The organism is Brucella tritici (genome assembly GCF_902825325.1).
In the GTDB taxonomy this organism is placed as follows: domain Bacteria; phylum Pseudomonadota; class Alphaproteobacteria; order Rhizobiales; family Rhizobiaceae; genus Brucella.
Window position 1 is genome coordinate 225648 of the sequence record NZ_CADEAR010000005.1, and the last position, 57671, is coordinate 283318.

Sequence of the window (57671 nt, forward strand, 5' to 3'; positions counted from 1 at the left end):
GTCGCTACCAATGGCTCTGAATGCCGGACGGAATGGTTCAATGCGATCGCCGCCAAAACGCTTGGCCTGATACATGGCAAGCTCGGCGTCCTTCACGAAATCTTCAGCGGTTGTCGCCGTTTTCGTCCAGGTAATCAGGCCGACGGATGACGTCAGAACGATTTCGCGCTTTGCATAGGCAATCGGTGCGCGCACGGCCTGACGCAGAGCTTCGGCGAATGATGCGATGCGTCCCGGATCGCTTTCAGACGCGAGCAGCAGCCCGAACTGGTCGGAAGACAGACGTGAGAGTGTATCCTGCGGCTTCATGAGGCGCGCCAGACGGCGTGAAATCGTAAGGAGGATCGTATCGCCTGCCGACATGCCAAGGCTGTCATTGACCTGTTTGAAGCGGTCTATGTCGATGATGAATACCGTCGGGTGCAGGTTGCTTTCCCCGCGGGCCATATTCATGACATTGCTGAGACGGTCGAGGAACAATTCACGGTTCGGAAGGCCGGTCAGATTGTCGTGCACTGCATCGTGCAACAAGCGTTCTTCGGCCTTTTTCTGTTCCGTCACATTGACCAGCGTACCAACGCAACGCACCACTTCGCCATCCGAACCGATGACGGGGCGCGCCCGCAGCGCATACCAGTGATAGTGGCCGTCATTGGCACGGAGCCGGAAAATCTGGCCGATGCGCCCGCGCCGGTTTTCCAGAATGGCATCAAGTGTCGAGCGGAAGCGGTCGCGGTCATCGGCATGCATGGCGGGAAGCCAGTTGCGCACCGGGCCTTGCAGGCTGTTGGCCGTATTGCCAAGATAATTGGCGATGTCCGGTGTGGTCACAACACGATCACGCGGTACGTCCCAATCCCAAACAATGTCCCCTGCACCGATGACGGCGAGAGCTTGTCGCTCCATGTCGGACAGAAGGCCCTGTTGCAGCGCTCCGCCAGCAAAGGCGTGCTGCATGACGGTAAAGCCGATCAGAAGAACGATCAGGACAAGACCGCCGCCAAGGGCAGGCTGCACGATATCATTATCGAGCCTGCCTGAAACCGTCATCCAGGCACCCAGCAACCATATGAGGGTAAGGAGCCAGGCTGGTATCAGCATGACGGCGCGATCATACCCTTTGACCGCCAGATAGCCGATAATGGCGACACCGGACACAACGGTAAGCGCCAGCGAAATACGCGCAATACCGGAAGCTACGGGCGGATCGAAGACGGCAACCCCTGCAAGTGCCAGTAGACCCAGCACCCATGTCACCGCGCCATAGCTGAAATGATCGTGCCAGCGGTTGAGATTGAGATAGGTGAACAGGAAAATCACAAGCGAGGCGGCAAGTGCCACTTCGGTGCCCGCGCGCCAGATTTGCTCATTGCCCGGCGTAATCTCCATCAGCTTGTTCCAGAAGCCGAAATCGACGCAGATATAGGCCAGAACCGCCCACGCAAGTGCGGCAGTAGCAGGAAACAGCGAAGTGCCCTTGACGACGAAAAGGATAGTCAGAAACAACGCCAGCAGGCCGGAAATACCCAGCAGAATGCCGCGATAGAGCGTGTAGGAATTAACAGCATCCTTATAGGCTTCCGGCTCCCACAGATAAAGCTGGGGCAGGTTGTGCGAAGACAGTTCGGCCACGAAGGTGACAACGCTGCCCGGGTTGAGCGTAATGCGGAAAACGTCTGCATCGGCACTTGGCTGGCGGTCGAGCGCGAAGCCCTCGCTCGGCGTGATCGATGCAATGCGCGGCGAACCAAGATCAGGCCAGATGACGCCGGAGCCGACAAGACGGAAATGTGGAGCGACAATCAGACGGTCGATCTGCTCGTCGGTGGGATTTGCAATCGAGAAAGCGGCCCAGTCGCCGGATGCCTTGCTGTTCTGATCGGCCTGCACTTCGATGCGGCGGACAATGCCATCGGGCCCTGGTGCGGTCGACACCTGCACGCTCTCGCCCTTGTTGCGCAGAAGTTCGACTGCGCGAGACAGGTCGAGGGCAGTATCTTCCTTGGAAATCTTGATCGGTTCAATGGCCGATGCCTGAATGACCGAAACGGTCAGAAAAATCATGAGCGCAAGAAACTGCGCACCAGCAACAAACCATTTATCCGCAAAACCCGTCACGAGCGTCCAACCTTGCCATTGATCATGCGGCTATCCGTCATACGTTTGTCGCTTTCTATAAGGGCAAAAAGCAGGTGATCCTGCCAGAAGCCGTTTATCTTGAGATAGGAACGCAGCAGTCCTTCTCTCTCAAATCCGGCTTTTTCGAGAAGCCGTATCGAACGCTCGTTATGAGGGATACAGGCTGCTTCAATCCGGTGCAACCGGAGTTGGTCGAATGCGAAGGGGATAACCAGCGATAGGGCTTCGGTCATATAGCCTTTGCCGGCATATGGGGCACCACTCCAGTAACCGATCATGCCGTTCTGGCCGACGCCACGCCGGATATTGCCGAGCGTAATGCCGCCGACGAGCTTGTTGTCGCTATTGCGGAACACGAAAAACGGGTAGCCAGTCCCAGCGGAGATTTCATCCTGAAAACGTCGCATTCGATGACGAAAGGCGCTCTTGGTGAGGTCGTCGTCGGGCCAGGTCGGCTCCCAAGGCGCAAGAAAGGCACGGCTTTGTTCCCGCAGGCTGGCCCAACTCGCAAAATCACTCATCATCGGCTCGCGCAGATAAATGCGCTGCCCACGCAGAACGGTCGGATTGCTTCTACGGAAGGGCAGGCCGATCATGACGGGATAAGGCAATATGGCAGTAAGTCAGTAAGGCAGTAGGGAAGGGTGGACGTATTCGCCGAGCTAAACATACTGCCCTACTCCCCTAATGCCCTATTGCCTTAATTATACAGCGATTTTCCTCGCATGTGCGCTGGTCGACAGGGCGTCCGATAGCCCGTCGAAGCTCATCAGGCGTCCAATAGGGCCGACACCGGCGATAGTGGGCTTGCTGTCAAGGAACAGGCGCCCGGCCAGATCGGTCAGCCGTTCAGGCGTAATCAGAGAGAGGCGGTCCATCAACTCGCTGTTCTCGACAGGACGACCATAGAGAAGGAACTGGCGTGCCATCTGTCCTGCGCGACTTGCAGCGCTTTCCTGTGACATGAGAAGGCTTGCACGATACTGAGCGCGTGCGCGGTCCACTTCTTCCAGGCTTATGGAGTCGGCCGCCTTATGCAGTTCATCGATCAGGACGGGAACCAGTTCGACCAGCTCATCGCGACCCGTTGCGGCATGAATGCCGAACAAGCCAGTATCTGAAAAGCCCCAATGGAAGGCATAAACCGAATAGCAGAGACCGCGCTTCTCGCGCACCTCCTGGAAAAGACGCGAAGACATGCCGCCGCCGAGCACCATCGACAGGAGCTGCGAGGCATAGAAATCGCGGACATGGTAGGCACGGCCTTCGAAGCCGATCAGAACCTGTGCATCCATGAGTTCGCGATTTTCACGGAAATCACCGCCAACATAGTGAGCAAGATCAAGGGTCGGCGCTGTATTGTGGGCGCGGAAACCGCCGAGGCGTTTTTCGACTTCCTTCACGAACGCATCGTGATCGACACCGCCCGCAGCCGTCACGACCATGCGGTCGGCGCTGTATTGTTCATCCATATACTGGCGCAGATCGGCGGAGGTGAAAGACATCACCGTCTCAGGTTCGCCGAGAATGGCGCGCCCGATCGGCTGGTGGCGATAGGCTGTTTCCGTGAAACGGTCGAAAACGATATCGTCGGGCGTGTCGTGCGCCGCGCCGATTTCCTGCATGATGACCTGTTTCTCGCGTTCCAGTTCAGCTTCATCGAATTTGGATGCGGTCAGGATATCAGAGAGAATGTCGATAGCCAGCGGCACGTCATTGCGCAGAACACGCGCATAATAGGATGTGGTCTCGACGCTGGTGGCAGCATTTATCTCGCCGCCGACATTTTCAATATCTGATGCTATTTGCCAGGCAGTGCGGTTTTCGGTTCCCTTGAATGCCATATGCTCGAGAAGATGAGCAATGCCATGCCTGTCGGCAGCTTCGTTTCGCGCACCGGCCTTGACCCAGATTCCAAGCGCCACGCTTTCCACGTGGGACATTGTATCGGTGGCTATCGTCAATCCATTGGAAAGACGCGTTACTTCAACACCCATAAGCAAACTGCTCCCTGCATTCCCGCTCTGGTTCTCGTCTCGGAGCCGGTCTTTTTAAGCTCTCGAATGGCGGCGAACGTATTCTTCCACGATTTTCAGGTCGTTGTGAAGAACTGTGAAGCTTTCTTTTCGTTGCATCAAGTCCGAAAGCCATGCTGGAAGCTGCGGCTCGACACCACTGGCAGCCTTTACGGCATCGGGGAATTTGGCCGGATGCGCGGTTGCAAGAACAACCATCGGTGCAGCATCGGACACATTTTCGCGAGCGACCTTCACGCCGATTGCCGAATGCGGATCAAGCAGATAGCCGTCCGCCTCAAGCACGGATTTGATCGTTGCTGCGGTCTCGTCGACAGTCGAACGGCTGGCCGAGAATTCGCTACGGATCGCCGAAAGAGGCTTTTCGGAGATCGAAAAGCCTCCCGACTGCTTCAGGCTGTCCATCAGGCCGCGCAATGCTGCCGCATCGCGTCCATGCGCTTCGAACAGGAGACGTTCGAAGTTCGAGGAGATCTGGATATCCATCGACGGCGATGTCGTCTGTGCAACACCGCGCATTTCATACGCGCCGGTTTCCAGCGTGCGCGAGAGAATGTCGTTGTCGTTGGTGGCGATAATCAGCTGGTTGATGGGCAATCCCATGCGCTTGGCCACATAGCCTGCGAAAATATCGCCGAAATTACCAGTCGGCACGGTGAAAGATACAGCGCGATCCGGCGCGCCGAGGCTCAGTGCGGCCGTAAAATAATAGACAACCTGCGGCATGATGCGCGCCCAGTTGATCGAGTTCACACCCGAAAGCGACAGCGCATCACGGAACTGAAGGTCGTTGAACATACCTTTCACAAGGTTTTGGCAATCGTCGAAATTGCCTTCGATGGAAAGGGCATGGACGTTGGAAAAACCGGATGATGTCATCTGGCGCTGCTGCACCGGCGATACGCGACCGTTCGGGAACAGAATAAAGATATCGGTATTGTCGCGACCACCAAAGGCTTCAATGGCTGCGCCGCCCGTATCGCCCGATGTGGCGCCGACGATAGTTGCACGTTCGCCGCGCTGTGCCAGCACATAATCCATCATGCGGGCGAGAAGCTGCATGGCGACGTCCTTGAAGGCGAGCGTCGGACCATGGAAGAGTTCAAGCACGAATTCGTTTGCGCCCGTCTGCACCAGCGGGCAGACCGCATCGTGGCGGAAAGTGCCGTAGGCTTCATGTACCATGCGACGGAAATCCGAATGCGGAATTTCGCCGTCGACAAATGGAGTGAGCACCGCCAGCGCAATATCCACATAGGATTTTCCGCGCAGATCGCGGATCTGTTCTGGCGAAAACTGGGGATAATCCTGCGGCAGATAGAGACCGCCATCCCGGGCGAGACCGGCGAGCAATGCATCGCTGAACCCCAGGACCGGCGCTTCCCCACGCGTGCTTACATATTTCATTTCTTGGGCCTTCATTTCAGATCGGCGCGGTTTTGAGCCGGGTAATGCAATAGAGCCTCCCTAAAAAAGCCGCAAGGTTTTAAAGCATGTTGACGTGTATGGGGTTGCTCTCCGGAGCAAAAAACGGGAAAACGTCATCGCGCTACACACATGCGTGATGTAGAAGACAGGTCGATCAGTGCAGGGAAGCCCGGTTTATGCAAACAGCACCACAGAATCGTTCATCGTTGTTTCCAGTCTTTGCAACGGTTTTGCTCGCAGCCCTCGCAGGCTGCACAACCAGTGGCACTGATAAGGCCGCCGACGGAGGCTCAGGTTCTTCGTTGACCACGCCCGCCTCTACCAGCGACCAGCGCATCAAGGAATCCGAGTTGCGCGCTTTCTGTCCCTCGGTTTCGCTGCGTGACGGTACGGCCTTCTTCAGTACATATGAAAAAGGTGGTGATAAGGATCCCGCACGTGTGATCTATCAGGCCGCTCTGACCGATACGACCCGTGCCTGCCAGTATGGCGCCGGGACTATGACGATTGACGTTGCCGCTGCCGGCAAGGTCGTACCCGGACCAAAATACAAGAGCGGCACCATCACCATGCCAATCCGCGTTGCCGTCCGCCAGGGCGATCAGGTTATCTATTCCAAGCTGCACAAGCAGGCGGTTACGATAGCCAATGGAGATACCGCTACACAGTTCGTCTTCAATGACAAGGCAATCACCGTGCCGATGACGGAAAAGAACAATATCCAGATTTTCGTAGGCTTCGACGAAGGTCCTTACGACACGAAATAATGATTTGCCGTCAGGCGCTTGATCATGAAATCGTTCTTTTAGTTATAATGCGCGGAAAGATATTTCCGCGCATTATTTAATTTTGGCCTTCCCATTTAATAACAGTCGACTTGACGTTTTGCTCAGTGGCCCGACAAAAACTTACGGAGTGCATGCTTGGCACGTTGACTGCCATGGTCATTAGAGACTGTGGGAAACGAAACCTTTTACGGTATCAATATAACAGACATGATTTTCTTGATCCTGGTTGTCGAATAAATTTGCGGTTATGCATCGATGAACAAGGATGCTGCATTCTCGAAAACGGTTCGTGGCAGCGCACGTAGCTCGGACGCCTCATATGGAAGATGTTTAAAGTACGTGGTCGTCAATTGGGCGACGGTTTCTGCCTGCGCACGATCACGTTGACGCTTAACTGGTTCACGATCTCCCCTTTGGGAGATCCAGAATTTATGAGCGGCAAAAATACGTGGGTCCGGAGCGACTATACGCAAAGGCTCGCCCTTTTCATCAATCGCAATTGCCTCGAAGGGTGGCGAATTTTCGAGCCAATCAAGCCCTTCGATCGCAGCGGCAACAAGTTCATCTTCACCGTTGCCAATGCTTTCACGGTTTTCCCTCCAAATGGGTTTGGCCGGAGGTTTGATTAAGTCAACCAAATATCCCTCTCGGTTCGCGGCGCGATAGCTGGAACGAGTACGTTCAAAAGATTTATCGACTTTCTTCAGAAGGCCGAGAAGTGAGTTATTCTTTATGTCGTCATCTACGACCATTTTGAGAGAACGGCGCGCATCCATGAGCAGATCAATATCTTCAGTGGCGGTGATGCCTGGATCTACAAACACACCGGCGATTGCTTCGTAAGCAAATATCGCGTTAGTACCAACGATCCGAATCCCGGCACCAAGCAAGCCAGCATTGTCGACGGCTCGAATAATCCGTGCCGTAAGATGAGGTACGCGGCCAAGCCGTAGTGCGCGATTAACAGCTGTCTGGCGTTCCATTTGGGATTTGCGCGCGCTCAAGACCTCTTGAGCGGCTTGACGAGCTGCATCCCATTTGACTTTTATCGCCTCAGTTTCTGGTGAGCGGCGACCTTCCACCTTTTGGCGTCTGACTCCGGCAGAATTATAATAGCTGCGCATCAAATGCTCGGTTCCGCCAACAGTATGCCAAACTAATGAACCACGGAAGCTTTTGACCGTTGCAGATGCTTGCTGAAAGGCTTCATAGCGTTGATCGGAATTAACCTTTTCACGCCTCTGATCATTATTTAGTTCTATAAAATCAATCATATCAACATAACCGACATAATTTACAACAAACTGTTGCAGGCGCAGATTATGCAAATTTAATCAACGTTGCAACAGTTTCGATTGATAATATTGTTATGTGTTGATCATATTGAAATTAATGTTCTTTTTTAGATTAAACGACTGTATGCCGTCAGATGAACTGAGTGGTTCAGCCGCGCGCACGAAGATGTATGGCGCCGGTAACGATCCGTTTGCGGAGAACAAGGCAGAAGCGCAGCAAAGCCGTCGTTGAAAAGTTTGATTGCGCCAATGCTTGTGAATAAATGCAGATCGATAAAATTCGAATTAAATGCGACTGCCTGCGTGAAATGAATGGCAACAGATTTACGCTAGTGTGTTCTCATGAAACAGAAATATGAACGCATTCTTGAACCGACGGACACCTGGGCGATCTTCGATACGTCCACTGGCGAGCCCGTCATCATGGGAACCCGTATGTTGATCGGCCTCTCTGAGAGTGAAGCCGAAGAGCTGCTGGCAATTCTCAATGCCCCGCCCAAGGGGCGCAACAAGCAATCCGCCGCCTGACAATAGCCAGGCGTCGGATCAATTCACTCAGGCGTCGGTCCAGACGGACAGGGCCTCGATAACGCTCGGCAAATCCCTGTGGCGATGGATAACGGTCTCCGCACCGGCATCGGTCAGCTTGTCGGCATGGCCGGGATAGGTGTGAGCGCCGCCCGTAAAGCCGATCACACGCATGCCAGCGGCGCGAGCGCCCTGAATGCCATGCGCGGAATCTTCAATCACGATTACATCTTTCGGATCGACTCCGAATTGCTCGGCCGCATAAAGGAACACGTCCGGCGCAGGCTTGGTCTTTTTGGCGCCGACTTCCTTGGCCGAAAAGATGTTCGGCGCAAACAGTTCGTAAAGGCCGACACGTTTCAGCATGCTTTCCAACCGATGGCTGGTCGAATTGGAGCAGATGCACTTCGGCAGTTTAAGTGCCGAGACCACTTCCACGATATCCTCAACCGCCTGAACTTCGTTCTCAAGCTTCTCGTCCAGAATTTTTTCGGATTTGTCGAGAAGTGATGCTGAAAGCGGAATTCCGGCTTCGCGCTCTACCGTCAGAAGAATATCCTGCCACGTCAGACCGGCAAAACGCTCGGCCATTTCATCAGCCGCGATCTGATAACCGGCTTCGGTGAGGAGGGCGGATTCGACTTCTGCCGCGATGATTTCGGAATCCACCAAAACGCCATCGCAATCGAAAATGATGAGGGACGGTGCCGCCATGATCATAGCCTTTTTATTGGGAGGAGTGGGCACCGGCAGCAGCCGGAAACACCGCGATTGAGCTACACCTTTATGGCGAAGCCGTCAAATCGGGGTTGGTGCGAATTCAGACCTCCCCGGAAACTTCGCGCCGCCGCCGGTCCAGTTCTTCGCTGTAGCGACGTAGCGTGTGTGCTTCACTGAGAAGGCCAAGTACCTTGCGCTCCTGCGCATTGTTTACCACGGCCAGCGCTTCGCTTTCTGCCCGGTCGAAACGGGCGACGGCTTCCTTGGCATTCATCTGGGGCAACAGGAACTCGTCCTGATATTTGAGAAGCTCGCTGATGCTGTGTTCGCCGTCGGATGTGTCGAAGCTGTCGGCATAGACCTCCGGAACCGGGATCATGCCGACATAGCGTCCATCGGCATCGACCGCGATGACGCGCTGGGTCGAGCCGAGAGGGAAATCGTGCCGGAAGGTTTCTATATCGGTATCGATCAGCACGGTTCGCACATCGTGACGCATCATCCGGTTTACGGTCAGATTGCGTATCCAGCCAATGTCGTGTGCGGACCGGATGGCCTCGCCACGCAGGTGAAAGCGCCATGTTGCGAAGGAGTAACCGAAGGTCTTCCGCACCATCAGCGAGGACGAGACGACAGCGCCGAGGACCAGCATTGCGATTGGAAAATCGCCGGTAAGTTCCAGTGCAAGGAAGGTCATGGTCATCGGACCGCCAACGACGGCGACGGCAAGTGAGCTCATGCCGATAACTGCATATACTTCAGGTGCAAGTGCCAGACCGGCAGGTAGAACGGCTCCGGCCACGGCTGCAAACAGCTTGCCCGTCAGTGCACCCAGAAACAGCGATGCGAAGAACAAGCCCCCACGAAAGCCCGCACCGATGGAGACAGCGGAAGCGAGAGACTTGGTGAAGATCAGCAGCAACAATGCCGGTATTGTAATGTTTGCATTCAGATCGAGGTGTAACGCTCCGTGGCCCGATGCCAGAACTTGCGGAGAAAAGAACGCGATCATACCGACAACGGCACCACCGATTGCTGGCGCCAAAACATTGGGCACTATGCTGCGTCGGGCGGTCGTTTCAACAAAAGTGACTCCACGCATGATGAGGATGGCAATACCTGCCGAAAAGAAGCCGAGAACGAGCGCTGGCACGTAGTCGCGCGGCGTGATGTCGTTGATCTGACCGATATCGATGACAAAGGGCGCTCCGCCAATTGCCTGCGTCACCAGCGCGCCAACGATCGCCGCCACGACGACAGGCGCCAGCGTGGCAATCGAATAGACACCGATGATGAGTTCGAATGCATAGAATGCGCCAGTCAGCGGAGCATTGAAGGCGCTGGCAATAGCTGCCGCAGCGCCGCAGCCGACCAGCGTTCGCAAATCGGCGCGACGAAGCTTGAGTGCCCGACCGATACGGGATGCAAAACCGCTCGCAAGCTGCGTATAAGCGGCTTCAAGCCCGACCGATGCGCCGAAACCGTTCGAAATCAGGTTCTGTCCGACGAGAATGAAACTGTCCGTCAGCGATAGGCGTCCACCATGAAGTGCATTTGCTTCGATAGGGTCGACGATGGGCCGCTTGCGCCAGCGCGCGAGAACCCAGATCACGATCCCCATCAAGATGCCGCCCGCGAGCGGCGCGATATAAGCGCTGGGTTGCAATGATGCCGCCGAGCTCAGTTTCTCACCGGGTTCAAGAGCGAAGATTGCCTGATGCATCCATTGGGAAATGCTGCCAATCGCGGCAACCATCAGCCCTGAAATGATGCCGATGACGGTGCCGGCGATAACGAGGCCTATTTCGCTGCCGCGAACCAGTGCACGCATGCGAAAGGGTACAAAGAGAACCCGCAAATACCGGTTATGCCGCAGTTCAGCGATATTCATCATAAAATACACCGGACAAGCGTGGCGGCGCGCATGCCCGCCACGCAAATTCAGAAGTTGACTGCCGATTATAGGCAAAAAGGGATAACCAAGCCTTATCAAGGGCAAGAAGTTAAAGTTACAATTGCATAGCGATCGCGGCGTTAAGATGACAGGCGGCAAAATGTCGAGGGTCAATTGACCATGAAAAGCCCGGAACTGCGGACTTTCCACCTCGCTTAAGAAAAGATTTACGATTTCAATCACTTGGCGTTAACTGCATATTTACCCTACCCGGTAACCATAAGGACAAGTTTTTTGCGTCCACAGGTAATCGAGTATCCCATGTCTCTTGTACGTCTTGCACATGAGTTGCCCATTGAGGCTCCGCGTACCGCCTGGCTTGATTCCATCATCAAAGGTGATTGCGTCGCGGCTCTGGAACGCCTGCCGGATCATTCCGTGGACGTTATTTTTGCCGATCCTCCCTATAATCTCCAGCTTGGCGGCGATTTGCATCGCCCCGACCATTCGATGGTCAGCGCAGTTGACGATCACTGGGATCAGTTCGAGAGCTTTCAGGCCTATGATGCCTTCACGCGTGCATGGCTTATGGCCTGCCGTCGTGTCCTGAAGCCGAATGGCACCATCTGGGTCATCGGCTCCTACCACAATATCTTCCGGGTTGGCTCGCAGTTGCAGGATCTCGGCTTCTGGCTCCTGAACGATGTCATCTGGCGCAAGACGAACCCGATGCCGAATTTCCGCGGCCGTCGTTTCCAGAACGCTCATGAAACGCTAATCTGGGCTTCGCGCGATCAGAAGGGCAAAGGTTACACTTTCAATTATGAAGCGATGAAGGCCGCCAATGACGACGTACAGATGCGCTCGGACTGGCTGTTCCCGATCTGCACCGGTTCTGAACGCCTGAAAGACGAAAATGGCGACAAGGTTCATCCAACCCAGAAGCCGGAAGCATTGCTTGCCCGCATCATGATGGCATCCAGCAAGCCTGGCGACGTCATTCTTGATCCGTTCTTCGGTTCTGGAACGACGGGTGCGGTTGCCAAGCGCCTCGGACGCCACTTCGTCGGTATCGAGCGCGAACAGAGCTATATCGATGCAGCGATGGCCCGTATTGACGCTGTTGAACCGCTCGGCAAAGCCGAACTGACGGTGATGACGGGCAAACGGGCCGAACCGCGTGTCGCGTTCACTAGCGTCCTCGAAGCGGGGCTTCTTCGTCCCGGCACGGTGCTTTGTGATGAACGTCGCCGTTTTGCTGCCATTGTTCGCGCGGATGGTACGCTGGCTGCCAACGGTGAAGCGGGTTCGATCCATCGTATCGGTGCAAAGGTTCAGGGCTTTGATGCCTGCAATGGATGGACTTTCTGGCACTACGAGGAAAACGGCGCGCTGAAGCCAATTGACGCCTTGCGTAAGGTCATTCGCGACCAGATGGCAGTTGCAGGCGCTTAAAGCGCGTCCCGAAAAGTGCGAAGCGGTTTTTGGATAAGATGCGCAAACGATTAGATATCGGACGGCCTCCAGCATAGTCTGATAGTGAGGCGCTCGAAGCATCGGCTTCGGGCGCCTTCGCTATTTTAGGCACGGAGCATTTCCTGTTTTGATTGAATCGTAGGAGATGCTCTATTCGTTTGTTTTTACGCATGTCTTTACCCCGAAGCCGGTTCCCGATTTCAGGGATGCTCTAAAGCGTGTCGCCGTTAACCGGATTCATGATTCCAGTTTGGCTTGAAGTATGCTTCACTTTGCCCATGGAAGGAGATGCACCATGGGCTAGCCGCATCCGATAGAGTTGCGTGAGCGTGTTGTTGCGCTTGTGAATGAGGGGCATGGCAACCGTGAAGCCGTTCGGCATTTCCGGGGTTCGCCTCGGTTCGTCAACAACATGGTGATCCTGCATCAGTAATCCGGTTCTCTGATCGCCGCCAAGCAGGACCACCCGCCTGGTGGTGCGAATCTCTTGGCTCATGGGGATTGGGTCCGCGAGCGGATGTCTGTCAGTAGAGTAACGACTTTGGACGAACTGTGGGTTGCGTTCGCGGAGCGCGGCATTGAAGTCCAACGTGCCACGGTAGGGCGATTTCTGCACCGGCTCGGGCTGAGCAATAAAAATGCCCCAAGGCAAGCGAGCAGCGCAGGCTTGAGATCGCCAAGGCGCGTGACCTGCGGATCAACCGTCGAAAGCGGTTCTTCAACAAAGCCTTGGCGCGGCTCATCTTTATCGACGAGACCTCCACGAATACGCGCCTGACAAAACGCACCGGATGGTCGGCCAAAGGAAGTCGCTTTGCCGACTATGCTCCGTTCGGGAACTGGAAGACGCAGACCTTCATTGCCGGACTGTGCTGCCATGGCCTGACCGCGCCATGGATCGTCGACGCTCCGATGAACAGCCGCATCTTCGAAAAATGGATTGTGAGACACCGCTTGTGCCGACACTGTCGCCCGGTGACGTCGTGATCCTCGATAATGTCGGCTTCCACAAAAGCGAAAGGGCGGAACAGTTGGTCAAGGCGGAAGGCGCATGGCTTCTATTCCTGCCGTCCTATTCGCCAGACCTGAATCCCATCGAAATGGCCTTCTCAAAACTCAAGGCACTCCTGCGAAAGCGCGCCGCGCGAAGCTTCGATGCCATCTCCAATGCTCTCGGTGGCATCATCAGCCTCTTCTCCGTCACCGAATGCCTAAACTTCTTCAAGGCAGCAGGATATGAGGCTGAATAAATGCGACACGCTTTAGCCTGTTTTGCCTGTGACAGCCCTGATACAGGCAAGCACCATATCTTGCGCCCGTTTCCTGTGCTTTTATTCGCGGTCAACTTGTTATAAGGTTTTGGCGGAAACTTATAACGCTGCTAACGGTAAGATTGGCTATAAGGTTTTTGGCAGGAACTTATAACGACATAGTTCAACTCGCCGCCGGTACGACCAACTCATTCGAAAAGGCCAAGGATGAAAGAGATCGACATCAGCTATAGAACGATGTTCGCGGAGTTGGCGCAGCGGACAATGGATGCACAATTCGTAGCAGACTTTCCTTTAGAAGGATGGTTTGTGACCGTAACTGTCAAAGATCGCGATTATTGGTATTTCGATCTCCCCACCCCCGAGGGCAAAGACAAACGAAGCTACGTCGGCCCCGCGAGCGACGAAGCCATCGCTAAGCGGGTAAGAGCCCACAAAGAGATCAAGGACAACATCCGAGAGCGTAGACGCATGGTTAGCACGCTGCGACGCGCCGGCCTTCCCGGTCCTGATCCCTTCGCTGGTGACGTCACGAAAGCCTTGGCCGATGCTGGGTTGTTCCGGCTGCGCGCCATCTTGATTGGGTCGGTGGCATTCAGCACCTATGCTGGAATGCTCGGTGTCCGGCTGCCCTCTGCCGCGCTGCAGACAGGCGACGCAGACTTCGCTCAGGACTTCGCAATATCGGCTGGTGTCCAAGATAGTCTCCCGCCAATCCTCGAAATCCTCCAGTCAGTCGACCCTGAATTCCGCGCGATTCCGCACCAGGCCGATAAGGCTAAGGTGGTCGCCTTCGTGAACGCCAAGGGCTATCGGGTGGAGTTCTTGACCGGAAATCGGGGATCAGAAGAATACACTGGCAAGCCGTCGCCCATGCCCGCCCTCGGCGGCGCGTCGGCGGAGAATCTGCGGTTCCTTGATTACCTGATCTACGAGCCTATCCGCACAGTGCTACTTTTCCGCGAAGGCATAAACGTTCTCGTTCCTGCTCCCGAGAGGTATGCCGTACACAAGCTGATTGTGTCGTCGCGAAGACTCACTGACACGTTGGGGCGTTTGAAAGCTGACAAAGATCTAACGCAAGCCGCTTTGCTCTTCGAAGCCCTCGTGCAAACGCGCCACGGCATTGAACTAAGCGATGCTTGGGAGGAAGCATGGGAGCGCGGTGATGCATGGAAAGAGGGTATTGTCAGCGGCCTATCTAGACTACCCAAAAACGGAGTTGAAGCGTTAAGAGAGGCACTCGGGTCCGATTTTGTCGAAGGCTTACTAAAAAGGTGATCGACAGATTTCGCGAGAAACGAAAGACGACGACAGGCCAGTCTATGATTAGGCATAAAAGGCCGTGATCCGCTCTACCGCCGCCATAGCGAAAGGGCGTGACGTTGGTCAAGGCGGAAGGCGCATGGCTTCTATTCCTGCCGTCCTATTCGCCAGACCTGAATCCCATCGAAATGGCCTTCTCAAAACTTAAGGCACTCCTGCGAAAGCGAGCCGCACGAAGCTTCGATGCCATCTCCTATGCTCTCGGTGACATCATCAGCCTCTTCTCCGTCACCGAATGCCTAAACTTCTTCAAGGCAGCAGGATATGAGGCTGAATAAATGCGACACGCTTTAGAAGGCGAGACCCAGGGCTTTCAAATCAGCGCCCAACTTGCCCGCATCCGTAAAATGCACAGCCTGCCAGCCAGCCTGTCTGGCGCCATCCACATTGTGCATTGTGTCATCGATGAAAAGCGTTGCCGCGGGATCAAGGTCGAACGATGCAACGTGATGATCGTAGATTTCGCGGTCAGGTTTCAGCATATGAATGTCGCCCGATACGGTGACGCCCCGACTTTCGGCCAGAAAGGGAAAGCGAATCTGTGCTTCTCGGAAAGTGTCTAAAGCAAAATTCGTCAGCATGGTGACGTCATTGCCATGGCTGATCAGACCGCGCAGAATTTCGACGCTGTCCTCGTACGCATGGGGAACCATGCGGTTCCAGTTTTGCCGGAACGCACGAATATGATCGCGTTTCTCGGGATATGTATCGATCAGAAGTGATTCTGCTTCCTGCCAGCTTCTGCCGCGATCCTGTTCGATATTCCATGCGCTGGTGCAGATGTTTTCCAGAAACCACCGCCGTTCCGAAGCATCGGGAATGACATCGAGATAAGCAAGTTCAGGATCATAGTGGATCAGAACTCGGCCAATATCGAAGACGACATGCTTGACGGGACTGTTCAATGGTTTCTCCTCCCTCGTTTGAATGCTTCTGGTATGGCGGCGATGATCGCCTTTTTCATGACGGTGGGCAGCGCCTCATCGGAAAGGTCGTCTGGCTGTGACCACCATCCATCCGTAGACGCACTCTTGCTGACATTCTCGGAGCGATAGACCGACAATCTCAGTTCGAAATGTGTAAAAACATGCGTGATTGAACCGGAAGCGTTCCATTGTGCCGGGAACGGTGCTGCAGCGATTGTTGCATCTCCGTCGATACGCGCCGTCCAGTGGCTGCCCGGAACTTCGGTCATTCCGGCAAGCAGGCCTTCACCTTTCCGCTTGCGCAGGAGAATTGAACCATCCTCCGCAATGGCGATGAATGCCGCCCCGGTGCGAATTGGCTTTTCTGCTTTGGGGGCCTTTACCGGAAACTCCTCCGGATCGCGTGATTTGAGAGCCAAGCAATCATCGTTGAGCGGGCAGATCGCACAGGCTGGCCGTCGTGGCGTGCATATGGTTGCGCCCAGATCCATCATGGCCTGAGCAAAGTCTCCCGGTCTGTCGATGGGCGTCATTTGACCCATGAGTGCGCGGATTTCAGCTTTTGCAGCGGGCAGGGGCGTGTCGATTGTGTAGAGCCGCGAAATTACACGCTCCACATTGCCGTCGACCACGGCAGTCGCCTCGCCAAACGCGATTGCGGCGATTGCCGCCGAAGTGTAATCGCCGATGCCCGGCAGTTCCTTCAGTGCAATGGCATTGTCCGGAAACTTGCCGTTGTGCCGTAAGGCCACGGCGTCGGCACATTTTTTCAAGTTACGTGCACGCGAATAATAACCGAGCCCGGCCCATGCACGCAGAATATCGTCTTCACTCGCCTTTGCCATGGCCTGGACGGTGGGCCAGCGTTTTACGAATTTCATGAAGTAGGACTTGACCGCTTCCACCGTCGTCTGCTGAAGCATAATCTCGGAGAGCCAGACGCGATAGGGATCGGGCTTGACGCCGGAGGTCTGTTCGGACGGGCTCACGCGCCACGGCAGAATGCGATGGTGCCGGTCATACCAGCGCAAGAGCTTTGTGGATTGATCGGAATTGGTAGAATTCAGCATGAGAAGGACATCGGTTAACAGTTGGGCAGCATTCTGATTAATGCCTTATTTTTACAATTGATAGAAACAACGCTGTGCATAATAAATCCTAGCGCATAGAAGTCTCATTGTGGGCCTTTTGATGTGCTCGGTTGGAAAGAGAATAAGTGGACCATTCTATACCTGTCTATGTCATCAATCTTGCGCGGTCACGGGATCGCTGGGACAGGCTGAAGTCCAATGCGGATGCGCTTTCGATCGATCTGAGGCGCGTGGAAGCCGTTGAGGGAAAACTGCTGTCTCCGGAAGAACTGACGGATTTCGATGATGCAGGCTTTCGCCGTTGGCACGGTAAAACTGTACTGCCCGCGGAAATCGGTTGTTATTTCAGCCATATCCAAGTGCTGGAAATGATAGCCGCAGCACCTGAATCTTTTGCGGTCATTGTGGAAGATGACGTAGTTTTCACTCCTGCTTTTCAACCGTTCCTGACGTATTTGACAAAGGTGACGGGTTGGGATGCGGTTAAGCTCGTGAATCACAGGACGGCTGCCTTTCGCCCGTTTCAAAAAGCCGACGATCAGTTTTCCATAGGTCGCTGTCTGCATGGCCCGCTGGGCAGTTCAGCAGCATATGTCGTAACCAGGGAAGGCGCGTCGAAAATGCTGAAGGCGCTCCGGCCCATGCGACTGCCTTATGATGTTGCATTGGAACGTGGGTGGGCTGGTGCATATCAGGTTTTTACGACCGACAAGCCGGTCGTCGAGTTTTCGGATATTGCGATTTCTACGATCGCTCAGGGGCGTTCTGCCTACGCCAGGAAGCGTTTACCCGTATACAAAAGGATAACTACCCTTCTGTTTCGAGCAACTGACTATGTCCGACGAATCGCCTACGCTCTTGATAAGAAGGGCTTAAGAGAGGGCAGAGATTGAGTTATTTTAAAAAGTCTTTTCTCCTGCGGCGCCGGATAGATTCCTGGGTGCTCGGGATAGCGTCGGCCGCGATGCCCATTCGCATCGGTTTTGGACCGCTGATACTTTTCGTCTTTTCATGCATCGGCATTTATCTTGCCTGCGGACGTCACGCGACGACACGTATGTTCGCTAAAAAATTCTATCTTTTCATCGTCTTATATGCTGTATGGTCGTTGGGCTTGATCCTGTTTCGAGGCGAACCCTTCCACGATAACCGGCAGATCGGCTATACTCTGCTAATTGCCATTTTCGCTTTTGCTGGTTCGGGGATGGTGCTCGTTCGCGATCCGTTGCGAGCTTATGTTCTCGGCGCGCGGGTTGGAACGTTGCTTGCCGTGGTCATCGCGCTTTATCTCGCTGTGACCAATGGCGGCCGTATTGGTGTCGGCGGCAATCAGGCAGTCTTTGCATTCGTTGCAGCAGTGGCGGCGATCTCGGCTGCAGTCCCCCTGCGCAATGCCTCCCGATATTTGCCGAACGGCCCACATTGGCTGGTTTTGGGGTTCACTGCGGTTTTAACTTCTGAAACACGAGCAGTCATTGTGGTCTTGCCGATATTTGCGGCCATAGAAATTCTTATTTTCCTAAGGCGTTTCAGCATCCGGCAACAGGGAGCGGCTTATGCGATACTGTTCGCAGCAATAGCGGCTCTCGTCGTTGTCGGACCGGTTGGCGATATTATCTCCAAACGGTTCGCGGGTATGGTGGAATATTATCACAGCGGCAACAGTTCCAACTGGAACGATAAAGTGTCTGCCGATATCCGTGAGGTCATGTGGACGAGCGCGTCCCATGTCATCAAAACTCACCCTTTCACAGGAGTCGGCTCCTATTCGAAGATGGATTTCGTGAAGGCTGAGGCTGGTGACAAGGCTCCAATGTTGGAAGGCTTCCGTCATGTCCATAACACGATTCTTGATGAGTTGCTGAACGACGGGATTGTCGGCCTTATCTTTATGGCGTGTGCATTTATCTCGATCTTTGTCTATCTGTGGCGTACAGCCGATAGCTGGGCGATGCGACGAGCATTGATTTACTTCGCGGCAGTGTGCGGCAGCTACGGAATGCTGCACAATCCGCTTTTGCACGAGGTGACCATCGCCTCGACTATGTTCTTCCTCGCAGCACTGAATGCGGCTGCATCGCGGCGAATGATGGCCGTGCGCCGCGCAGGTCTCATCTCGTATATTTTTGGAAAGAAATCAGCCGCATGAAAGCCATTGTAACGGGCGCAGCCGGATTTATCGGGTTCCACACGGCGCAACGACTGCTGGATGAAGGCTGGCAGGTCATCGGCATAGACAATGTGAACGACTATTATCCGGTTGCCTTGAAAGAAACCCGGCTCTCCAAACTTCATATGAGGGATGGTTTCAGGTTTTCGAAGGCGGATATTTCCGATGCAGAAGCGTTCAATGCGGCGATCGGCGCTGATCGGGATGCAGATATCATCGTGCATCTGGCAGCACAGGCGGGTGTGCGATACTCCATTGAGAACCCCACCGTCTATATCTCCGCTAATGTGCAGGGACAGGTGACAGTCTTCGAAACCGCGCTGAGACTGGATAAGCGACCGCCTGTTGTCTATGCCAGCTCATCGTCGGTTTATGGCGCGAATGAAAAGGTGCCTTTCTCCGAAAGCGATCCTGTCGATCATCCCGTCTCGATCTATGCCGCGACAAAGCGTTCGGGCGAATTATTGGCCTACTCCTACCGTCACGTGCACCAGCTCCACTCTGCGGGCTTGCGCTTCTTTACCGTCTACGGTCCTTACGGGCGTCCTGACATGGCGCCATGGCTGTTCACGTCCGCGATCCTCAAGGGTGAGCCGATTCGGGTGTTCAATAATGGTGAGATGCAGCGGGACTTCACCTTCGTGGACGATATCGTCAGCGGTGTAGTCGGTGCGGTACGGCGCATACTCGACAAACCGGAAGATACCGCACCTGTTTATAATCTTGGCAACAACCGGCCCGTAATGCTGAACGATTTCATTGCTGCAATCGAGAAAGCGACGGGCAAGGAAGCGATCCGTAAGCTGGAACCTATGCCAGCTGCCGACGTGCCGCGCACCTATGCTGACATCACTCTTGCTGCTGGCGATCTTGGCTTTAGCCCGAAAACGACACTCGATCAGGGGATTCCTTTGTTTGTCGAGTGGTTTCGCGGCTATAATGGAGCGCGATGAGCGAACCAACATCCAGACGCGGCTTCAGGCCGCTGGCAGACATGGCTTCGGGTCTGGTGGACCCGATGCTGCAAAAGCGTGCCGGTATCAATCTCGCCTTGCTTCAGTCGTGGGAAGATATTGTCGGGCCTGCCATCGGTGCAACGTCACGTCCGCTGCGCATTATCTGGCCGCGCCGTCTGCATGAGGACGATCCGTTTTCACCAGCAACGCTGATTATCGCCTGCGAAGGCTTCGCTGCCTTGCAAGTCCAGCATGAAACAGGGGAAATTATCAGTCGTATTAATGGCTTTCTCGGCTTCTCCGCAGTCGGGCGCATTCGCATCGAACAGAAGCCACCAGTCATTCCAGCCAAGCGTCGGATAAAGAGGCTGGCGCCGCTTGGGCCTGCCGAAGAACGCCGCATCGACAAGGCCACGGACGGTATCGAAGATGACGCGCTTCGCGCAGCACTGGCACGTCTTGGCAAGAACATTCTCGCAGAGAAGCGGACAATCGGTCGAAAAGACGGTAAGGACAGCTGAATTCGGCCTGCTGCCATAAAATTGATGCAAGCTTTCAGCAGTTTGAACTTGGCACCCCAATTGATTGTCGCAAATATGAAGACAAAAAACGCAAGGCGCTGACTTTCATGTGAACGCTGCGGGTCTAGCGAAGTGCGATCTGCCGCTTTAGATTGTATGTCGAAGTCAACTATTGAAACAGGACTGGATGATTCGGATGCCTGCAGCGTTTAATCGCAGACACGTTATTTCTCTTGCCGGAGCAGCGGCTGCCGGGCTGGCGTTTGCCGGTGGCGCGAATGCGCAGCAGCGCGATCCTGAAGGCACCGTTGATGCGGCCAAGATTGCCGAACCCGGCAAGCTCAAGGATATGGTCTATGGCAAGGCTGACGCGCCGGTCACCATCGTTGAATATGCATCGCTGACCTGCCCACATTGCGCAGATTTTACGATCAACACATTCCCGAAAATCAAGGAAAAATATATCGATACGGGCAAAGCACGGCTCATCTTCCGTGAGTTCCCGTTCGATCCGCGCGCGACTGCCGCTTTCATGCTGGCGCGCTGCGCACCGGAAGACCGTTATTTCCCGATGGTCGACGTTTTCTTCAAGCAGCAGCAGCAGTGGGCAACCGCCGAAGACGGTGAGGCAGCTCTCCTGCAAATTGCAAAACTTGCCGGTTTTACACAGGAGTCCTTCAAGGCTTGCTTGACGAACCAGCAAGTTCTCGATGATGTGAGAGCAACGATGGAGCGTGGGTCGAAGGATTTCGGTGTGAATGCAACGCCGACTTTCTTCATTAACGGACAAAAATACGCTGGAGCGCTTTCGGTTGACGAAATGTCGGCAATCATCGACAAGCTTCTCTGATCCGTTTTTCAGATCGAAAAGCGGGCGCTTCTCTGCGCCCGCTTTTTGCGTTTTTGAGATAGGGCATTTCCAGCAAAATTGCGAAGCGGTTTTGCGTGGGATAATGCGTACAAACAATGAGCAGGAGCGGTTCCAGTACCCAGTTTTAACAGGCACCGCTCTCGCTGCAGGAGGGGCATTCTGATGCGCTTCTCCAAGCTGCGCCTTGTTGGTTTCAAATCCTTCGTCGAGCCCATGGAGTTCGTCATCGAAGGCGGGCTGACCGGCGTTGTCGGCCCAAATGGCTGCGGCAAATCCAATCTGGTCGAAGCGTTGCGCTGGGTGATGGGTGAAAACTCATACAAGAACATGCGCGCCTCCGGCATGGACGATGTGATCTTTTCCGGCTCGGCCACGCGGCCCGCGCGCAATACTGCGGAAGTCACGCTTTTTCTCGACAATTCCGACCGCACTGCGCCTGCCGCTTACAATGATGCGGACGAATTGCAGGTCTCTCGCCGTATCGAACGGGAATCCGGGTCGGTCTATCGCATCAATGGCAAGGAAGCGCGTGCCAAGGATGTGCAGCTTCTCTTTGCGGACCAGTCCACCGGCGCACGTTCGCCCTCCATGGTCGGGCAGGGGCGCATTGGCGAGCTTATTCAGGCAAAGCCGCAAGCCCGTCGTGCGCTTCTGGAAGAAGCGGCTGGCATCTCCGGCCTGCATACGCGCCGTCATGAGGCCGAGCTGCGCTTGCGTGCTGCTGAAACCAATCTCGAGCGTTTGGACGATGTGGTTGGCGAGCTTGGAAGCCAGATCGAAAGTCTGAAACGTCAGGCGCGTCAGGCAAACCGCTTCAAGGCACTTTCCGCAGATATTCGCCGGGCGGAAGCCGCACTTCTGCATTTGCGCTGGTCGCAGGCAAAGATGCAGGAAGGCGAGGCGCAAAGCGCCCTGGCGCAGGCAACCTCGGCTGTCGGTGACATGGCGCAAGCCCAGATGAACGCGGCGAAAGTACAGGCGGTCGGCGCACACAAACTGCCCGAACTGCGTGAGGCTGAAGCGAAAGCCGCGGCTGCATTGCAGCGCCTTTCCATTGCCAGAACGCAGCTTGATGAGGAAGGCGAACGTCTTCGTGCCCGTCGGGCAGAGTTGATAAAGCGTCTTGAGCAGCTTTCCGCCGACATCGCGCGCGAAGAAGAAATGATGCGTGAGAACGCCGACATTCTGGCGCGTCTCGATGACGAAGAACAGGAACTGATCGCTTCCGCTGAAGAATCCGGCGAGCGCGATCAGGAACTGCATGCACTGTTTGAGGAAGCGGAAGTTCAATTGCAGGACAGCGAGAGCGCTTTGTCCCGCGTGACGGCCGAACGTGCCGAAGCTGCCGCAGAGCGTGTGCAGATCGAACGTGTATTGAAGGAAACACGTGATCGTCGTGACCGTCTTTCTGTCCAGATGGAAGCGATCGAGCGCGACATCGCTGCTGTCGCGGAACAGATCGGTGGCCTGTTCGATCCGGCGGAAAAGCGCATCGTAGTCGATCGCTGTGCGGAAGAACTGGCATCCGCTGAGGAACTGGTCGCAAGCGCGGAAGAGCTCGTTGCAAGCGCGCGCGAAGCGGAAGCCGCCAGCCGCCAACCTTTGAGCGAGGCGCGTACCGAACTGAATCGCATCGAAACGGAAGCGCAGACGTTGGCCCGCATTCTGAATGCTGGTGAAACAGGGCAATTCCCGCCAGTGGTGGAAGAACTGCGTGTTGAGAAAGGCTATGAAGTAGCACTTGGTGCGGCACTCGGTGAAGATCTTGACGCGGCCAGCGATGAACATGCACCGGTCTACTGGGCTTACAATCCCGCAGCCAATGCCGATCCCGCTCTGCCCGACGGCGTGACACCCTTGGATCGGCTGGTAGAAGGGCCGCAGCAATTACGCCGTAGGCTGGCACAGGTCGGCGTTGTCTCGGAAAGTGAAGGCAAGCGCCTGCAGGCCATGTTGCGGCCCGGCCAGCGGCTCGTCAGCAAGACCGGAGCGCTCTGGCGCTGGGATGGCTATACGGCAAGCGCTGATGCGCCGACCCCGACAGCTCAGCGACTGGCACAAAAAAACCGGTTGGTGGAACTCGAACAGGAAGCGATTGCCGCGCGCAAACGTGCCGAGCAGGCTGAGCAGGATGTGCAGCGAACCGAAGCAGGCGTCCGCAAGGCCGTCGAACAGGAACGTGTCGCGCGCGATCAATGGCGTGCCAACCAGCGCAAGCTTGATGAAGCGCGTGAGGCTCTCGCGGCTGCGGAGCGTGCAGCAGGCCAATTGGCAACACGCCGTGCCGGTCTGGAAGACAGCAAGGCGCATCTGGAAGAAAATCTCGAAGAAGCGCAGATCCGTGTCACGGAAGCCGAAGAGCGGCTTGGCGAAATGCCGGATATCGATGCGATTGGCGAACGCCTTGCCGCATTGAGCAGCGAAGTCATGTCGGACCGCACGGCTTTGGCAGAAGCGCGCGCCGCCTATGAGGGGCTGCGGCGCGAGGCTGATGCTCGCAAACGGCGGCTGGAAATGATTGCGCTGGAGCGTCGCAACTGGAAATCCCGCGCCGAAAATGCTGACCGACATATTGCTGCTTTGAATGATCGCCGTGCGGAAACGGCGGATGAGGCCGAGGCCCTTGCGGAAGCGCCTGACGAAATCGAGAACCGCCGCCGGGCACTGTTGAACGAGCTTTCGCAGGCCGATGCCCTTCGGAAACAGGCTGGCGATATTCTGGCCGAGGCTGAGGCTGCGCAGGCGGAACTCGATAAGACGGCGACCCTTGCCATCCAGCAACTGGCTGCAAGTCGCGAACAGCGTGCGCGTGCCGAAGAACGTCTTGCAGCGGCAGAAGAACGACGCAAGGATGCTGAAGCCCGGATCGCCGAAGCACTGAACTGCCCACCGCACGAGGCTATTCGCCAGACGGGTTTAAGGCCGGATGAGGCTTTGCCCGATCCCGATCAGCTTGAACGCCAGTTGGAGCGGTTGAAGATTGAGCGGGAGCGGCTCGGTGCAGTCAATCTGCGCGCCGATGAGGAACAGGAAGAACTGTCTGGCCGCCTCGATACCATCGTCTCCGAGCGCGAAGACGTGATCGAGGCGATCAAGAAATTGCGTCAGGCGATCCAGAGCCTCAACCGCGAGGGACGCGAACGCCTGCTGGCTGCGTTCGACGTGGTGAATGTGCAGTTCCAGCGCCTGTTCACGCATCTCTTTGGCGGCGGCACGGCTGAACTGCAACTGATCGAAAGCGACGATCCGCTGGAAGCCGGTCTGGAAATCCTAGCCCGTCCGCCCGGCAAGAAGCCGCAGACCATGACGCTGCTTTCCGGCGGCGAGCAGGCGCTGACGGCCATGGCGCTCATTTTTGCAGTGTTCCTCACCAATCCGGCACCGATTTGCGTGCTGGACGAAGTGGATGCACCGCTCGACGATCATAACGTCGAGCGCTACTGCAATCTGATGGATGAAATGGCGGCTTCGACCGAAACGCGCTTCGTGGTCATCACGCATAATCCGATCACTATGGCACGCATGAACCGTCTCTTCGGCGTGACGATGGGTGAACAGGGCGTGAGTCAGCTCGTTTCTGTGGACTTGCAGACGGCTGAACGGCTGCGCGAAACGGGATGACGATCATAAATCTTCAGAGCTAACAGCAGGGGCGACAATTTCGGTCGCGTAAATCACTGGATCGTGTAACGTCCTAGCGCCACTTATATCCACCGGGATGCCTGCCATTGCTGACGAAAACGTTTATCCGTCGCGACGGCACGGGCCGGAGGCATCATCAGCTCGGCAATCTGAGCCTGAATGTTGGGAAATGGCGCGCGCGCGAGGGCGATGTCGGTGCGGCGCAGAACGGCGTCGTTGCTTGGCGTTTCTGGAACAGCGCTTCGGGGAAGGTTACAAGGATGGCGGTGGCCTACCACTCTTGCCGACGCGGCTGATGGCAGGACTTGCAATCCTCCCGCCTATCTGCGCGATCTCTTCATCAGCCTCGCCAACGGTCATCTGGCCAAAGACATCGACGCCCTGATGCCATGGGCATATGCCGTCCACATCAATGCCTCTCAATGAGCTCATCCGGCACTATACGGCGAGCTCATTGCATCATTCACCGCATTTCAACGCAAAAGCGTGCCAACCAAGGACCAACGGTCGTTTGTTATGGGGGTTGCTGTGCCGTTTTGGAATTTGCCTGCCAACGGTCATATGAAGACCGATGACAGGCTGGCGATACAATCTATGCGCTGCTAAGGGCTACAGGGCAAAGTTAGCTGTTAATGATGAGAACTTACTTAGTCATTTCATCGACCGTCTTCACGAGCATGGGAAGGGCATCTTCAGGGGTAAGGTCGCCCCGCATAACCTTGGCAATGATGTCGCGTTCCGCACGCCAGATGCGCACCGACGATCCGGTCGGATACCCCTCCCACGGGCGCGCCAGCTCGATTTGGGATGCCACTGTTTTGAAGCGCGGTTCCTTTTGGTAAAAAGGAGCAAGATAATCAGCGCCGTCAGCCAGTTTGTTCGTCGGTAGATACCCTGTCGTTTCTACCACGATACTCTGTCCTTTCGGACCGGTGGCAAATTTCAGATATTCCCAGGCCGCTTTCTGCACGGCCTCATCTTGTGAAAGAATGATGCCTGCTGCGCCGCCCGTTGGGAGGCCGCCATTCTCCTTATCGTCAATCGGTACTCTTATCGTGTTCAGTTTGAAGCGGTCTCCTACAAGGCCGATAATCTGTGCAAGGCGGGCGGGAGTATCGATGAAATAGGCGGTTTGTCCAGCTGCGAATTGCTGGCGCGCCTGTTCAAATTCCAGCAAATTCTCGCCGCCCTCAGTCACGATACGACGGAGAATTTTGAGGGCTGCCAGACCCTTTTCATTGTTGAAGCCAGCCTTTCCTGTTTCAGGCTCGACGAGCTGCGTTCCTTCCTGCCGCAAAATGGTCTGCCAGAGCCAATCGTCGGGCCAATCGTAGATTGTATAACCGATGCCCGTCATCTTCGGGTCTGCGTCATGGATTTTCTTGGCGCGCGCCAGAAGATCGTCCCAAGTCGCAGGTACCTCCTTGGGGTCCAAACCTGCTTTCTCGACGGCGCTTTCATTGACGTAAAGAATTGGAAGCGACGCGTTGAAGGCCATACCGTATTTGACACCATCTACAACGCCAATATCGAGCATGGACTGCGAATAATTCTCCGTTATCCAGTTTTGTGGTTCGGCATCCAGAAACGGCTTGAGGTCTACGATCTGGTTGCGCTTGGACAAAGTGCGCGCAAGCTCGGGCATAAGATGGTAGCCGGGAAAGTAGAGGTCTGGAAGCTGATTGGTGACGGCCAGCCGCTGCATTAGGAGATGGCCTTCGTCGTAGTCCTTGGCAGGAGCCCGGAATTTTATCTTGATATCCGGGTGCTCCTTCATGAAGGCTTGAGAAATTGGATCATGGAACTTCGCGAAGCCGGATTGTGCGTAGAGCACGTCCAGTGTCACCTCGGCGGCGGGTGCCGTTCCCGCCATCAAAAGCGTAAAGGTTCCGGCTGCGATGAATTTTGCTATGTGTTTCATATGTTCCTCCCTGGATTCAGACGTTTATATATTGAGGCTTCTTATTTGACACCGGTCATGGTGATGCCCTGAATGAAGCGCTTGCGCGCAATCAGGAAGCAGATCACGAGCGGGGCGGTGAGCATGGTGGCGGCCGCCGTCAGCGCTCCATAATTCGAGCCAGTTTCCGCGTCAGCGAAGAGCAGCATGCCAAGCGGCGGCGGTGCGAGCTGGTTGTCGGAAATGACGATGAGCGGCCAATAAAGGTCGTTCCAGTGCGCGACAATCGAGAACACCGCGAAAGCGGCGATTGCCGGCATGGCACTCGGCGTGACGATGCGCCAGATGATTTCAAGCTCGCCCATGCCGTCAAGTCGTGCGGCATTGATGATATCGTCGGGGAAACTCCTAAAAAACTGCCGGAACAGGAATATTGCGAAGGCTGACAGGAAAAACGGCAGCATCATCGAAAAATAGCTATTGAGCTGACCAGCCCAGGCCAGAGCGATATAGAGGGGAAGCGCTGGCACCTGGATGGGGATCGCCAGTGCCAGCAGGATCAGAACGAAGAAAAGGTTGCGGCCGGTAAATTTCAGCTTGGCCAGTGCGTAGGCACACGGGATCGCGACGATCAACTGGACCAGAAGGATACCGCTGCACACAATGACGCCGTTCAGCGCAAAGCGCAGCAAAGGTGCGCTTTCAAGCGCGAAGCTGTAATTTTCCACGCCATAAAACTGCGTTGGCCATAGCCGCAGCTGAGCGCTGAATATCTCATTTGGCGGTTTGATTGATGTGACGAGCATCCAGACGAAGGGCATGACGATGAAGATTGCACCTAAGATCAAGATGGCGTGGACCGCGATGAAGCCAAGTCCCCGTTTCAGCTCCGAGAAGCTGCGTGCAGGCGGGCTGGCGATTTGTGGCTGTTCGTCCGATAGCGGTGTCAATAGTGCACCCTCCTGTCGATGAAAAAGGTCTGGATGCCCGAAAAGATCAGGATGAATGCCAAAAACACCAGCGTCAGCGCTGCGGCATAGGCGGTCGAAAAATACTGGAAGCCTTCCAGATAGATCGCATAGAGAATCACATTGGTGGAATCTTGTGGGCCGCCCCGCGTGATCGCGACTACCGTGTCAAAGACCTTGAAGGCGGTGATGGATGTAGTGATGAGGACGAACATGGTCGTCGGCCCAAGCATCGGCCAGGTCACGGTCAGGAAGCGGTCGATCACGCCAGCTGCACCATCAATATCAGCGGCTTCATAGAGGTCTTTGGGGATCGCCGAGAGACCGGCCAAAAACAGCACCATGTTGAACCCGACAAGTTGCCAGATTCCAATGACCGCCAACGTCGGCAGCGCATAGGCAGGGTCGCTGAGGAAATTGACCGGCTGGAAGCCCAGGGCAACAATAATCGCGTTGATTGGTCCAAGGCTTGGATGAAGCAGGAATTTCCATACCGACGCCATGGCAATAAGCGTTGCCGTGACCGGCAGGAAGAAGATGACCTCATAGATTGCGCGGCTACGCGTTCGGCCATGGATGAGAAGGGCGAACAGGAGTCCGAGCCCCACTGATCCGGGAACCACGAAGGCCACGTAGATGAACGTGTTGAAGAGCGATCGACGGAAGGTTTCGTCGTGCAAGGCATTGGAAAAATTCTTGAGGCCGGCAAATGACAGCGTCAGGTCGCCAAGCTGATAATCGGTGAGACTGAGCACCACTAAGACAATCAGCGGCACGATATGGAGCAACAGGAGCAGTATGAATGCGGGTGCCGCCAGGCCAAGCCCTGTCAGCTTCTCAACGAATTCTCGCCGCCCGAGCCTTTGTCCAAGAGCCGGTTCAACGGGTTGAGCCATGTTTTGCCCTCCCGGAATCGTCGCCTGACAAGAGCACATGCGTTTTTTCCGCCCGCCGTCCGTCGGGGCCGAAAATATGGCAAAGCGTGGGGTCGAAGGTCAGTCGCACAGCATCGCCTTCGTGGATGTCTTCATGCGGCGAAGTCGTGCGCATGATGAAACTGGTCGCTTCCGTGCCGGTCAGGTCGAGGTGATGGAGAAATTCGGCGCCGAGATTTTCCGTGCGGCGCAGGCGTGCGTCGATGATTGGTTGACCTGTGGCCGTCTGCTTAAGCGAAAGAAGGTCGAGCGCCTCCGGCCTGATGCCGATGGTCACACTCTCGCCCTGCGGCAGGTTGACGGCGATGCCAAGTGGCCTGCCTTGTATTTCCACCCGACCGGCCGGTCCAATCGATGCGGGCATAGTATTGATTGTTGGGCTACCGATGAAGCGGGCCACTTCCAGATTGGTCGGATGCTCATAAAGTTCCGTCGGCGTCCCGAGCTGCTGCACCTTGCCGCCGTCCATCATTGCGACACGGTCCGACATGGTCATGGCTTCGATCTGGTCGTGCGTGACATAGATGAAGGTCGCGCCCATGCGCTTGTGCAGTTCGGTCAGTTCTGTGCGCATGTGGACGCGCAGTTTCGCGTCCAGATTGGATAGCGGTTCGTCCATCAAGAAGGCGCGCGGCTGGCGGACCATCGCCCGGCCGAGCGCCACGCGCTGGCGCTGCCCGCCAGAAAGCTGCGCAGGTTTGCGGCCAAGCAGCGCCTCAATCTTCAATTGGCCGGCCACGGCTTCGACCTGTTGTGCAATCTCTTGTGTTAGCCTTTTGCGGCGTGGCGAGAGATGTTTGATCAGCGGGATGCGCTCCAACAGGCTGAGTTTTTCTACTGTGAGGGGAACAGCGATGTTGTCGAAAGCCGTCATATGCGGATAAAGCGCGTAACTTTGAAACACCATCGACAGCTTGCGCTCATGCGGGCGCAGGTGGTTCACCGATGCGCCGTCCACGCTGATCGTACCTGCCGACTGGCTTTCCAGGCCGGCGATGATGCGCACGAGTGTCGACTTGCCGCAGCCCGAAGGTCCAACGAGGGTAAGAAATTCCCCGTCGCGGATCGAAATATTAATGTCGTCCAGTACCTTGAGGCTTCCGAACGATTTAGTGATGTTTTGGATATCGACCTGGGACAAAAACTCTCCTCCAGCATTCGTCGCCCGCTCCAACTATCGCGGGGGGTAAACCTCATGCACAACGTCATCGATCCACATCATCTTCAGTTCCGGCAGATGTACACGCTTAAAGCTGAAACCTGAATCCGAGAAATCGTATCGTACGGCGCCAAGCTGCTTTTCGCCGCCCAAAGGCGGCTGCATGTCTGGACCAACCGCGAAGGCGGCTGACGGACACCAGACGAACTGGATGCCGTCGAGAACGAAATCGTGTGACAGATGAAGATGACCACTGGCGATAAGATCGACACCGAAGCGCTGCGTGAGGCGCTGCAGCCGGGTGCGTGGTTCCGGCCTTACTGACCAATAACCGTTGTCGATATCGTCCCAGCCATTGATAAACAGAGGTTGGTGGGTAAACCATGCGATGCGGCGGCCGTCCGCGCTCTGCATTTGTCGTTCCAGCCAGTGAAACTGCGCTTCTTCCGCCGCAAGACCGGAACTCATGATCATGGAATCGAACCCGAGAAGGCGCCACTTTCCCACATCCTTTGCCCAGAAATCTGCGCCATACTGTCGGTTCCAGCGTTCCAAACGATGTTCATTGGTCGGCTGATGTGCGCTTTGCGGTTCGCCGACATCGTGGTTTCCAGGAACAACCAGCATCGGGGCGGGCAGGCCGACCATCACTTCGCGGCAGAAGGTAAAATCGTCCTCGACATCCGCGCCGTCCACGCTGATATCGCCGGAATGAATGATGAGATTGGGATTTTCACTGGCGAGCCAGTTTTTCAAAGGCTGCCAATTTTCCACGAAATGCGCCTTGTGGCGTCCAAGATGCGTGTCTGAAATCTGTATGACGCGGACCATTCCTTCATTCCCCTGATTGCAAACTGATCAGATCAATTCGCCGCATCGAAAAAGGTTTACAACTGTTGGTGTGGACTTGCAAATGTAACGTTCCGGTCAGTCGGTCAGTCATGTTCACCGATGAGGATATTGGCAGCGGTTATCGCAGCCGGTAATTCTGCTGCTCCGTTGACAACGAAAGCAGCGCCGCTGGCCTTGAGAAGCGAAGCCCGGTCGGGACGCGGATCTGCTGGATCGACAAATCCGATTGCAGTCATGCCTGCTGCATTGGCGGCGAGGACGCCGTGCGAACTGTCGTCGATCATCACGCAATGCTCCGGCTTGACGTGGAATTGTTCAGCGCAATGCAAAAGAAGGTCTGGGGCAGGCTTGGGTCTCGCCACCATCTGGGCGCTGAACACTGCGGGATGGAAATGCTCCCACAAATCAAGCTTGCCCAAACTGCTTTTGAGGCGCTCGATGGAACTGTTTGAGGCAACGCATTTGGGCCGCCTCACGCTTTTGACCACCGCATCAATGCCCGGCATCGATGTGAGCGAACACCCAAATTCCTCATAAAGACGCGTGTGCCAGGCGGAGAAATGGGCATCGATGTCGATCATGCCCAGTTCTTCCGCACAGATCCTGCGGATAGACGGTTCTGAATGGCCGGTGAACCTGACATGCGCCTCCTCGTCCGTGATGGACATGCCGGCATTGCGCAGCATTTCGGCAAGTGTCCGGCTGGCGATAGGCTCGCTGTCAATCAGCACCCCGTCACAGTCAAAAATGATGAGAGCAATATTTTCAAGAGCATCCAAGCCTGCTGATGTTATGTCGGTCATGGCAATCATCCCTGCACGCAGGGCATTGGATGGACGGCAGGAAAGCCAGCCCGCATATCGTACGGGATAGGTCGGTGTCGTTTTGCCCTTTTGATTTCCGGCGGCATCGCTCTTTCCTCCCGGTAATGCTTCAACTTTGACGACATTCAGTCTAGGTAGGTCGAAACAGTTGTCAATAGATAATTACAGATGTAAATACATTAGATATTGAAACAGTAGAATCAGCGATTTGTGCCGTAAATTCGGAGTGCCGGTATCTTTCCGTGCGGGAGAAGCGCTGCTACACCAAGGCAGACAGGCAGAGGGTCCGCCGGGCGGGCCCGGTTGGCAAATGAGGTTCTGATGATGAACGGAAAACCGTTGTTGAACGGTCCAGCTGCGCTCGCCGAAGAACAGATGCAGATGCGCGTCGTCTGGCAATATTTCATGGAAGGTCGGACACAAGGAGAAATCGCGCAGGCCTTCTCCACCAATCGCCTGCGCATCAATAAGATTATCGCCGAGGCGCGCCGGTCGGCGCTGGTGACGATCACGTTGAACTCTCGACTGGTGTCATGCGTAGAATTGGAGCGACAGCTCGTCGCCGATTTTTCGTTGCGGCACGCCAGTATCGTGCCGACGCCCGACAATCCTGAGCTGGTGCCTGTGCTGGTGGGACAGGCGACCGCCCATTATCTCTTAGACCAGCTGAACACCACCGACATATCGGGGATCGGTGTGGGGTGGGGCGCGACATTGCGTGAGATGGTGCGTCACATGCCTAAGCTGAAACGGCCCGATGTTTCCGTCAGTTCCGTCCTCGGCGGTCTCACGCATGGCATCGAGATCAATACATTCGATATTGCGAGTGATCTGGCGCGCCAGCTCAATGCGCAATGCGCTTACCTCGCCGCGCCGATTTACGCTGGCAGCCCCCAATCTCGCGACGCCATCGTCAGTCAGGACGTGTTCGAAAGCGCTTTTGAGCGGATCAGGAAGAACGACATCATCCTTGTCAGTATCGGCGACTTGACGATGCGTTCGCTGCTAATCCGCTACGGATTGCCGAGTGACGTTTCGTTGGATGAACTGATTGCAGCTGGTGCCTGCGGCGATATCGTCGCGCAGTTTATTGACCGGAATGGTAAGCCCATCGACCATCCGATCAACCGGCGCGCCATAGCGCCGTCATTCGAGACCCTAAAAAGCGTGCCGACTGTGGTGTTCGCGTCGGGCGGGCTTAACAAGGCAGAAGCGCTTGCTGCCGCGCTGCTCTCCGGCACCGGCAATGTACTCATTTGCGACGAGGAAACCGCGCGCCGTGCTCGCCAGATTGCGCTTGATGCATTAGGTGTTTCAGGCGAGTAGCCAGATCATCTACGTTCCAAACTGCACCGTTGGACGCTATCATCTTTAGCGATAAATAGCTCTCCTTAATGCTGGCCGCTTTTCTCCAATCAGCGGAAATTTTCAATCCAGCTTGGAAATTGCCAAACGCGAGCGATTTTTGGACATCAAGGGGAAAAATAACTATCGCATCAGGCTCCAAAAGCCATGTTTTCGGCCATGCACCTTTTTCAAATTCGCAACGTAGTCATCATGCGTTTTGAACTCTGCAAACTCTTCTATCTGATGTGCCAGAGACGCACATTCCATGAGATGTCGCGCGGCGTGCTTGTAACGACTGGAGCGAGCATAATTGAGCGTAAAATCGATCATGGCACGCAGAAGGAGGGTCGCTGCCAGTGGATATTTCGCGCTTAGCACTTCTGCTGCAGGAGAAAGCAGTTCGTAACGATCGCCATCTAGTCCGGCGGCTCGGTGCGTTACCAATTTGGCTGCTTCGGCAGGAGAAGGATAGTTCAAAAAGAGTATCAATGCCTGCTGGACATCGGGATGGGTCTGAGCGTATGCAAATGCCTTTTCCTCAGCCTCCACATCGTCAAAATCCGGTAATCGGCGCACAAATTCCTTCAGCATGCCGTCATTGAGAGACTGTTCAAAGCACTGCCAGCGAAACTGTTGTGCTTCTTCACCACGACCGAGCATTTCAAGAGCGTCGGCTCGTGTCGCCTGCCAATCGTAGGGAACTTGATACCGCTCACCGATTTGTGCGTTGTCAAGGGTTCTCAAAGCTTCCTCGGCTCGCCCTGCCGAAACCATCCTCCTGCCGATCTCTGTCGCTACTGTGGGGATAATATGCGTGTGCTCGGCATGCTGAGCGATATACAGGTCCACGTCACCTAACGCGTCAGCGATTTGCTGCAAGGACACTTTTGCTGTGAAGAATGCGCTACTCGCATAGACATCGTCCCGATAAACAGGCTCGTTTGAGCTCAAACCTATCAGTTGTCTGCTTTCGTTGGTTCGTTTCGTGTCGCGTGTCTTCGTTCCGCCTTCGAATAGCTGCTGCAATTGCCGCAGCCCTTCTTCGCCAAGGGCTGGTACCATGGATGGGATCAATCTGTCGAATTGACTGTAGCCATTGTTATTCTGGAGTGCTGCATAAATTCGCCCGACAAGGCTCTCCGTGGAGATCTTGACCTGTCCAGCTATCCGTCCTGCGTCATCAATTGCCTGATGAAAGCTTTCGGTGAGCGTTCCGCTACCGTCATGTGTGCGTTCGTAAATAGAATCTCCTAACAACAAAAACTGCCATATGAGTTCGAAAGCCTCATCGGGATTCGTCGGTGCTATTTTTTCGACGATTGTTTTACGCTGGGTTTCCAGATCGGATTTGACCGTCTTGACTTTCTGCCAGTCGATCCAACTCTTGGCACGAGCGATACTGCTGAGACGTTTGCGAACCTCCCTGGCCAATTCTTCCCCGCTAGAGTTACCAGCAAGTTCCATTCGAAGACGTCGTTTGTGGTTGGCATTTCCGGTACTGATTTCGATCAGCAGTTCAGCCAGTTTCTCTACGCCGAGCGCTTCGAGATTTTTTGCATTGAGCGTCGTTTTGGATGCCATGAAATAAGCCATTCGATTAATGCATAGCTGAAATCTGAATAGCGGACTGAACAGGTTTTCACCAGCATGATTAATCTCTTCTACGGACGGGTTTCCCTCGATTGAACTTTCAACGAACTCATTCTGGCACATCGCGATGCCGTTGGGAGCCGTCCACACCAACATGGAAGAAAAGTTGGTCATCGGGTTACATTTGTTTCACAAGATTCTCGCATCGTCTCAATGTGTATCGTTGGGGCGATTGTTGAAGGGTTGCTCCGACCATTGAGCACCGCGATCCAGCCTGAAGAAGAGGCGGAGCAAAAAGCCAGTATCGTTCAGGTTTGTTTGAGATTTGCCGGTCAGTTTGCCAGATGAGCAGCCATGGCACCTATCGCTTAGTTTGCCACGAAGGGTCATGACAGGGGAGCGTGGCCCCGATCAAAGATGAAGATCACGCTTTGTGTCATTGCGATTCGTCGCTTTAACCGGACGGGAGGAAACTTTAAATGAAGCGCAGTTTTGCGGTCTTTATCGTTTAACGAACCGGTTGACTTCTGCAGCCTCGTCCATTTCCTTTCGCCGGAAATAGATGGCGCGCCCGCAGCGGATTGGACTGTGTCCCTGTACAATGATGATCTGCTCATCCTTGCGCATGCTTTGAGTGATTTCGTGTGGCATGATCAGCGGGCGACGTTGGAAATTGAGGTTTTCGGATTTTCGCGAGGCGGTGTTTTTCGTATCCCAGCCGGTATTTCGTGAACTGCTTTTTACCTCCACCGTCATTTCCCCGCATTGGGCCGAGACGTTTCGCGCGGTATCGAGTGCCTTGATCGCCGCATAGCTTGTAAAGGCGCATCCATCGAGCCATGACAATGCACCGTCTTTGCCAAAATGGCGTTCCAACTGGCCGACGGATTGGTACATCAGCATCATGCTGATCCCGTATTTGCGACCGCGATCACGCGCTTCTTCAAGAACGCGCATATAGCCAAGCAGGTCAACCTCATCGAGCATGAACAAGGCACGGCGCTGGAATGCACCATCCGCCTCAATCATTGCATTGATCAGCGAGCCGATGATTACACGCCCGATCCCCGGATAGGAACGCAGGATCGATGCAGGGATATTTAGAAACACATCCTTTTTGCCTGTCGCGATCTCTGCGGATTTGAAGCTATCGCCACAGACGAGGCCAGCGTAATTGTCGAGAGATAGCCATTGTGTATCCTTCGATGCAGTCGAATAGACACCTGAAAACGTCTGCTCGGTCATATTGACGAAGACGCCAAGTGTTTCACGAATGAAGGCAGATTCTGAATGCTCCTGAACCTCTCGCAGCATGGCGAGCACGGATGTCTCGGGTTCGGAAACGATCTGTCGCAGGCTGCGCAAATTGCGTCGGCCGGAAAACTCCGGCGACAGCGTGACATGTGCGAGAAGCCCAGTGAGAAGATTATGGGCCTGATCTTGAAAGTAAGAGCCGGTCGAGCTTTCGAAGCGCACACTTTCCGACAGCAACATATGAGCGATACCGACAATATCCTCTTCTTTGCTGGTTGATGTCTCAATTGCGTCAAGCACATTGAAACCTGTGACAGGGTTTGCCGGGTCAAGGATCATGGCTTCTCGCCGCAGTTTCTTCCGGCGATGTTCGATGACCATTGGTGCCACTTCGGTCGAGGGATCAAGACAGATGATCGGACCGGTGTAGCGCAGCGCTGTCGGCACGACATTACTCGTCGTCTTGTAGCCGCCTGATCCGGCAAAGAAGAGCATGTGGGTGGAATCGAAATCCTGCTTGTAGGTAAGAAGCGGTGCCTTGCCGCCGCGTCCCCATGTGGCTGGGTCGTTTGGATCGAATGGTAGTTTATGAACGAGCTCCTTGTCGACGCGATAACGTTCGCCAACGACGATTTCGCCATCTTCCGGGAATAGTCGTGCTGCAGCACGCATTGGCAGCCAGTCTGCATCGCCGAAGGTTGCGCGCCGGGCGCGCATTACCTGTTCAGGCACGACACTGGAAATGCGTGCTGATACAGCAATGGCAATAAAGCCGATGACAGCGCTGACGACCGCGATCATATCCAGGTATGACAGCGTCTGGTCCCAACTCAATGCCCGGCTTTCCACGAAGGGGGAAAGACGGGTAATTTCGCGCAATGCGTAGAAACCAGTTATGAGCAGGAAGCAGGCAAGGCTTGCCAGCGCGATCGTTTTCCGCCGATGCAATGGCAACATCCAGACAGTCAGGAGCCCGGCAAGCGGGCCGAATATAAGGGCTGGTACAGGAGACGCCCGTAAAATCCAGTATTGCGGTTTCCCTGATAAGCCAGCGGCCAATTCCGGCCAACGCCAGTTGGCAATATAGAATGCCAAACTGGAAACAGCGATTGGCACCAGGGCGAGCAATTGGCTTGGATGCGGTTTTGCGCCAGTCGTCATTGCGCAGCATCCGGCTTTTCTTGCCAATGAGGATCCGATACTTTTACGCGGAAAGCCATTTCACCGAGATTGCGCAAGCGCTGAAACTCAGCCGTATCCGGTAAAAGTCGCGCCAGTTCCAGCAAGCCACCGAGCAGGAATGCCCGGTCTGCCGTCGACAGACCGGCACGAACGACAATTTCGCCGAGTAGGTATTTTTTGCGAAGGTCTTTCTTACGTTTAACTGACACGAGCAACCTCCGTCGACGCGCCAGTCCCACCATTTGTCTTTCGATGCGACGCAGCGGATGCGTCACCGATGTTCCTTTTTTTCCTTTCGCGAAATCGTGTCGTAATTTCACTAATGATTTGATCGATCTCCGTATCGGCGATGTCCATTTCCGCCAAACCGGATTTCGTGGCTGCACGCGCAAAGCGCTCGGCGGACTTTATCAGCAGTTCTTTTCTGCGTTCGTGCAGCTTCTCGATTTGTATGTCGATATCAAGAATAGAATTTTTGCCTGCCATCTATCGCGTTCCTTCCCATTTCGCGCTTTGCCCCTCGTTTATTTAACTATATATAAAAAGATAGTTAAATATGTTATAAAGCGCAAGTCTATAACATATTGTGCGGAAAAAGCTTGTTTAACTGTCTAAAAAATCGACGTCAATCAAAGCTCGTGTGCCGAGATACGACGTTCTTTGAAGGTCGGGAGGAGTGTCATGGCGATCATGTTCGTCAGAGCGCAGGTGATCAGCAGGGGGGCGGGGCGCAGTATTGTCTCGGCTGCTGCCTATCGCCATCGTGCACGGATGGTGGACGAGCAGGCGGGAACTTCATTTAGCTATCGTAGCGGGGCTGATGAACTCAAGCATGAGGAACTGGCGCTTCCCGATGAGATTCCTAACTGGCTAACGACAGCCATTGAAGGAAAGACGGTCGCCGCGGCAAGCGAAGTTTTATGGAATGCGGTCGACGCCTTTGAGAAGCGGGTGGATGCACAGCTTGCCCGTGAACTCGTTATTGCGCTGCCGGAGGAACTGACACGTGCAGAAAACATTGCGCTCGTCCGCGAATTTATCAGGGAAAATCTGACCGCAAAGGGCATGGTTGCCGACTGGGTCTATCACGACAGGGACAGCAATCCGCATATCCATCTGATGATGACGTTGAGACCGCTGACGGAACAAGGGTTTGGCAGCAAGATGGTGGCGGTATCTGGGCCCGACGGCAAGCCGTTGCGGGTGATCAAGCCCGATCGTCCGAATGGTGCTATCGTTTACTCGCGCTGGGCCGGTGACAAGGAGACGATGAAGGAGTGGAAGATTGCCTGGGCAGAAACGACCAATCGGCATTTGGCGCTTGCTGGCCATGACATTCGTCTTGACGGGCGCTCTTATGCCGAGCAGGGGCTCGATGGGATCGCGCAAAAGCATCTTGGACCGGAGAAGGCTGCTTTGGCGCGCAAGAATATGGAGATGTATTTCGCGCCGGCCGATCTTGTTCGCCGCCAGGAAATGGCAGATCGGCTTCTTGTAAAGCCTGAACTTCTTTTAAAGCAGCTTGAGCGCGAACGTTCCACTTTCAACGAACGCGACATTGCCAGAACGTTACATCGTTATGTTGATGATCCAGCCGATTTTGCCAGTATCCGCACACGGGTGATGGCGTCCAATAATCTGGTGTTGTTAAGGCCTCAGCAAGTTGACCGGCAAACTGGTAAGGTGGCGGAACCGGCTGTCTTTACGTCGCAAGAGATCTTGCGCACAGAGTTTGACATGGTTGGCTCGGCGGAGGTTTTGTCCAAGCGAACTGGCTTCAGGATCACTGACAAACAAAGGGCGTCGGCGTTGGGGGCCATCGAAACGGCTGATCCTGAAAAGCCTTTCAGACTTGAGCAGGAGCAGATTGACGCTGTCCATCATGTCACCAGTGACAGCGCTATTGCCGCCATTGTTGGTCTTGCCGGAGCGGGCAAATCGACGCTTCTTTCAGTTGCACGTATTGCGTGGGAAAGCGGACATCATCGCGTTTTGGGTGCAGCACTTGCTGGCAAGGCAGCCGAGGGATTGGAGGAAAGCTCGGGTATCAAATCGCGAACTCTTGCCGCATGGGAACTTGCCTGGGCGAACGAACGCGATCTGCTGAAACGCGGCGATGTTTTTGTCATAGAAGAGGCAGGAATGGTGCCGTCGCAGCAGATGGCACGTGTGTTGGAGGCAGCAAAGGATGCCGGAGCAAAAGTCGTCCTTGTCGGTGACGCGATGCAGCTTCAACCAATTCAGGCCGGGGCAGCGTTTCGCGCTATTGCTGAGCGGATAGGTTCTGCAGAACTTGCTGGTGTTCGTCGCCAGCGCGAAGGATGGGCACGCGACGCCTCACATCTGTTTGCGCGTGGTGAAGTCGAAAAAGGTCTTGATGCATATTTAAAGCATGGGCACCTTATCGAGGCGCGAACCCACGACGAGATTATCGGCCGTCTGGTTTCGGATTGGGCAGATGCACGCCGCTCGTTTCTCCAGCAATCAAAGGGAGAGGAAAGTGCATTTTCATATTGCGACAAATTACTCGTGCTTGCCCATACCAACAAGGATGTAAGGCTCCTCAACGAATCTCTTCGTGAAGAAATGAAGAAGGAATGCGCGTTGACGGTGCCGCGGGAATTCCGAACTGAACGTGGTATGCGGGAATTTGCTGTTGGTGATCGCATCATTTTCCTCGAAAATTCCAGGTTTATTGAAACGCGAGCAACCGGGTTCGGCCCACAATATGTCAAGAATGGTCTGCTTGGTACCGTCGTTTCCACCGGCGACAGACATGATGTTCCGCTGCTTTCCGTCCGTCTCGATAACGGTCGCGACGTTATTATAAGCGAGGATAGCTATCGAAATATTGATTATGGCTATGCTGCCACCATCCATAAAGCGCAAGGAACGACTGTCGAGCGGACCTTCGTGCTTGCCACCGGCATGATGGATCAGCATCTGACCTATGTGGCGATGACGCGACATCGGGATCGGACAGATCTTTATGCAGCACGTGAGGATTTTGAGCCGAAAGCGCAATGGGGTGGGAAATCGCGTATTGACCATGCAGTGGGCGTTACTGGGGAACTGGTTGAGGCCGGCATGGCAAAGTTCCGACCGCAGGACGATGATGTTGACGAAAGCCCTTATGCCGACGTGAAGACTGATGACGGGACTGTGCATCGGCTGTGGGGCGTCAGCTTGCCCAAGGCGTTGTCCGACGCAGGCGTATCGGAAGGCGATACGGTTCTTTTGAAAAAAGACGGTGTCGAAATCGTCAAGGTCACAATTCCTGTCCTCAACACGGAAACGGGAAAGAAAACTTACGAGGAAAGGCAGGTGGAGCGAAACGTCTGGACGGCAAAGCAGATCGAAACGGCAGCCATGCGTCTTGAGCGCATTGAGCGCGAAAGCCATCGCCCGGAACTCTTTGGACAGTTGGTTGAACGTCTTGGCCGTTCAGGCGCAAAAACCACAACACTCGATTTCGAGAACGAGGCCGACTATCAGGCGCATGTTCGCGACTTTGCCCGCAGGCGCGGTATCAACACAATTTCCGGGATGGCTGCAGACATAGAAGATAAGGTGACGCGCCAATGGTCATGGATTGTGGAAAAGCGCGAGCAGGTGACAAAACTTTGGGAGCGAGCAAATGTCGCGCTTGGCTTTACGATCGAGCATGAGAAAAATGTCTCCTATAATGAAGAGCGATCTGAAAAGCGTGCGGCCGACAATCCCATCGAGTGGGTCTATCTTATTCCACCGACAACCCGATTTGTCCGTAGCATAGAGGAAGATGCCAGGCTTGCTCAACTCAGTTCGGATCGCTGGAAGAAGCGGGAGGTAGTCCTCCGGTCGTTTTTGGAAAAGGTCTATCGTGATCCCGATAGCGCTTTGGCCACATTGAATGGACTTGCATCGGATGCCAGCGTCGAGCCGCGTCGGGTTGCCGATAATCTGCAGCATCTTGGCCATCTGCGTGGATCGGGTCGCCTAATCGACGATCATATTACCCGAAATGACCGCAAGGCTGCACTCAACGCACTGTCGCAACTCGCTCCCTTGGTGCGAGCCCATGCGACAGAATTCCGACGTCAGGCCGAGCGCTTCAAAAATCGCGAAGAAAAACGTCGTTTATATATGGCCTTATCAATCCCGGCACTCTCGAAGCCGGCAATGGCCCGCCTCACCGAGATTGAAAGCGTGCGAGAACACGGTGGACCGGATGCCTACAAGATTGCTTTTGCTTATGCCGTCGAGGATCGTTTGCTGGTTCAGGAGGTAAAGGCAGTCAATGAGGCGCTGACGGCTCGCTTCGGCCGGACTGCTTTTACTAAAAACGTCGATGCCGTCGGCGAACGCAACATGATTGAACGCATGCCGGAGGATCTTGATTCCGATAGACGCGATAAACTGATCGATCTGTTTGGAGCCATACGCCGATTTTGCGACGAACAGAAACTTGCTGAACGGCAAGACCGTTCGCAGGTGGTTGCCGCCGCTAGCGTGGAGCCGGGGAAGAAAACGAGAGCCTTGTTGCCCATGCTTGCTGCTGTGACGGAGTTCCGGATACCAGTCGAAGATGAGGCTCGGGCGAGGGCGCGCGATGTTGCCCACTATCGTCATGATCGAGCAGCCTTGGTGGAAATAGCCAAACGCATCTGGCGTGACCCGGCTGGCGCTGTCGACCAGATCGAGGCTCTTATCTTGAAGGGGTTTCCTGGCGAGCGGATTGCTAGAGCCATCGCGAATGAACCCTCAGCCTATGGTGCAATTCGTGGATCTGATCGTATCATGGATAGACTGTTGGCAATCGGTCGCGAGCGACGAAACGCCCATAAGGCCTTGAGTGATGCGCAAAGTCAGATCCGGTCACTTGGTTCGTCCTATAGGACAGCGCTTGAAAACCAGGTCAAATCAATCACCGAGGAACGTCGACGTATGGCTATCGTCATCCCGGGCATGTCGCCAGCCGCCGAAAATGCATTGCGTAAGCTTACAGATGTCACGAAGACGAAGGGTGCCAAACCCAATGTTGCCGCCAACTCGCTTGATGCCGTCATCTGTCAAGAGTTTGAACGGGTTAGCCGGGCGCTTGACCTTAGATTTGGACGTGATGCGATTTTGCGTGGGGAGAAAACGGTCATCAACCATGTCTCGTTAGCACAGCGTCCAGATTTTGAGGCAATGCGGTTCAGGTTAAAAATTCTCCAGCAAACCGTTCGCAAGCAGGCGCGCGATAAGGTAATTGTTCAGCGCCGACAGCGCAGCGTCAATCAGGTACAGAGCATCGACCGATAAACTCGACTTGAATGAGATGGAACAAGAATGCTTATAAACCGCGATAGTTCCTTCAGTCATATGTTTATAATGGACGCATGTGCTCAAAACTGGAGGACTATGTCGCTTTTACCTGGTATTGTTGACGAATGGAGATAGACGAGGGCAAAATCGATGACGTGGTTCTGGCCTTGTTGTGGCTGACGTTCCACAACGAGCGTTGCGCCTGGATGGGTTTTGACTGGTCAACGACGGATCGGTTGCATGACAAAGGCCTGATCTGTGATCCGGTGAACAAGTCGAAGTCATTGATCTTGACGGATGAAGGGTAACCGGTGTCACACCCTCACCTTGACGCCGCAGCCTAATTTTTTGTGGCGAGCGGGTTCAGACTGAGACGTAATTGCAAAATTGGACTGCGTGAGTTACTTAGCGTCATCCACAAGGACCCGGTGAAACTCCGGGTGGCTCTTCTGGCCGCCGATCCGCCAGACAACACAGCAACGCAACCTATTCCATTTTCGAGGACCGAGTTTCGCTCGGCCCGTTGCCTCAACTGTGAAAAATCTCTCATGCGAACTCTTTCAAACTACCGTCAGGAGTGGTTCTCCAACATCCGTGGCGACGTGCTTTCGGGTATCGTCGTCGCTCTCGCGCTTATCCCGGAAGCGATAGGCTTCTCGGTGATTGCGGGTGTCGATCCCAAGGTCGGCCTGTACGCCTCCTTCGCAATCGCCTGCGTGGCGGCCTTTGTGGGCGGTCGGCCGGGCATGATCTCTGCCGCCACGGCTGCGACCGCTGTCGTCATGATCTCGTTGGTCAAAGAGCACGGTCTTCAGTATCTGTTCGCCGCCACCATCTTGATGGGCGTCATCCAGATCGTCGCGGGATGGCTGAGGCTCGGCCGCGTGATGCGCTTCGTCTCCCGCTCTGTCATCACGGGCTTCGTCAACGCCCTTGCGATCCTGATCTTCATGGCCCAGTTGCCCGAACTCATAGGGGTCCCGACGCTTACCTACGTGATGATCGCAGGCGGCCTCGCCATCATCTATCTCTTTCCATACGTGACCAAGGCTATTCCATCGCCGCTCGTGGCCATCGCGGTCCTCACGGCCATGGCGTGGTGGTTTGGCATGGACCTGCGCACCGTCGGCGACCTCGGTGAGCTACCGTCTTCTATCCCGTTACTGATGCTTCCGCAGGTTCCGTTGACCTGGGAGACGCTGCAGATCATCTTCCCATACTCGGTGACGCTTGCTGCTGTCGGCCTGCTCGAATCGCTGCTTACCGCGCAGATCGTCGACGACATGACGGACACGCCGAGCAACAAGAGCCAGGAATGCGTTGGACAGGGCGCGGGGAACATCGCCTCGGCACTGGTCGGCGGCATGGGCGGATGCGCCATGATCGGACAGTCGGTCATCAACGTAACATCTGGCGGTCGAGGACGGCTTTCAACGTTCGTCGCGGGTGCTTTCCTGTTGTTCCTGATCGTCGTCCTTAACGACCTCGTCCAGATCATCCCCATGGCTGCGCTTGTTGCGGTTATGATTATGGTTTCCATTGGCACTTTCTCCTGGCGGTCGATCCGCGACCTGATACGCCATCCGCTTCCGTCATCCGTCGTCATGCTGGCGACGGTCATCACTGTCGTCGCAACGCATGATTTGGCGAAAGGCGTGATCGTTGGCGTCCTGCTGTCCGGCATCTTTTTTGCTGGTAAGGTAGCCCGTCTGTTCAGGGTCACGCGCGTGGAGGATGCCGAACAAAACAGTATCACCTATGCAGTGGTGGGGCAGGTCTTCTTTGCGTCGGCGGAAGCCTTTATCCATGCGTTCGACTTCACGGATAAGGGTAAGCGGATCATCATAGATCTCACGAAGGCCCATCTCTGGGATATCACCGCAATTGGCGCGTTGGACAAGATCGTATTGAAGTTTCGTCAGGCAGGCGACGAGGTTGAAGTCCTCGGCTTCAACGAAGCCAGTGCTGATATGATTGACCGCTTCGCGCTGCACGACAAGGATGAGCGGCTTGCGGCAAGCGCCTCACTGCACTGAACAACGTGGCTGCGTACATTCGCGCGCAGCCGTCTGCCCCGCTACTGTTGCCTCTTGGTCTGCTCCAAGATCGAATGATTCCAAGGCAAAAGCTCGGCGATACGGCTCTGCCGGTGTCCGTTCACGATGGTGGTGAGTGTAGCGGTCAGATAGGCCAGAGGATCAACCGAATTGAGCTTGCACGTCTCGATGAGCGAGGCGATGGTGGCCCAAGTTCTCTGCTCCGGCATCATGACCAGCAAAGAGTGCGTTCTTCCGATTGAGGGCAATCGGCCGGATGGTCCGCTCGATACTGTTGTTGTCGATCTCAATGCGTCCATCGGTCAGGAAGAGCTTCAGTGGACTTGCCCTTATTTAGTGGTCGAACGTGAATTATTGTAATTTTCGTTGAAATTGGTGTTCTGAGTATGCGGGTGGGCTTTTCGATTTCGACATTTATGGATTGCTGTGTGATCACCACTACTGTGGGTGGCACTCGTTTGGCATAAGAGCAGCCAGCATAAGACACAAAAACTGGCTGATCCACTTGAGCAGCAGCGAGAAATTGTAGCCGACGGCGGCAAGGATCGCATTGATGGCATCGCCTTGTTTGCCGGCCAGATAACTTCGATCCATCCTGTGTTCATTCTTGCAATGGCCGATTACCGGTTCAATGGCTGAACGTCGCTTCATCTGCCGCTTGATTGCCGGCGTGACACGCCGCCTCTGACCACTAATGAAGACCCTGAATTTATGGCTGTCCGGAGCATTGTGACCGCGATACCCCTTATCAGCCAGAATGAGCGACAACTCATTGCCAACCGTTGTCTCAATGTCGGGTATCACGGTTGCAAGCGTGTGGCCATCATAGGGCTTACCTGGCAAAGCCTTTGCATGCAGCGCAAACTGACCGCCCTTCGAACGCTTCAATGTCGTGGCGACAGAGACCTTTACACCAAACTCATATGGCTTATGCGCCTTTCCTTTGCCAATGCACTCCACTTCAGGCGCATGGAGACTATAAATCTTGCCGCCCTTCTGGCGTTGCTGCTGAGCCAGAACGGTTCGGGCCTGATGGAGCGCCACGCTGAACATCTGGCTGAGCTCTTCATTGCCAGAGATCTTGCGCTCAATGTCACGCATGACGCGGCCAAGATAAGTTCTGAGCTGACGCAGCGCCTTTCCTGCACGCTTGAACTGTTTCGCATGGGCGTAACGCTGTTGAGCGATCAAAGCGAATTTGGCTACGCGCACATAGGTCTGACGAAGCTTCAAACCAGCCTTTCTGGTCAGGCACAGCAGTCTTATAAGAGCGCGATGCAAGAGTTTTGCATCGGTAGGAAACATCACATTCTTCGGCTGCACGGTGGTGTCAACGATCACTTCACGCGTGTCCGATGGCTTCATAGCTCCCGTCTTAATCGCTACCGACAAGCTTTCCTGCAAAAGCGTCCTGATGCGCTCTTCTCCCATCCGCTGCCGCCAGCGCGTCATTGATGAGCGATCAAACGGCAAGGAATGCTGAAAAAACTCTTCACCGCAGAAATACTGGACATACGGACTGTCGAGATAACGCGCGCAGACGGCTTCATCTGACAGATTGTAGGTGTGCTTGATGATGGCAAGTCCAGTCATCAGGCGGGTTGGTAAAGGCGGCTTGCCAGCTTTGTCACCATAAACCTCGCCAAAGTGCTTCTCAAGAAATGACCAGTCGATCATCTGCGCCAGCAAAACCAGTTCATGTTTGGGGTCGATGATCTGATCAAGACGGGAGCGGAACAGTTCCTGATTTCCCGTTTCTCTGCGTTCACGTGGTCTGGACATTGGCAGCCTCCGGCAGATCGCAACAACCGAAGTGAATCAGACTTTGGATATCAGCGAAAGCGAATTCTTAAATTGCAAGGAAACGCGCACCAAATTACTATTTCCTTGCAATAAACCACAGCCATAAACGATCATTCAGAACGTTAATTCAATGGCTTAAAGATAATTCACGGCCGACTTAGTGGAGAGGTTCTGTCACTAATTTATGGTTTATCATCTCGAACTGGATCGGTAATTTATACCCGAGGGCAGAATGTCTGCGCACGGGATTATAGAACCCGTCAATGTATTCGCCAATGGCCTTGATTGCGTCATTTCTGATCTGGAATACAGTGCGCCAGATCAGTTCCGCCTTGATCGACTTGAAGACGGTTTCTACCATCGAATTATCATAACAATTTCCTCTTCCGCTCATTGATGGAAGCATTTTGTGAGCTTCGAGAATTCTGCGATACTCATAACTGGCATATTGGCTTCCCCTGTCCGAGTGTTGGATCAGTCCCGGCCTTGGTTGCCGGATTGCAATAGCCTTCTTCAAAGCACAGATCGCCAGATCCTTTTTCATCCGATCCCGTGCTTCCCAGCCGCGATTGCGGCGATCCGGGCAGCAGACGCACCTTCCTCAAGACGGATGGCGACGGGACCGAGGACGATCTCGGGACGACTGAGCATTTTAGGCGGCAGTTCCGAATTAGGCGGATCGACGATCACCGCCGCGAACTCTATCGCATCCTCCGGTGCTGGCAGGATCAGCTTGCCCTGCCGCGCCATCGTCCGCCAGGTGGAAAGGCTGTTGGCTCGCAATCCATAGCGCTGCGCAACTTCATTGACCGTCGTGCCTGGCCTCAAGCTTTCCGAAACGATCTTCGCCTTGATCTCGTCAGGCCAATGTCGGTGAGCCTCACGCCCAGGCTTCCTGGTTGTGAGAAACTATGAGGTCTCCATGGAGAAACTCCCGTTCTTCATCCATGAAAATCTCGATCACAGACTAGGCGGCGAAGGACAATGTGGGGGGAGAACACCGGTTACGATGAAGGTCTGCGTCGTTCAGAATAACTGTTTCGCCAGCTTTTTACGCGGTAAACATCGGCTTTTGCCATCGTATTCAAACCGATATTCAGGATTTGCGGCGTATTCTTCAGCCCCATTCGTAGCCAAATATCCGTGGCCGTTGGCTTTCGGTGGGGTATCAGCGGCGAGGGAAACGGGGATAAACAATAACGCAGCACTCTTTGTTGCAATCGTTTGAAAAGTTTGAGTTTGCAGATAGTTCATTGAATTTCGGAATCCAAAGGGACATTGCAGAAACTGTCGGGATGCAAAACCTAAAAATTTTAACCGATTGCGACGCATATCCGGTGTGAAACATTTGTCGGATTGGGGGAAATGTTCATTTCCCAGTTTATCATTTATTTATATTTCCTGGATCTTACAGGGCAGCTAGGGAGCCATTATTGGGTGTTCCAAATGTGGTGAACGCTGCCTCCGTGTAGCAGGATCCAGATGCCGTGGTAGGTGAGGATATCCTCAGCTTCAATCCGGAAGTGAACGCCAGCGTCAGTTGTTCTCACAACCAGGAAAGCATTCCCAAAATCCAGGGTTCGTATATTTTTTCTTGTCGAAGTATGCTGGATGTAGGTACCAGTTTCCTCGCTGAATTGTTCTTCAACCTCTTTAGCATGCGGATGAGGAATGAACATTTCATCGATATGTTTATATATTCGATCTCTCATTTTTGAGGCCTTTTGGTTCGTTTCATTCCAATCGGTGTAAGTCTCCAATGCGTCCAAAGATAAAAATGTGTGCCAACTTAAAAGTTCTGTGCAGCCGAGCATTTGTCAGCGATCAATATCTTGCGATCAATGCCCAGATGGTATGAACCCAATTGGAGTTTACGCAGCGCTACGGGACAATGCGAAAGCTGGAGCGGCGCGCTAGGGCAAGCCGTCCTGCATGATATTGCTTATGATGTTGCGAACGGTGTTACAGAAACATTCGATGTGATTAGATTGATGGCTGGCTGTTATCGATACGCGCAGTCCCGCCGCGCCTCTCGCTACCGTCGGAAAAAATATAGCCGAAGCGTAGAAGCCGTGCTTCAATAGTTCCTGGGCGCATGCGATGGACGTCATTTCGTCGCCTATTGGAATAGTGCGGATAGGCATCGATGAACCGGTTTGCGCTGTTTCCAAAAGTCTGTCGAAAAGCGCTATATTTTCGCAAAGTGCGATCTGTCGTTGTTTTAGTTCCGGCGATCGGTGGATCTCGGCGGATGCCAGGGCGGCGCCAATTGCTGCAGTGTTCATGGATGCCGAAAATGCGTGTGCAATTGCAAAGCGGCGAAACAAGCTTTCCTGTATTCCGGTTCCAAGCATCAACAAGCCACCAGATGCTCCAAAGCCCTTACCCAATGAAGTAGCGATAATCGTTCGATTTCCGAGATCCCCAAATTGGGATCTCGCATAGCCTTCGCCATTCTCTCCGAATATTGAAACCCCATGCGCATCATCGATGTACAGAAATAGGCCAAATTTCTCCTGTAATCGCTTCAGTTCATTTATTCGTGCGTGTCCTCCCATCGAATAAACGCCGTCACAGACGTAGACTACCTTCCCGTTTTCCTTGCATATGTCTTCAAGTGCTCCGTAATCATTGTGGGGAATTGTTCGTACGGAAGTTTCGTTTGCGATGACGGCTTTGTGATAAGCAAGTGTTGCATGTGCAAAACGGTCAAAGACCATGACTGGCTTTACACCTCCAGTCAGATGCCCTGATGCGACAAGTGGAAGTGCGCTCATATTGGCAGCTAGAACCGTCGTGTAAGTTATGGCACGGGCCTTGAATAGATCAGAGAGGCTCTCTTCCAGTCGGTAAAGGTCAGCGAAGTTCAACCTTGTCCGCGCGCATGACCAGTGCAAGCTGCCGTTTTGGCGGATTCCATCAATAGCTCCAGCAATGATACGAGGATGATTATCCAATCCGAGGTAAGAACATCTGACGAAATCGACGATCGGGTCTTCTTGGCCTTTCAACAAGACCTGTCGTCCCGGGTATGGGGTTGCATACAGCGCCATAACCCCCTGAAGGTGGGCTGCGTCGAAATGGGAGACAGCGGTATCGATGACTTTGGTTGTATTGCGCGCTTCGGCCTTTGAATAGTGCGGAAGCGATTCATTCGAACTCTTTGGCATCACATCCTCCATCGTGGTGCCAACATTTGAGTTTTTGTTTAGGTGCAATGCAACAAAGTATTTATGAAGACTTTTTTATGAAGTATTAAAAAAATCTTTATTTTTATAAAGTGCAAAGTTATTGGGAATAATCAAATGCGTAGCCTGTCGTATGTACTGTACGTATCATATTTTTACCGGTCAATTTCCGCAGTCGACGCCGCAGATTGCCGACGTGAACGTCTACGGTGCGGGGTTGGACATAACGATGCGGTGGCCAGCCCATTTTTATAATCTGTTCTCGCTTCATCACCTGACCGGGCGCATCGACAAATCCTTGCAGAATGCGGAATTCGATCGGGGGTAGCTGTACTTCAACTTCTCCGTGTCTCAGAGTTCTTTCCTCAGGGCTCATGTCCAGGTTACCAAAGGTATTTTTACGAGGAGGTAATGTTGACGAGGTTGTGTTTGTCGAGACAGGCCGCCGATCTTGCAAGAAGGATAAAACTCGTTCGGGAGTGAATGGATGCGGAAAGCACTCGTCAAATCCAGACTTCAAAAAATCTAGGAAAGTCAGCTCGTTGCATGGATGAAGCAGGGCGACAAGAATTATCGATTCGGTCATGGAATTACGTTTAATTGAGGCGCAAAGTTCAAAAATCGGATCTGTGTTTTCACTTGTGTCAAATAATATAGCGTATGGAATCGTCTCAAGGGAGAAATCTGTGGAGAAGGGGAGTTGCAACAGGTTTGGGTTGTACCCCGCGACGCTGAGAATATGCCCCAATATAAGGTATGTTTGGGGATCCTGTGTGCAGATTGATACGTTAATATTCAAGGCAGGGGTCTCCGTCGGAATGAATGTTGCGTCAAAAAGATACATTCAATGGAGTAATTTTAATAAAAAAATCAGAAGCTTCAATAAATATCATTTTTAGAGTATGATGACTTGGTAGGAAAGCAAAATATGTGATATCAAAAAAATATTGGGTGTGGGTAGCTAACATTGTAGCCCGAATATCTCGAGGAAGCTTGCTTCTGGGTATCCGTGGATGAAGCTCGAGATGCGCAAAGTAAACGGAAAATCGGGCTCTGCTGAGTTCATCCGATGCATTGCATTTGTGCGGGGAACATCGGCGGCAACTTTGTTGATCGAGTTTGGATACCATCCGACGACAGCGAGCAGGTGGGCTGATACAGGCTGGTGGACCAATTTTTTTATGGCTTGTAAATTGAAACGCCCCGATCGGTTCGTTCATCAATTGTTTATCCTGAGCGGCCCACCTTGCGCCTGGAAATGGAAACTGTGATAACATTTTAAGCACCCAAACCAGTGCCTATTTTCTTTTCGTCCTATTGGCTTTGTCATCGAGACAAGAACCAACGAGGGCGTGCGATTTTTTGGGTGCTTATTATTGTGAATTTCACCCCCGAACCCACAGATTCCATTTTTGCAGTAACATTCTGGCATTCTCGTTTATCCATTTAGCATCAGGAATGACGACGCTGTCTTGCACCTGTTCGGCCGTCGGCATGAAGCGCTTTGTTTCGGCGGACATCATAGCGATCGCTTCTGTACTTGGTGGTGTACAGGCCAAGACATCGCAAGCTTTTGCCTGGGCGATCGGATTGTCGAGCCAAAAAGCTATCAGTTTGAGTGCATTTTCACGATTGGGGGCTCCTTTAATGAGGGCAATGCGATCGCCTACAAGAAAAGATGCGTCATAAGACCAGCCGATAGGAAGACCTTCAATTTGCATAGCTCTCGCACGGGTAAGCCAAATCTGTCCCAATGCATATTCATTATTGCGGAAACCTTGAACACTTTGGTCGCCGCTTTTCCACCACAACGAAACTGAGGGACGAATTTCATCTAGTTTTTTGAATGCCCGCTCGACGTCAAGGGGAAAAAGTTCGTCCCGTTTTACACCGTCAGCAAGCAGCGCGGCAGCCAATACACGCCAGGGATCGTCAAAATTCGGGAACGCCCGGCCCCCGGGAAACTCGGCAGTATTCCACATATCCGCCCATGTCTGCGGTTCCCGTTGGCCTTTCTTTTCTTTCCGGTAGACGAGCAACGTTGCGGTCGACTGGAGCAAAGCACCGCCCGGCGCACACGCATTCTCGGGCAAATCAGGCCGGTCAGCGAATGCTTTACAAAACTCGCTCAGATCTTCGGTTACAAGTCGATGAGCCTCGGATTCCGACTGGATTTCTCCATCAAGATAAAGATCCCAGGAAACGTTTCCGGCCTTGACCATTGCTGAGGCCTTAGCGCGCATTTCTGAATTGGTGGCGGAGACAATTTTTACGCGAATCCCCGTCTGTTTGGTAAACGGATCGAACCAGGCTTCCTTCAAAGCGCGATCATAAGCGCCTCCTGTTGATGCGATGATGACATCGCTTGCGTGAGCGATGTCGGCATATAAGGCCGCCCCCAGGGTCACCGCCAAAACCAACGAATTGCGAGCAATATCTTTAACGCTTTGAGATTTCATGACGATTTCCCCACTTCTCAATGTTGCTTGGATCGTGAAAGCACGAAGGAAAGTGCAATCAGGCACATTGACACCAAAACGATGACCGTCGAGGCGGCTGCGATGGTTGGTGTCAGATTAAAGTCAATGTCTTCAAACATTTTTCTACCGATTGTCTTGCCGTTGATGTCCGAAATGAAGAACGCGACGGTGGCTTCATCGAAAGAGGCCAGAAAGGCGAAGACAAATCCGGCCCCTATACTTGGGGCGATCATTGGCAAAGTGACGTGGAAGAACGCTCTGCCACGTCCTGCTCCGCAATTCAGGGCCGCAAGCTCCAGTGCTGGGTCGAAGCGCTGTAGAGCCGCTACTACGGTAATCATCACGAATGGAACCGACAGGACTGTGTGACTGACCAGAAATCCCGAAAAGGTTCCGGTCAATTGATGCGGTGCAAAAACCAGATAGAGGGCAACGCCAAGAACGATATGCGGAACAATCATCGGGCCGATCGTCAGTACCTGGAACACCCCTTTGAAGGGGAGCTCGCCTCTAACAAAAGCGAGAGACGCCATGGTTCCCACAACGGTAGAAGTCAGGGCTGTCGCCAAGGCGATTTTCAGACTGAACCATGTTGAAGCCATCCAGTCAGGGTCGCCGAAATATGCAGCATACCATCTTAACGACAGACCTTGCGGTGGGAATTGCAGGTAATCCGTCTGGCTGAACGACATTGGAACGATGATCAGTGTGGGTAGGATGAGAAACAACAAGATGATACTCACGAAGAAGGCCGCGAACAGTTTCCAGGCAAGATTACCCATGCGCCATTCTTTCAGTGACATTCTTGAAGTCCCGGTCTCCGGTCTCGAACCGATTGTAGAGAGCTGATTAATGGACACTTCCGAACCCCTTATTGAGCGCTAGTACTCGTCGGAAGCACGCGACAAAGATAATTGTCATGCCAAGCAACACAGTTGAAAGAGCAGCAGCGAAGGGCCAATCCAGCGTCACAGTAGTTTCCTGACCGATCAGCGTTGCCATCAACATGGAATCCGGCCCTCCAACCAGAGCGGGCGTTATGTAAAAGCCGAGCGCCAAAACAAAGCATAGGGTGGCTCCGGCAAAGATCCCGGGAAGACACAAAGGAAATGTGACGAAGAAGAAAGCCTTCCAGGGATTTGCGCCTAGGTTCAGAGCAGCTCGATCAAGGTCCTTGGGTATAGCTTTGAGCGCAGCATAGATGGGCAGTACAACGAAAGGCATGAGAACATGTGCCATCGCCAATGTCACCGCTCCTTGCGTGTAAAGAAGCTTAAAGGGTTGCTCAGTTAAACCTACGGCGCTCAGAAACCCGTTCACGATCCCATTCCGCTGCAACAGGACAATCCAGGCATAGGAGCGAACAAGAACCGAAGTCCAGAGCGGAATGAAGACGCAAATCGCCGCTATAATCCCTGCAAGTTTTCCTGCTCTTGCCATGGTCAGAGCGACAGGAAAGCCCAGCACGCATCCAATGGCAGTCACAGCGACCGCAACGCCAACCGTGGAAGCCAGGACATCAAGATAAAGACTTCCCTCAACGATGCGTCCATAGCTTATCGCATCGTCCGAAAAACTAAGAGCGATGAGTCGGCCGATCGGATACATAAAGCCGACGACCAGTAGAATTAATAAAGGTAGTACCAGAAACCATGATATTACCGGCGGGTATTGGCGTGCGGATCTTCCTCTAAGGAATGTGTCGAAACCGGAAAACAACGAACTCATGCGGCCAACCTCGTTTCAAGGTCGAAAGTCAGGAGCGAGAGGGTGTCCAAGTTTACACCGACGCGGCTATTCTTTCGCAACACCGGTGACGATGTTGTTGCAGGCAATTGGACACGCAGGTCGATATCTGGAAAAGCGTCTAGCCTTACCAGGACAACTGTGCTCGAACCGATGAAGACGGAAGCCTCAACAGTTCCGGACAGTTGCCCCTTTTTCGGGTCGGAAAAGATGCCGACATGTTCCGGTCTCACGGCTAGCCTGATTTCGGAACCGATAGATTTGTGAGCCAGTTTGGGATGAAGCAGCGCATCAAGTTCCACAGCAACACGTTCGGAGATATCAAGAATGCACTTGCCGTTTTTGTTGCCGCGATAAGTCGCCGGAATAAAATTGATAGAGCCGATGAAGTCGGCAACAAAGGTTCCATTGGGTTCGTTATAGAGCTCGGAGGGGGTACCAACCTGCTGGACGCAGCCATCGTGCATTACCACAATGCGGTCGGACATGGTCAACGCCTCTTCCTGGTCGTGGGTGACGTAGATTACTGTTGCTCCGAGATTCTCCTGAATGCGTTTGATCTCAAACTGCATTGCCTCTCGCAATTTCTTGTCGAGGGCACCGAGCGGTTCGTCCATCAAGATGACGGGCGGAGAAAAAACCAGCGCGCGGGCGACGGCCACACGCTGCTGTTGTCCACCTGACAACTGGTTTGGATAGCGGTCAGCGAAGTCATTGAGTCTGATCAGCTCAAGCATCTCATCGACGCGAGACCGGATATCTGTCTTCGAGCCCAGTCGTCGCATTTTCAACGGGAACGCAATATTCTGCCGAACCGTCAGATGGGGAAACAGCGCATATTTCTGGAACACCATGCCGACGTTACGCCGGTTGGGCGGCAGGGTGGTTATATCTACGTCTCCTACAATTATCCTTCCGTTCGTCGGTTGTTCGAAGCCGGCGACCATGGTGAGCAAAGTCGTTTTGCCTGATCCGGACGGTCCGATTATTGAAACGAATTCGCCTGCACGGATGTCAAGCGTGGTTTCATGGACAGCCCACGTTTCGCCAAATCTTTTCTGAACGCCAGCAAGCATTAATTTCTGACCGATCAATCTTTCTTCCTCCTGAAACCACGTTGGTATCTGTGCCTTTGCATTCGGTCCTCGATGCAAAATGCATCATTGACGTTCCAGACGCATAGACGTGCTCATCCAGCTACCGCGTGACTCTATGAGTACGCGCTGCTAAAACCTAAAATGACGCGACAAAAACTTTGCAAAAACTTTACATGGTCATTTTGTTGCATCATAATTCTGATGTGTCAACAGGGATTGAGGCTTAGATGAGCGCGATAAAATTGTCGGACCAGGCCAATGAAGGGCAGGCACCTGGCCTTGGCGACGTCGCATACCGCGAGATGAAGGAGCGCCTGATACGAGGCGAATATAAGCCCGGCAAGAAACTTACGGTCCGAGCCGTAGCGGAAGATCTCGGATTTAGCTCCACCCCTGCGCGGGACGCTATCAACCGGCTCACCGGCGAAGGCGCACTGGTCTATTCGGGACCAAAAACTGTAATCGTACCGGTTTTAAATGAAGACAGTTTGCGCGAGATCACACTAATTCGGCTCGCCCTGGAGGGGCTGGCGGCACAGCTGGCAGTTAACTCGGTTACCGATGAAGATATTGAAAAACTTAAAGATATTCAGAATTATATAAACGATGCACTGGATCGTCGTGCTTACGAGACGGTTTTGCGGCATAACAAGGATTTCCATTTTCATGTGTACGGAATGGCCGGAATGCCCCGGCTTCTATCCATGATCGAAGGAGCCTGGCTTAGGGTTGGCCCATCACTTTACGATCTCTATCCAGAGTTTGCTGAAGAAAAATACGGCGTTCGAAACCACCAGCTAGCCATTGAATCGCTAGAGGACAAGGATGGCGCATCCCTGCGCGCCGCATTCGAGAACGACATTCGGGATGGCTATCGGCGCTTGCGCCAGGCGGCACGAGCGCGCTCCTCGGCGAGATAGTTTTTTGTTGTATGGGCTTGACCTTTCGCATTTTTGTTGCAACAAAATTGTGAAGCTAACGCAAAAGCATTAGCTGATGTGCGTTTTAAAGGCCCAATCAATGATACCTAGTCCGAGAATAAACCGTGGCGATCCGGTGGAGAGAACGGAATCGTCACGTCTTTACGCCCGCTGCCTGCAGGTTTTGCCGCAGGGTGTGTCACGCGTCACGATCGATATCGATCCAACACCGATTTACATTCAACGTGGTGAGGGCGCCTATCTGGTTGATGTGGACGATAACCGTCTTCTGGACCTCAACAACAACTTCACCACGCTTATACACGGACACGGATTCGAACCGGTTGCGGAAGTGGTTGCGAGGCTTTTGCGTAACGGGACCTGTTTTTCCAATCCGACGGAACACGAGGTCGCACTGGCTGAATTGCTGATCTCGCGGATCCCGGCAATGGAAAAGGTTCGCTTCGTCAACAGCGGGACCGAAGCGGTCATGTTCGCGATCAAGGCCGCTCGAGCGTTCACAGGTCGTTCTGCGATCGTTCGCTTTGAGGGAGCTTATCACGGGAGTTACGATTGGGCTGAAACGGGGCAAACCGGCACCTATCCCACCAACGGGTCCGGTCGAAACGTTGCACGGCCAGGATATCATGGTGCGCCATCCAGCCTTGGCGACGATGTGATCGTGCTCCAGTTCAATGACAAAGAGGGGATTGTTTCGAAACTCGAAGGCCACGCGCATCGGATCGCCGGTATTTTGATTGATCCGATGCCGAGCCGCGCCGGGCTATTTGCGCCAAGCCAGGGATTTATCGAGGCACTGACAACCTTCGCGCAAGAGCATGGCATTCTGCTGATCGCCGACGAGGTGTTGAATATCCGGCAAGGTTATGGGGGGGCTTCGGACCGTTACGGTCTTCGTCCCGATCTGATAGCAACCGGCAAGATCATTGGTGGCGGCTTTCCAATTGGAGCCATCGGCGGGCGCGCGGAAGTCATGTCGGTTTTCGAAAAACGGGACGGTAAGCTACCAGTTCCGCAAGGTGGGACATTCTCCGCTAACCCGGTCTCCATGGCTGCAGGTCTTGCTGCTATGAATGCATTGCCGCCCGATGCCTTCGCACGGCTTGAAGAACTAGGAGATGCCTTGCGTTCGCGTCTCTCGCAGATCGCTCAGTCGCGGCAGGCTCCCTATTCGATCACTGGAGCCGCTTCCCTCTTCCGCATTCATCCCAACCGTGAAGCTCCGACTGATTATCGCGCTTCAATCATGTCGCCTGATCGGGCTATGCGCATGCGAGAGCTCACACGGTACTTCGTCCGGAATGGTGTTCTGTTGCCCTTTGGAGCCGCGGCCAGCCTATCGACCCCGATGGGCGAAAAAGAGGTCGACCTCATTGCCTCGCTTTTTGATGATTTCCTTGCACAAAACCCCGTACGGGAGGACCATCCATGAAACATGTCGCAATTACAGACAGCGTTGCCGAACGTATCGCACAAGCACTTGTCCGCCATGGCGTGGAGGTGATCTTCGCACAGAGTTTGCCTTCCGCTGTTATTCTTGCAGCCGAAGCTCACGGCATTCGCCAGATCGCCTATCGTCAGGAGAATATGGGCGGAGCGATGGCGGATGGCTATGCCCGGGTTTCCGGCAAGGTGAGTGTCGTCGCGGCGCAGAACGGTCCCGCAGCGACGCTGCTTGTTCCGCCACTAGCCGAAGCTATGAAGGCGAGTATTCCAGTGGTCGCGCTTGTACAGGATGTCGAGCGAAACCAAACTGACAAGAACGCCTTTCAGGATATCGACCAAATCGCCCTCTTCCAATCCTGTACTAAATGGGTCCGTCGACTTAATGTAGCCGAGCGCGTCGATGACTACATTGATGCGGCTTTTACCGCCGCGGCAAGTGGGCGGGCCGGACCGGTTGCGCTTTTGTTACCGGCAGATCTGCTGCGTAGCCCGGCTCCGAAAATCGATAAGCCGAGAACTGCTTGTCTGGGCTACT

The 57671-nt window shown here is 54.1% G+C and carries 46 protein-coding genes, 6 pseudogenes and 1 other annotated feature (2 of these 53 cut by a window edge); of the genes and pseudogenes, 20 read left to right on the forward strand and 32 right to left on the reverse strand.

Annotated features, from left to right (window positions below; translation table 11 throughout):
- The 4 genes from pdeA to thrC all read right to left on the reverse strand — a co-directional run.
- On the reverse strand, positions 1–2064 hold the 5' portion of the coding sequence (gene pdeA, locus HWX93_RS09465) for a phosphodiesterase PdeA (RefSeq protein WP_276313292.1). It extends 780 nt beyond the left edge of the window; 2064 of the gene's 2844 nt are visible here — the first part of the coding sequence; its start codon is at positions 2062–2064; its stop codon lies off the left edge, out of view.
- A gap of 50 nt (positions 2065–2114) precedes the next feature.
- Positions 2115–2735: a GNAT family N-acetyltransferase gene (locus HWX93_RS09470; protein WP_109986189.1), complete on the reverse strand. Its 621-nt coding sequence runs from the start codon at positions 2733–2735 to the stop codon at positions 2115–2117.
- Between the two features lie 108 nt (positions 2736–2843).
- Complete coding sequence (locus tag HWX93_RS09475) at positions 2844–4136, reverse strand: M16 family metallopeptidase (RefSeq protein WP_176037224.1); 1293 nt, start codon at positions 4134–4136, stop codon at positions 2844–2846.
- Positions 4137–4190: 54 nt separating this feature from the next.
- A complete protein-coding gene (gene thrC, locus HWX93_RS09480; protein WP_151554215.1) occupies positions 4191–5582 on the reverse strand; it encodes a threonine synthase in 1392 nt (463 codons plus the stop codon).
- A 197-nt stretch (positions 5583–5779) separates the two neighbouring features.
- On the opposite strand from thrC, the gene HWX93_RS09485 reads away from it, so the two are divergent.
- Complete coding sequence (locus HWX93_RS09485) at positions 5780–6370, forward strand: hypothetical protein (protein WP_151554214.1); 591 nt, start codon at positions 5780–5782, stop codon at positions 6368–6370.
- 266 nt (positions 6371–6636) lie between these two features.
- On the opposite strand, the gene HWX93_RS09490 is transcribed toward HWX93_RS09485, so the two are convergent.
- A complete protein-coding gene (locus tag HWX93_RS09490; protein WP_235914681.1) occupies positions 6637–7719 on the reverse strand; it encodes a GSU2403 family nucleotidyltransferase fold protein in 1083 nt (360 codons plus the stop codon).
- 309 nt (positions 7720–8028) lie between these two features.
- On the opposite strand from HWX93_RS09490, the gene HWX93_RS09495 reads away from it, so the two are divergent.
- Positions 8029–8214, forward strand: coding sequence for a hypothetical protein (locus HWX93_RS09495; protein WP_012090863.1), 186 nt, complete (start codon positions 8029–8031; stop codon positions 8212–8214).
- Positions 8215–8241: 27 nt separating this feature from the next.
- Here the strand turns inward: HWX93_RS09495 and HWX93_RS09500 are convergent, their stop codons facing one another.
- Both HWX93_RS09500 and HWX93_RS09505 read right to left on the reverse strand, forming a co-directional pair.
- Positions 8242–8928, reverse strand: a complete 687-nt coding sequence (locus HWX93_RS09500) for an HAD family hydrolase (protein WP_151554213.1) — start codon at positions 8926–8928, stop codon at positions 8242–8244.
- A 106-nt stretch (positions 8929–9034) separates the two neighbouring features.
- Positions 9035–10825, reverse strand: a complete 1791-nt coding sequence (locus tag HWX93_RS09505) for a chloride channel protein (protein ID WP_151663211.1) — start codon at positions 10823–10825, stop codon at positions 9035–9037.
- A 324-nt stretch (positions 10826–11149) separates the two neighbouring features.
- Here HWX93_RS09505 and HWX93_RS09510 point away from each other — a divergent pair, with 324 nt between their 5' ends.
- Complete coding sequence (locus HWX93_RS09510; protein WP_109986196.1) at positions 11150–12283, forward strand: site-specific DNA-methyltransferase; 1134 nt, start codon at positions 11150–11152, stop codon at positions 12281–12283.
- A gap of 232 nt (positions 12284–12515) precedes the next feature.
- Here the strand turns inward: HWX93_RS09510 and HWX93_RS22965 are convergent, their stop codons facing one another.
- Positions 12516–12800 carry a hypothetical protein gene (locus tag HWX93_RS22965; RefSeq protein WP_235923387.1) on the reverse strand — a complete coding sequence of 95 codons (285 nt, stop codon included), beginning with the start codon at positions 12798–12800 and terminating at the stop codon, positions 12516–12518.
- A 278-nt stretch (positions 12801–13078) separates the two neighbouring features.
- Here HWX93_RS22965 and HWX93_RS22970 point away from each other — a divergent pair.
- From HWX93_RS22970 to HWX93_RS09525, 3 genes and pseudogenes are all read left to right on the forward strand, one after another.
- Positions 13079–13554, forward strand: a pseudogene (locus HWX93_RS22970) (IS630 family transposase).
- Positions 13555–13782: 228 nt separating this feature from the next.
- Entirely contained in the window at positions 13783–14856 is a 1074-nt protein-coding gene (locus HWX93_RS09520; RefSeq protein ID WP_140019997.1) for a GSU2403 family nucleotidyltransferase fold protein, read from the forward strand.
- 110 nt (positions 14857–14966) lie between these two features.
- Positions 14967–15179: pseudogene (locus tag HWX93_RS09525) on the forward strand (transposase); the annotation flags it as partial.
- 12 nt (positions 15180–15191) lie between these two features.
- Here HWX93_RS09525 and HWX93_RS09530 read toward each other — a convergent pair.
- Positions 15192–15806, reverse strand: coding sequence for an HAD-IA family hydrolase (locus HWX93_RS09530; RefSeq protein WP_109986198.1), 615 nt, complete (start codon positions 15804–15806; stop codon positions 15192–15194).
- Positions 15803–16897 carry an A/G-specific adenine glycosylase gene (gene mutY, locus HWX93_RS09535; RefSeq protein WP_140019996.1) on the reverse strand — a complete coding sequence of 365 codons (1095 nt, stop codon included), beginning with the start codon at positions 16895–16897 and terminating at the stop codon, positions 15803–15805. The genes HWX93_RS09530 and mutY overlap by 4 nt, the downstream gene beginning before the upstream one ends.
- Positions 16898–17043: 146 nt before the next feature.
- Here mutY and HWX93_RS09540 point away from each other — a divergent pair, with 146 nt between their 5' ends.
- The 7 genes and pseudogenes from HWX93_RS09540 to HWX93_RS23255 all read left to right on the forward strand — a co-directional run.
- Complete coding sequence (locus HWX93_RS09540) at positions 17044–17811, forward strand: glycosyltransferase family 25 protein (RefSeq protein ID WP_176037225.1); 768 nt, start codon at positions 17044–17046, stop codon at positions 17809–17811.
- Positions 17812–17882: 71 nt separating this feature from the next.
- The gene (locus HWX93_RS09545) at positions 17883–19067 is read left to right on the forward strand and encodes an O-antigen ligase family protein (RefSeq protein WP_235969089.1); all 1185 of its coding nucleotides are present in this window, start codon (positions 17883–17885) and stop codon (positions 19065–19067) included.
- Positions 19064–20041, forward strand: a complete 978-nt coding sequence (locus HWX93_RS09550) for an SDR family NAD(P)-dependent oxidoreductase (RefSeq protein WP_176037227.1) — start codon at positions 19064–19066, stop codon at positions 20039–20041. Before HWX93_RS09545 ends, HWX93_RS09550 begins: the two co-directional genes overlap by 4 nt.
- Complete coding sequence (locus HWX93_RS09555; RefSeq protein WP_140019992.1) at positions 20038–20565, forward strand: DUF721 domain-containing protein; 528 nt, start codon at positions 20038–20040, stop codon at positions 20563–20565. The genes HWX93_RS09550 and HWX93_RS09555 overlap by 4 nt, the downstream gene beginning before the upstream one ends.
- 196 nt (positions 20566–20761) lie before the next feature.
- The gene (locus HWX93_RS09560) at positions 20762–21415 is read left to right on the forward strand and encodes a DsbA family protein (RefSeq protein ID WP_040130231.1); all 654 of its coding nucleotides are present in this window, start codon (positions 20762–20764) and stop codon (positions 21413–21415) included.
- A 183-nt stretch (positions 21416–21598) separates the two neighbouring features.
- Positions 21599–25057 carry a chromosome segregation protein SMC gene (gene smc / locus HWX93_RS09565; RefSeq protein ID WP_140019991.1) on the forward strand — a complete coding sequence of 1153 codons (3459 nt, stop codon included), beginning with the start codon at positions 21599–21601 and terminating at the stop codon, positions 25055–25057.
- 333 nt (positions 25058–25390) lie between these two features.
- A pseudogene (locus HWX93_RS23255) lies at positions 25391–25504 on the forward strand (transposase domain-containing protein); the annotation flags it as partial.
- A 217-nt stretch (positions 25505–25721) separates the two neighbouring features.
- Here HWX93_RS23255 and HWX93_RS09575 read toward each other — a convergent pair.
- The 6 genes from HWX93_RS09575 to HWX93_RS09600 form a co-directional block, all read right to left on the reverse strand.
- The gene (locus HWX93_RS09575; RefSeq protein ID WP_176037228.1) at positions 25722–26999 is read right to left on the reverse strand and encodes an ABC transporter substrate-binding protein; all 1278 of its coding nucleotides are present in this window, start codon (positions 26997–26999) and stop codon (positions 25722–25724) included.
- A 41-nt stretch (positions 27000–27040) separates the two neighbouring features.
- The gene (locus tag HWX93_RS09580) at positions 27041–27865 is read right to left on the reverse strand and encodes a carbohydrate ABC transporter permease (RefSeq protein ID WP_176037291.1); all 825 of its coding nucleotides are present in this window, start codon (positions 27863–27865) and stop codon (positions 27041–27043) included.
- 59 nt (positions 27866–27924) lie between these two features.
- Entirely contained in the window at positions 27925–28842 is a 918-nt protein-coding gene (locus HWX93_RS09585) for a carbohydrate ABC transporter permease (protein WP_109986207.1), read from the reverse strand.
- Positions 28826–30022, reverse strand: a complete 1197-nt coding sequence (locus HWX93_RS09590; protein WP_176037229.1) for an ABC transporter ATP-binding protein — start codon at positions 30020–30022, stop codon at positions 28826–28828. The genes HWX93_RS09585 and HWX93_RS09590 overlap by 17 nt, the downstream gene beginning before the upstream one ends.
- Positions 30023–30055: 33 nt before the next feature.
- Positions 30056–30871 carry a metallophosphoesterase family protein gene (locus HWX93_RS09595; protein ID WP_176037230.1) on the reverse strand — a complete coding sequence of 272 codons (816 nt, stop codon included), beginning with the start codon at positions 30869–30871 and terminating at the stop codon, positions 30056–30058.
- A 104-nt stretch (positions 30872–30975) separates the two neighbouring features.
- Positions 30976–31695 (reverse strand): HAD family hydrolase, encoded by a 720-nt coding sequence (locus tag HWX93_RS09600; RefSeq protein WP_109986281.1) that lies wholly within the window; start codon positions 31693–31695, stop codon positions 30976–30978.
- 345 nt (positions 31696–32040) lie between these two features.
- Between HWX93_RS09600 and HWX93_RS09605 the strand changes: the two genes are divergently transcribed.
- A complete protein-coding gene (locus tag HWX93_RS09605; RefSeq protein WP_109986282.1) occupies positions 32041–33042 on the forward strand; it encodes a sugar-binding transcriptional regulator in 1002 nt (333 codons plus the stop codon).
- A 162-nt stretch (positions 33043–33204) separates the two neighbouring features.
- Here the strand turns inward: HWX93_RS09605 and HWX93_RS09610 are convergent, their stop codons facing one another.
- From HWX93_RS09610 to HWX93_RS09625, 4 genes are all read right to left on the reverse strand, one after another.
- Positions 33205–34644 carry a DUF6880 family protein gene (locus tag HWX93_RS09610; protein WP_109986283.1) on the reverse strand — a complete coding sequence of 480 codons (1440 nt, stop codon included), beginning with the start codon at positions 34642–34644 and terminating at the stop codon, positions 33205–33207.
- A gap of 510 nt (positions 34645–35154) precedes the next feature.
- The gene (traG, locus tag HWX93_RS09615) at positions 35155–37068 is read right to left on the reverse strand and encodes a Ti-type conjugative transfer system protein TraG (RefSeq protein ID WP_176037231.1); all 1914 of its coding nucleotides are present in this window, start codon (positions 37066–37068) and stop codon (positions 35155–35157) included.
- Positions 37065–37298: a conjugal transfer protein TraD gene (locus HWX93_RS09620; protein WP_176037232.1), complete on the reverse strand. Its 234-nt coding sequence runs from the start codon at positions 37296–37298 to the stop codon at positions 37065–37067. Before HWX93_RS09620 ends, traG begins: the two co-directional genes overlap by 4 nt.
- Positions 37288–37575, reverse strand: a complete 288-nt coding sequence (locus HWX93_RS09625; RefSeq protein ID WP_176037233.1) for a TraC family protein — start codon at positions 37573–37575, stop codon at positions 37288–37290. Before HWX93_RS09625 ends, HWX93_RS09620 begins: the two co-directional genes overlap by 11 nt.
- A 195-nt stretch (positions 37576–37770) precedes the next feature.
- Here HWX93_RS09625 and traA point away from each other — a divergent pair, with 195 nt between their 5' ends.
- The 3 genes from traA (at position 37771) to HWX93_RS09640 (ending at position 44414) form a co-directional block, all read left to right on the forward strand.
- Positions 37771–42375, forward strand: coding sequence for a Ti-type conjugative transfer relaxase TraA (gene traA, locus HWX93_RS09630; RefSeq protein ID WP_176037234.1), 4605 nt, complete (start codon positions 37771–37773; stop codon positions 42373–42375).
- A gap of 128 nt (positions 42376–42503) precedes the next feature.
- Complete coding sequence (locus HWX93_RS09635) at positions 42504–42686, forward strand: DUF6429 family protein (RefSeq protein WP_176037235.1); 183 nt, start codon at positions 42504–42506, stop codon at positions 42684–42686.
- 110 nt (positions 42687–42796) lie between these two features.
- Positions 42797–42852: a sequence feature (sul1 is cis-regulatory element that is thought to sense ions involved in sulfur or methionine metabolism; They are found in Alphaproteobacteria), on the forward strand.
- Between the two features lie 74 nt (positions 42853–42926).
- On the forward strand, positions 42927–44414 hold the full coding sequence (locus HWX93_RS09640; RefSeq protein WP_176037236.1) for a SulP family inorganic anion transporter: 1488 nt from the start codon (positions 42927–42929) through the stop codon (positions 44412–44414).
- Between the two features lie 41 nt (positions 44415–44455).
- On the opposite strand, the pseudogene HWX93_RS09645 reads toward HWX93_RS09640, so the two are convergent.
- From HWX93_RS09645 to HWX93_RS09700, 12 genes and pseudogenes are all read right to left on the reverse strand, one after another.
- Positions 44456–44753 (reverse strand): annotated as a pseudogene (locus HWX93_RS09645) (transposase domain-containing protein); the annotation flags it as partial.
- 120 nt (positions 44754–44873) lie between these two features.
- Entirely contained in the window at positions 44874–46217 is a 1344-nt protein-coding gene (locus HWX93_RS09650; protein WP_176037237.1) for an IS5 family transposase, read from the reverse strand.
- A gap of 178 nt (positions 46218–46395) precedes the next feature.
- Positions 46396–46815: pseudogene (locus HWX93_RS09655) on the reverse strand (DDE-type integrase/transposase/recombinase); the annotation flags it as partial.
- Positions 46779–47105 (reverse strand): annotated as a pseudogene (locus HWX93_RS09660) (transposase); the annotation flags it as partial. The pseudogenes HWX93_RS09660 and HWX93_RS09655, both read right to left, overlap by 37 nt.
- Before the next feature lie 159 nt (positions 47106–47264).
- Positions 47265–47492: a hypothetical protein gene (locus HWX93_RS09665; RefSeq protein WP_176037238.1), complete on the reverse strand. Its 228-nt coding sequence runs from the start codon at positions 47490–47492 to the stop codon at positions 47265–47267.
- Between the two features lie 176 nt (positions 47493–47668).
- On the reverse strand, positions 47669–48052 hold the full coding sequence (locus tag HWX93_RS09670; protein WP_176037239.1) for a hypothetical protein: 384 nt from the start codon (positions 48050–48052) through the stop codon (positions 47669–47671).
- 99 nt (positions 48053–48151) lie between these two features.
- Positions 48152–49420: an aminotransferase class I/II-fold pyridoxal phosphate-dependent enzyme gene (locus HWX93_RS09675; RefSeq protein ID WP_176037240.1), complete on the reverse strand. Its 1269-nt coding sequence runs from the start codon at positions 49418–49420 to the stop codon at positions 48152–48154.
- A 106-nt stretch (positions 49421–49526) separates the two neighbouring features.
- Positions 49527–50225: a winged helix-turn-helix transcriptional regulator gene (locus HWX93_RS09680; RefSeq protein ID WP_235969092.1), complete on the reverse strand. Its 699-nt coding sequence runs from the start codon at positions 50223–50225 to the stop codon at positions 49527–49529.
- A 586-nt stretch (positions 50226–50811) separates the two neighbouring features.
- Entirely contained in the window at positions 50812–51885 is a 1074-nt protein-coding gene (locus HWX93_RS09685) for an ABC transporter substrate-binding protein (RefSeq protein ID WP_176037242.1), read from the reverse strand.
- Between the two features lie 17 nt (positions 51886–51902).
- Positions 51903–52688, reverse strand: coding sequence for an ABC transporter permease (locus tag HWX93_RS09690; protein ID WP_176037243.1), 786 nt, complete (start codon positions 52686–52688; stop codon positions 51903–51905).
- Positions 52689–52755: 67 nt separating this feature from the next.
- Entirely contained in the window at positions 52756–53634 is an 879-nt protein-coding gene (locus tag HWX93_RS09695; RefSeq protein WP_176037244.1) for an ABC transporter permease, read from the reverse strand.
- Entirely contained in the window at positions 53631–54746 is a 1116-nt protein-coding gene (locus HWX93_RS09700) for an ABC transporter ATP-binding protein (protein WP_176037245.1), read from the reverse strand. The genes HWX93_RS09695 and HWX93_RS09700 overlap by 4 nt, the downstream gene beginning before the upstream one ends.
- A 230-nt stretch (positions 54747–54976) precedes the next feature.
- Between HWX93_RS09700 and HWX93_RS09705 the strand changes: the two genes are divergently transcribed.
- From HWX93_RS09705 to HWX93_RS09715, 3 genes are all read left to right on the forward strand, one after another.
- On the forward strand, positions 54977–55669 hold the full coding sequence (locus tag HWX93_RS09705; RefSeq protein ID WP_176037246.1) for a GntR family transcriptional regulator: 693 nt from the start codon (positions 54977–54979) through the stop codon (positions 55667–55669).
- A 100-nt stretch (positions 55670–55769) separates the two neighbouring features.
- A complete protein-coding gene (locus HWX93_RS09710) occupies positions 55770–57122 on the forward strand; it encodes an aspartate aminotransferase family protein (RefSeq protein ID WP_419190818.1) in 1353 nt (450 codons plus the stop codon).
- Positions 57119–57671 carry the 5' portion of an acetolactate synthase catalytic subunit gene (locus HWX93_RS09715; RefSeq protein ID WP_176037248.1) on the forward strand. 1163 nt of this gene lie beyond the right edge of the window, so only the first 553 of its 1716 coding nucleotides appear in the window; the start codon lies at positions 57119–57121; its stop codon lies beyond the right edge, outside the window. Before HWX93_RS09710 ends, HWX93_RS09715 begins: the two co-directional genes overlap by 4 nt.

What these genes read in the sequence shown, in the direction of transcription:
- HWX93_RS09470 (WP_109986189.1), bottom strand. Translation starts at nt 2,735, where the DNA reads ATGATCGGCCTGCCCTTCCGTAGAAGCAATCCGACCGTTCTGCGTGGG.
- HWX93_RS09475 (WP_176037224.1), bottom strand. Translation starts at nt 4,136, where the DNA reads ATGGGTGTTGAAGTAACGCGTCTTTCCAATGGATTGACGATAGCCACC.
- thrC (WP_151554215.1), bottom strand. Translation starts at nt 5,582, where the DNA reads ATGAAATATGTAAGCACGCGTGGGGAAGCGCCGGTCCTGGGGTTCAGC.
- HWX93_RS09485 (WP_151554214.1), top strand. Translation starts at nt 5,780, where the DNA reads ATGCAAACAGCACCACAGAATCGTTCATCGTTGTTTCCAGTCTTTGCA.
- HWX93_RS09495 (WP_012090863.1), top strand. Translation starts at nt 8,029, where the DNA reads ATGAAACAGAAATATGAACGCATTCTTGAACCGACGGACACCTGGGCG.
- HWX93_RS09500 (WP_151554213.1), bottom strand. Translation starts at nt 8,928, where the DNA reads ATGGCGGCACCGTCCCTCATCATTTTCGATTGCGATGGCGTTTTGGTG.
- HWX93_RS09505 (WP_151663211.1), bottom strand. Translation starts at nt 10,825, where the DNA reads ATGAATATCGCTGAACTGCGGCATAACCGGTATTTGCGGGTTCTCTTT.
- HWX93_RS09510 (WP_109986196.1), top strand. Translation starts at nt 11,150, where the DNA reads ATGTCTCTTGTACGTCTTGCACATGAGTTGCCCATTGAGGCTCCGCGT.
- HWX93_RS22965 (WP_235923387.1), bottom strand. Translation starts at nt 12,800, where the DNA reads ATGAGCCAAGAGATTCGCACCACCAGGCGGGTGGTCCTGCTTGGCGGC.
- HWX93_RS09520 (WP_140019997.1), top strand. Translation starts at nt 13,783, where the DNA reads ATGAAAGAGATCGACATCAGCTATAGAACGATGTTCGCGGAGTTGGCG.
- mutY (WP_140019996.1), bottom strand. Translation starts at nt 16,897, where the DNA reads ATGCTGAATTCTACCAATTCCGATCAATCCACAAAGCTCTTGCGCTGG.
- HWX93_RS09545 (WP_235969089.1), top strand. Translation starts at nt 17,883, where the DNA reads ATGCCCATTCGCATCGGTTTTGGACCGCTGATACTTTTCGTCTTTTCA.
- HWX93_RS09550 (WP_176037227.1), top strand. Translation starts at nt 19,064, where the DNA reads ATGAAAGCCATTGTAACGGGCGCAGCCGGATTTATCGGGTTCCACACG.
- HWX93_RS09555 (WP_140019992.1), top strand. Translation starts at nt 20,038, where the DNA reads ATGAGCGAACCAACATCCAGACGCGGCTTCAGGCCGCTGGCAGACATG.
- HWX93_RS09560 (WP_040130231.1), top strand. Translation starts at nt 20,762, where the DNA reads ATGCCTGCAGCGTTTAATCGCAGACACGTTATTTCTCTTGCCGGAGCA.
- smc (WP_140019991.1), top strand. Translation starts at nt 21,599, where the DNA reads ATGCGCTTCTCCAAGCTGCGCCTTGTTGGTTTCAAATCCTTCGTCGAG.
- HWX93_RS09575 (WP_176037228.1), bottom strand. Translation starts at nt 26,999, where the DNA reads ATGAAACACATAGCAAAATTCATCGCAGCCGGAACCTTTACGCTTTTG.
- HWX93_RS09585 (WP_109986207.1), bottom strand. Translation starts at nt 28,842, where the DNA reads ATGGCTCAACCCGTTGAACCGGCTCTTGGACAAAGGCTCGGGCGGCGA.
- HWX93_RS09595 (WP_176037230.1), bottom strand. Translation starts at nt 30,871, where the DNA reads ATGGTCCGCGTCATACAGATTTCAGACACGCATCTTGGACGCCACAAG.
- HWX93_RS09600 (WP_109986281.1), bottom strand. Translation starts at nt 31,695, where the DNA reads ATGACCGACATAACATCAGCAGGCTTGGATGCTCTTGAAAATATTGCT.
- HWX93_RS09605 (WP_109986282.1), top strand. Translation starts at nt 32,041, where the DNA reads ATGAACGGAAAACCGTTGTTGAACGGTCCAGCTGCGCTCGCCGAAGAA.
- HWX93_RS09610 (WP_109986283.1), bottom strand. Translation starts at nt 34,644, where the DNA reads ATGGCATCCAAAACGACGCTCAATGCAAAAAATCTCGAAGCGCTCGGC.
- traG (WP_176037231.1), bottom strand. Translation starts at nt 37,068, where the DNA reads ATGACGACTGGCGCAAAACCGCATCCAAGCCAATTGCTCGCCCTGGTG.
- HWX93_RS09625 (WP_176037233.1), bottom strand. Translation starts at nt 37,575, where the DNA reads ATGGCAGGCAAAAATTCTATTCTTGATATCGACATACAAATCGAGAAG.
- traA (WP_176037234.1), top strand. Translation starts at nt 37,771, where the DNA reads ATGGCGATCATGTTCGTCAGAGCGCAGGTGATCAGCAGGGGGGCGGGG.
- HWX93_RS09635 (WP_176037235.1), top strand. Translation starts at nt 42,504, where the DNA reads ATGGAGATAGACGAGGGCAAAATCGATGACGTGGTTCTGGCCTTGTTG.
- HWX93_RS09640 (WP_176037236.1), top strand. Translation starts at nt 42,927, where the DNA reads ATGCGAACTCTTTCAAACTACCGTCAGGAGTGGTTCTCCAACATCCGT.
- HWX93_RS09650 (WP_176037237.1), bottom strand. Translation starts at nt 46,217, where the DNA reads ATGTCCAGACCACGTGAACGCAGAGAAACGGGAAATCAGGAACTGTTC.
- HWX93_RS09665 (WP_176037238.1), bottom strand. Translation starts at nt 47,492, where the DNA reads ATGAACTATCTGCAAACTCAAACTTTTCAAACGATTGCAACAAAGAGT.
- HWX93_RS09670 (WP_176037239.1), bottom strand. Translation starts at nt 48,052, where the DNA reads ATGCTCGGCTGCACAGAACTTTTAAGTTGGCACACATTTTTATCTTTG.
- HWX93_RS09675 (WP_176037240.1), bottom strand. Translation starts at nt 49,420, where the DNA reads ATGGAGGATGTGATGCCAAAGAGTTCGAATGAATCGCTTCCGCACTAT.
- HWX93_RS09685 (WP_176037242.1), bottom strand. Translation starts at nt 51,885, where the DNA reads ATGAAATCTCAAAGCGTTAAAGATATTGCTCGCAATTCGTTGGTTTTG.
- HWX93_RS09690 (WP_176037243.1), bottom strand. Translation starts at nt 52,688, where the DNA reads ATGGGTAATCTTGCCTGGAAACTGTTCGCGGCCTTCTTCGTGAGTATC.
- HWX93_RS09695 (WP_176037244.1), bottom strand. Translation starts at nt 53,634, where the DNA reads ATGAGTTCGTTGTTTTCCGGTTTCGACACATTCCTTAGAGGAAGATCC.
- HWX93_RS09705 (WP_176037246.1), top strand. Translation starts at nt 54,977, where the DNA reads ATGAGCGCGATAAAATTGTCGGACCAGGCCAATGAAGGGCAGGCACCT.
- HWX93_RS09710 (WP_419190818.1), top strand. Translation starts at nt 55,770, where the DNA reads ATGATACCTAGTCCGAGAATAAACCGTGGCGATCCGGTGGAGAGAACG.